The following is a 51,235-nucleotide window of genomic DNA, read 5'->3' on the forward strand; positions in this document are numbered from 1 at the left end:
TGAACATTACATAAGTAATGTTTGAATTGACTGTGCTGAATCTTTCGATTCAATGGTCACTTCGTTTCATTGAAACCTAATTTGAAACCGAAGTTTCTAATTGGATTATCATCAACGAGTGCCCACACAGATTGATAGGTTCTTATTTTTAAAGAGCTACTCTTCTTTGTGACTCACATCACTTCGGAAGAGGCGGCCATTCTAGCGAGATAATTTTTTGTGTCAAACACTTTCTCAAATTATTTCGTTTTTCTTTTTGACCTTGCCGACTTTGCTTTGAACCCTTGTGAGCTCTGCCCTGTCGACAAGGAGGCATTATAGAGATCGCGCTCACATTGGCAAGCGTTATTTTGCAAAAATTGCAAAAATAATGGTTAAACGCTGAGTTTTCGCTCAAAGCCTTATTTATCCAACTTTACCCAAAGAAGGCAAACAACTTATCCACAGAGTTATCCTTTTGAACCTAATATTTACTCTTATAAATAAAGAAAAGCTGCTTTACGGCAGCTTCTTTTAATTAACTCAAACTCGACTTTAACCAATTGACCACTAGATACCGGAGCCGTCTTGCTCAGTTCCATCATCCTCATGCAATCCACACTCACGTTTTAAGCCAAAGAAACGGGTTTCCTCTTCAGACATGCCCGGCTCCCACTTTTTAGTCGTATGTGTATCACCTACCGAGAGGTAACCTTGCTCCCAAAGAGGGTGATAACTTAAACCGTGTTCTTCTAGATAATAGTGCACATCTTTATTTGTCCAGTCGATCACGGGCAAGAACTTAAACACTCCATTTTGAATCGATAAGATAGGCAGACCTGCTCGAGATTTACTTTGCTCTCGGCGTAATCCAGAAAACCAAGTACCAACGTTTTGCTCACGCAGAGCACGTCGCATCGGTTCGACCTTGTTTATCTTGTTGTACTTCTCGATCCCCTCGATACCTTGTTCCCAAAGTTTCCCATAACGCGCTTCCTGCCAATGGGCACTTTCTATCGCTCGGTATACTTTAAGGTTGAGGTTTAGTTGCGCCTTTAACTGATCAATAAAATGATAGGTCTCTGCGAATAGATATCCGGTATCCGTTAGGATGATCGGAATATCCGGCTTTTGTTGTGTCACAAGATGAAGCATCACTGCAGCTTGGATACCGAAACTGGATGAGACTGCGAACTCCCCTTCCAAATTCTCCAATGCCCACTTTACTCTCTCTTGCGCCGAAAGCTGTTCGAGCTCGACATTGATTTGAGCAAGACGGAGGATTTGCTCCGTCTTTGTTAATGTCAGTAACTCTGCTAGCTCCGGCTTGGAGGCTACAGAATCAAGCATGGAAGTCCCTCTTTGATACGAACACTTCTTGAATAATTCCAGCTCGAATAGTGAAATCGCCAAATGCTTCGCCTTCTTCACGCTCAACAGCCCAACGAGCCACCAGCTGATCAATCTCTTCTAAGATTTGCTTGTCCGTAATGTTCTCTTTATACATCTTCGGTACTCTTGTACCGCCGCGATTACCACCTAGGTGTAAGTTGTAACGACCCGGCGCTTTACCGACTAAGCCGATTTCTGCCAGCATTGCTCGTCCACAACCATTTGGACACCCTGTGACACGAAGAATGATGTTGTCTTCTTCAGGTAGACCATGCTTTTCTAAAATGTCTTCAACATCGTTAACAAACTGAGGAAGGAAGCGCTCGGCTTCTGCCATTGCTAATGGACACGTTGGGAATGCCACACACGCCATCGAGTTCTTACGTTGTTCACTTACGCCGTCATCCATTAAGCCATGCTCACGAGCAATCTTCTCGATCTTCGCTTTTTGGCTTTTTGGTACACCAGCAACAATCAGGTTTTGGTTTGCCGTCATGCGGAAGTCGCCTTTGTGAATTTTGGCAATTTCAGCGACCCCTGTCTTAAGTGGCTTACCCGGGAAATCCAACAAACGACCGTTTTCGATGAAGAGTGCTAGGTGATGCTTACCATCGATACCTTCAACCCAACCGATACGGTCACCACGTTCCGTTAATTCGTAAGGGCGGCTTTGCTCAAATTTAACACCGGCACGTTTTTCTACTTCCGCTTTAAACACATCACTACCGACACGATCTAATGTGTATTTGGTTTTTGCATTCTTACGGTTAGAACGGTTACCCCAATCACGTTGAGTTGTTACTACAGCAGCGGCAACATCAAGTGTTTTCTCTAGTGGGATAAAACCAAAGTCATCCGCTCTACGTGGATAAGTTGACGTATCGCCATGCGTCATCGCTAGACCACCACCAACAAGCACGTTAAAACCAACCAGCTTGCCGTTATCTGCAATCGCTACGAAGTTAAGATCGTTAGCGTGTACGTCTACGTCATTTTGCGGTGGAATAACCACTGTGGTTTTAAACTTACGTGGTAGATAGTTCTTACCCAGAATCGGTTCGTCTTCTTCCGTGCTTTCTACTTTTTCACCGTCCAACCAAATCTCTGCATAAGCACGTGTCTTAGGTAGTAGATGCTCGCTGATCTTCTTCGCCCATTCGTAAGCTTCTTGGTGTAGCTCTGACTCCACTGGATTAGTGGTACACAACACGTTACGGTTAACGTCACCCGCAGTTGCAATCGAGTCAATACCAATGCTGTTTAACGTTTGGTGCATCAACTTGATATTTGGTTTTAGCACGCCATGGAACTGGAACGTTTGACGAGTAGTAAGACGAATACTTCCATATAAAGAGTGCTCGGTTGCAAACTTGTCGATCGCTAGCCATTGCTTTGGTGTAATGATGCCACCCGGCATACGTGCACGAAGCATGACGTTATGTAGCGGCTCCAACTTTTGTTTAGCACGCTCGTTACGGATATCGCGGTCATCTTGCTGGTACATTCCGTGAAAACGAATCAATTGGAAGTTGTCCGCAGTAAAGCCACCAGTAATGCGGTCTTGCAGATCTTGTTCAATCGTTCCACGCAGTAAATTACTTTCTCTTTTAAGGCGCTCGTTATCCGAGAGTGGACCAAGCACCTCACCTAATACTTCTTGGCTGTTTGATTGTTGATTCGCGCTCATTAGTACACATCCCTTTGGTAACGTTTCGCTTTACGTAGATCGTTGATAAATGCTTCGGCTTCTTCACGAGATAGCTTGCCTTGTTGCTCGGCTACAAATACCAGCGCATCGTGAACATCTTTTGCCATACGAGTGGCATCACCACATACATAGATGTAGGCACCATCTTGAATCCATTGCCACACTTGTTCAGCGTTTTCTAGGATGCGATGTTGAACATAAACCTTCTCTGCTTGGTCACGACTAAACGCAACATCAAGGCGAGTCAGCAAACCTGACTTGAGGTACTTCTGCCATTCAACTTGGTAAAGGAAATCTTGAGTAAAGGTACGGTCACCAAAGAACAACCAGTTCTTACCTTCCGCGTCACGGTTATCACGCTCTTGAATAAAGCTACGGAAAGGCGCAATACCAGTACCAGGACCAACCATGATGATTGGTGTGTTGTCATCTTGTGGCAGTTTGAAGTTATTGTTGTGCTCAACAAACACTTTCACTTCACCGCCTTCTTCTAGACGTTGAGCGAGGAAACTCGATGCTCCACCATAGCGTTTTTCCTCACCTTTGTCGTATTCAACCAAACCTACGGTTAGATGAACTTCTTCATCGACTTCCGTTTGACTCGAAGCGATAGAATATAGACGAGGTGTCAACCGACGAAGCAAACCAACCAATTCTTCGGCACTTAGCTTGGTCTTCTTCTCTGCAAGCACATCCACAACTTGGGTATTTGCAGCGTACTCACGAAGCTTGTCTTTATCTTCCACTAGCTTTTGTAGTTTCTTGCTACCAGATAGCTCTGCGAATTTAGTGACAAGTTGAGGGTTTGATGCGGTGATTTCGTACTTGCTAACCAATGCACTATGAATAGAAAGGCTTTCACCATCCACTTCAATACTCTCGACACCAGAAAGACCGACTTTCCCTAAAATGGCATTAGCAAGTTCAGAGCTATTATCGAACCACACGCCTAGGGCATCACCCGGTTGGTAAGTCAGGCCCGACTCTTCTAAATCAATCTCTACGTGACGAACGTCTTTACCTGAATCACGCCCCGTGATTTTCTGGCTGGTCAGTAGTGTGGCTGTATATGGATTTTGCTTGTTGTAAGCAGAATGCCCTGGAGCGGCTTGACCGACAGGTAGTTGAACCACTTCTGCTTCATTACCTGAAGAAAGGGCTTCTTTTACTTGTTCAAGCGCTTGCTTACGCCATTCTGCAGCCGGTGCTTCATAATCCACATCACAATCAATACGGTCGATGAAGGCAGTTGCGCCGAGCTTAGATAAGTAAGTATCAAAGTCTTTACCCGTTTGGCAGAAGAACTCGTAACTAGAATCACCCAGAGCAATTACGGCGTATTGCAGATTTGGTAACTTCGGGGCTTTCTTAGATTGAAGGAACTCATGCAGTTCAATGGCATTGTCCGGCGCTTCACCCTCACCATTGGTCGACGCTACGATGATCACATGGGTTTCTTTCGCAAGGTTCTTGCCTTTGTAATCGCTGGCGTCAAATAGCTCAACAGCAATGCCTTCAGCTTTAGCTTCTTGCTCTAGAGCCTCAGCAACGCCTTTTGCATTGCCGGTTTGAGAAGCAAAAATGATGCTTAGCTTTCCTGCTGGTTTTGCCGCCACCGCTGCTGCCGCTTGCGCAATTGGGTTTGCAGCCGCTGCGCTTGGTTGGTTTTGAGCTAGCCCCCAGAAGTACCCACTGACCCATGCGAGTTGTTGTGAAGACAACTCAGAGACAGTTTGCTGGAGTGCGTTAAATTGCTGGTCATTGATCGGGCTTGCGATTGGTGGGTTACCACTCTGCCCTTTATTTTCTTCCGATACATTCTTTTGAAAAGACATTGTCACGACATCCCTATTCATTGCGTGACGATAGATTAACCAACCTCCCTAATAACAAGAAAGAATAGAAGTGAATGTTTTATAACTTTTTGGAAGTATAAAAGCGAAACCAAGATTCAACGATCTTCAATTCGAACTTGCTGAAAGCCGACAGCCATGGCTGACTTTGAAGCCGTATCGAGATCATCGTATAGGCATTCTTCTCCATGACTGTCCGTGAGACAAACGAAACCTCCACGCGCATGGCGAAACTCAACAACCCATCCGCCTTCTTGAATTGAAGGTTCGATAATAGCTTCTACCAGCTGGTTGTCACGAAATAGATGTCGTAATTCATTTATTGTCATCGCAATCCCTGCTCCAACTTTTATACATTGCTCTTAGATAAGCATGGTCGAAGTCTGAAACTTGGGCGAGAAATTCGATTTAATATAATGAAGTGATATAAAAAAACGCCGCTTATAAAACGACGTTTTAAAGAATTGAGTAGTATCGAGTTAGAAGGAGTATTCTGCAGATATAAAGAACCCGTTTGCAAAGATGAACTCTTTGCCTAAGCTCGATAAGAACTGTTCCGACTCTAAATCAATCACACGGTACCCCCCACGAAAAGCCAGTTGAGACTCTTGGAAAGGAATTCGGTATTGCATACCAGCCATCAGATCAGTGCTTTTAATGCCTTTGTTATCACCAAAGTTCATTTCACCAATTACATCAAAATTAGTATTTGGTACCGTTATTTCCGCATAACCATACCAAGCCCAAATCAGCTCATCAAAATCTTCAGTACGAGCATTAGTGCCGGCATCCACGTATTTCGTGTCACTCAAATTACTAAAGGTAAGACCTGCATCAAAATGAAGCAAATCATGTTCAAGAACTTGGTAGTAAAGCGTAAGGTCTAGCTTATCGAAGCCCATATAATCCGCATCAACGCTTGAGTAACGAAGGCGCGCGTTTGGTACATATTTTACATCATGCTCAATCGCTGCATAAAAAGTACCGGTTGTACTGCTATCTCTTCTAACCTCATTAACTTTAGTATCTGCCGCCCAGACTTCTGCTCCTACCTTAGCAGTAAAAGAAGACTCTTCTGCAAAACAAGGGTAAGACGCTGCCAGCGATAGGGATACTGTCGCTAAAGCGATGGTCGCTTTATATGTCATGTGATTTTTACTCCGAGATAGCTGATTTCAACATTAAGGGGCGTGCCGGGATAATATCATATTCTCGCAGCCCCCCATCAACTAAATATCCATAACAACTTACTTATAACGAGGTTGGGCAACGCAATTTTTAAAAAACCAAATACCTAGCGCAATAACAATTAACCACGGCAATAACTTCAGTACTACGCCGACCATACCCAGCAAGAACATCACCACTAGAGCAATTCCCGTCGCGGCAAATACTGTGACCATGGTAATCCCTGTTACCAGCAAAGTTGCCGTGAAAACTAAAATAAAGATGAGTTCCAACATAATCACTTCTCCTTTGTTTTAGTTTAACTAGAGCAGGTTCTGTACCAACTTATGAAAAACGAACTAAGCCAATGATCTATAGACAAAAATAAAGCCAGAGGCATTTCTACACTCTGGCTTTACTATTTGTTAGTTGGTAATTTTCACCAACCACTGGTGAAATTTACACGTTCAACTCTTTAGGAATCTTAGCAAGTGCGTCTTGTAGCACCTCTAGACCTGAACCAGGTTTATGCGCATTTTCACTGATGTGGCGACGCCATTGACGAGCACCTGGCATGTTTTGGAATAGACCCAACATATGACGCGAGATATGACCTAGGTAAGCACCTTTTGCCAATTGTGCTTCGATGTACGGGTACATCTCTTCGACAATTTCACTACGCTTTTTAACTGGAGCCGTTGAACCAAATAGCTCTTGATCAACAGACGCTAGCAAGTAAGGGCTTTGGTAGGCTTCACGACCGATCATTACACCATCTAGGTGTTGTAGATGCTCTTTTGCTTCTTCTAGTGACTTCACGCCACCATTGATAGCAATAGTCAGATGCGAAAAGTCTTGCTTCAATTGATATGCCCGTGGGTAATCCAATGGTGGGATTTCACGGTTTTCTTTCGGGCTCAAACCACTCAGCCACGCTTTACGCGCATGAATAGTAAATTGCTCACAGCCGCCTTTTTCAGACACAATTGAAACGAAGTCTGTTAGGAACTCATAAGAGTCTTGATCGTCGATGCCGATACGTGTTTTTACTGTTACGGGAATATCCACAACAGATTTCATCGCTGCTACGCAGTCTGCTACCAACTGAGGCTCAGCCATTAGGCATGCACCAAAGCGACCGTTTTGCACACGATCAGATGGACAACCTACGTTAAGGTTGATTTCATCATAACCACGCTCTTGGGCTAACTTGGCACACGTCGCCAAATCTGCCGGGTTAGAACCACCAAGCTGAAGGGCTAACGGATGCTCTTCTTCGTTATAAGCTAGGAAATCCCCTTTTCCATGAATGATTGCACCTGTCGTTACCATTTCGGTATACAACAAGGTTTCTTTGGTCATCAAGCGATGGAAATAACGGCAATGACGATCCGTCCAATCAAGCATTGGTGCTACCGAAAGCCTGCAAGAATGAGTCATGATAAAGACACCCATATACGTATTAATTAAGGGAGCGTGATTAGCGCTCAAAATTCAAGTCGGCTATTGTATACCTATTGGGCTTTGGGATGCGAGTCTCGTTGACAATTTCAGTCAATAGGAAACACGCATAAAGTGTGTGTTCCTGCACTAATTCATCATTTGAGCCCTACGCAATTTGCTTTATGTCATGATTTTCGTTTTGATAGCAGGTAAAATTAAGAATTTCTAAACCAAGTTCCAATAGAAATGGTTTATCATTAGGCTAGTCCAATAGTTATGGTGAAGGATTTGGACCCAACAATCATTGAACAAATTGAAGGAATATGTGCGGCCAGAGGAGTGAGATTAACTCCACAGCGTCGACGCGTTTTTGAGCTTATTTGTTCTAATCGCCGCGCCTCTAGTGCGTATGAGCTATTGGAGCAACTAAAGGAGAGCGAACCTCAAGCAAAGCCTCCTACAGTATATCGGGCTTTAGATTTTCTGTTGGAACAAGGTTTCATTCATAGAGTCGAGTCTACCAATAGTTTCATCACTTGTTGCTCTTGCAACACCGATCAGCACTATTTCCAATTGCTAATTTGCGATAAATGTGGCGACGTCGTTGAACTTGAAGATGAGACACTGATATCCTTGTTAGCCAATAACGCAGAGAAGCATGGCTTTCGAGTTACTAATCAGGTAATCGAAACGCATGGTACATGCCAGACATGTTCCTCCGAAATGAAAGAATAAGTATATAGAAGAACGTTATGCGCGCTGAATTTGTAAACCCGTTTTTAGCTTCATTAATGAATGTACTAAAAACGATGGCTTCCTTGGAGCTGAAGCCTCAAAAACCCCGTATCAAGAAGGATGAAATTGCACGTGGCGATGTTTCTGGCTTGATCGGTATGGTTGGAGCTCAAACTAGAGGTTCAATGTCGATTACTTTTGACGAAGCTCTAGCGCTAGAAATCATGCAAAACATGTTGGGCGAACGCCCAAATGGATTGAACGAAGAAGTTACGGATATGGTCGGTGAAATCACTAATATGGTGACTGGCGGCGCAAAACGTATTCTGGCTGAAAGTGGTTTTGATTTTGATATGGCAACTCCAGTTGTAGTATCAGGTAAGGGTCACACTATTCGTCACAAGTGTGAAGGCTCAATCATTATCATGCCTTTCTCTTCACAGTGGGGAAATGCCTTCATTGAGATTTGCTTTGAATAATTGAGAAGAAATAGGTTGGTCCGTGCCAACCTATTTTGTTTCTGCCTCAGGCAATAAAAAAGGTCAGCATTTGCTGACCTTTTGTTTTTCTATTCAAACATTAAGCCTTGAACGCTTTAAATGCATTGATTAGACCGTTTGTCGAGCTGTCGTGTGAACTAATCTCAGAACCGTCAGCTAGCTCAGGTAGGATTTGGTTTGCTAGTTGTTTGCCTAGCTCCACACCCCATTGGTCGAAGCTGAAGATGTTCCAGATAACGCCTTGAACGAAGATTTTGTGCTCGTACATTGCGATCAGGTTACCTAGCGTGCGAGGTGTGATTTGCTTAACTAGGATAGAGTTCGTTGGGCGGTTACCTTCAAATACTTTGAACGGTACTAGAGACGCCATTTCTTCTTCGCTCTTACCTGCTTTCGCAAATTCTGCCTTCACAGTTTCTGCTGACTTACCAAATGCCAATGCTTCTGTTTGTGCAAAGAAGTTAGACATCAGTTTTTGGTGGTGGTCGCTTGCTGGGTTGTGGCTGATTGCAGGTGCAATGAAGTCACATGGGATCAGCTTAGTGCCTTGGTGAATCAGCTGGTAGAACGCGTGCTGACCGTTAGTGCCCGGTTCACCCCAGATGATAGGACCAGTTTGGTAAGTCACTGCGTTACCTTCACGGTCAACGTACTTACCGTTAGATTCCATGTTACCTTGCTGGAAGTACGCCGCGAAACGGTGCATGTACTGGTCGTAAGGTAGGATTGCTTCAGACTCAGCGCCGTGGAAATTGTTGTACCAAATACCGATCAGAGCAAGAATCACTGGGATGTTGCTTTCTAGATCTGTCGACACGAAGTGGTTATCCATCTCATGAGCACCGTCTAGAAGCTCGATAAAGTTGTCGTAACCTACGGACAATGCAATTGAAAGACCGATTGCTGACCATAGTGAGTAACGACCACCAACCCAGTCCCAGAACTCAAACATGTTGTCAGTGTCGATACCAAACTCAGATACTGCAGGAGCGTTAGTAGAAAGCGCTGCGAAGTGCTTAGCAACGTGTGCTTGATCACCAGCTGTCTCAAGGAACCAATCACGAGCAGAGTGCGCGTTAGTCATGGTTTCTTGAGTCGTGAACGTCTTAGACGCGATCAAGAATAGCGTTGTCTCTGGATCTACTTTCTTCAGCGTCTCAACGATGTGAGTACCATCAACGTTAGAAACGAAGTGCAGGTTTAGGTGGTTTTTGTATGGTGCTAGTGCTTCAGTCACCATGTAAGGACCAAGGTCTGAGCCGCCGATACCGATGTTTACGATATCTGTGATTGCTTTACCTGTGTAACCTTTCCACTCACCGCCGATTACACGCTCAGTGAATGATTTGATTTTTTCTAGAACCGCGTTTACCGCTGGCATTACGTCTTCGCCGCCAACCATTACAGGTTTGTTCGAACGGTTACGCAGTGCAGTATGAAGAACAGCGCGATCTTCTGTTTTGTTGATCGCTTCACCACTGAACATCGCTTCAATTGCTGACTTAAGCTCAGTCTCGTTAGCAAGAGCGAAAAGGTGCTTCAGAGTTTCCTCGTTGATTAGGTTCTTTGAGTAATCGACTAGGATGTCTGAGCCGAAGCGTGCAGAGTATTTGTCGAAACGCGCAGCGTCTTGAGCAAATAGCTCTTTCAGATCCATATCTTGTGCAGATTCGAAATGCGCAGTTAGCGCTTTCCAAGCTTGTGTTTGCGTTGGATTGATATTTTTCAACATGGTCTTTATCCCGATGTTACAGTAGGTTCCATTCCTTACAGTCTAGCGAAAACTGCGGAATCCCCGATTTAGCAAATAGAATATAAATGAGATGTTTGGGCAAATTGCCACAAAACAAGTCTTTGTAATTTTTTTTCAGTCGCCAATTATGACTGAGTGCCCTTACACTCACATTGAGTTAGGTCACGTTCCCTGTTTCGAATTTAAACAATTCATTTATGACGTTGGGAATCATATCATTTACTAATGACAGGCTCTAATTGGATTAGGATAGACGCCAACCCAAATTTTTCCAAAGGAACGCATATGTGGGCACAAAAAACTCTGCAATTAAAAGCACGTAGTCGAGGCTTTCATCTGATCACTGATGAAATTGAACAACAATTACCACAAATCCAATCGCTTTCAGTAGGTTTGTTACATTTATTCATTCAGCATACGTCAGCCAGTTTGACCTTAAATGAAAATGCCGACCCGACTGTGCGTATGGATATGGAAGCTCACTTCAATAAGTTTGTGCCTGAGCGTGCGCCTTATTATCAACACACCTATGAAGGTGATGACGATATGCCAGCTCATATTAAAGCGTCTTTACTTGGCAGCAGTGTGACAATTCCTATTCAAAATGGGCAATTAGCGCTGGGAACATGGCAGGGAATTTACTTAGGCGAGCACCGTGATTACGGTGGCAGCCGACGCATTATTGCCACCATCAACGGCGAATAACTCTGATAAAACAAAGACTAACCACAGGGTTAGCCTTTGTTTTATATCGATTTAGAACGGTTGATTTATCATGACTCGGAAGGTGCCCTCGTCAGCACCTTTTGCCATCTCGGCACGAACTACAATCCCTTCAACTTGGAAGCGCACAGCGCCACCGACGTTCCACTTCATGTCTTCATGCAATGTCTTGAGGTCATAATTGTCCGCGACTCGCCCTACTTCAACAAATGCCACCCATTGCCACCAAGGTAAGTCGTAGTAGTTGATAAGAGGAATATCATCGAGTGGCTGCCAGTCTGGCAATACGCGGTATTCCGCAGAATAATGAATCGCACTGCGCCCATGATAACGACCTGCCGTATAACCACGCAGACGATACAAACCACCTAAGCGCACTTGTTCTTGCTCAGGTGGTCGACTACATACTGTACCATCACACTGATTCCATGTCGGTGTATCTGCTGTATAGAAATCGAATGCCAGAACTTGCTGATCAAACCAATCGCCCAACGGACCCAACGGACCCAACGAGTAATACTGACTGTTTTGAAACTCCCACTTCAACCATAGATCTTCTGACTGTAAGCTCTCCGCTCCCGTAGTTAAGTCAAACGAGGTATGGGAGCCTCGCGTGGTATTACGCACACTGTCGCGGTTATCCCAGTCAAATGTCAGGCTAAAACCTGTCGCTTCTTCTTTCTTATCGTTGTAGATGTCTAACTCACGAGAAGAATAAAACGGCGTGAAGATAATTGAACTGACACCGGACTCAACTGGAGAAGCAAAACTTACATCGCGAATCGGTTGGAATGCACCAAGTAACCCGTGTTCACGAACGTTGCCCCAAGGAAGCAGGAACTTGAACTCCAGCTTGTAGTTCTCTTCATCCCCATTGGTTATGGTTTTGTCTTCCGTTGAGGAGCCGTTTGAGCCTTGATCGCCTAAGTAATATGGATTGTCGTTAAAGCGCGCTTGATACATCTGCGTGCTAAACAAAAGGTTTGATGACAAAGCGTAATTGAAAGCCGAAAGAAAACCGACGTAGCTGTCTTTCTCAGAATACAGCCCCATACCAAACAGCGCGGCTTGTGGCTGACCAACGCCTTTTGCTACACCAGCAAGACCGATGGTGCTACCTAAGGTTTCGGTACTGAAATAAAAAGGAACGAATGCAGAGTCTTTTTCTTTCGCGACACTTTGGTGGGATAAAAAAAGGCTGGCAGAAAATGCCAGCACTAAACATATTTGGTTCTTCATGGGCTACTTCGTGTATTCCATTTCAACGCGAGAAGTCAGCTTAGTCACAAGCTCATAAGCAATGGTGCCTATGTGGCTTGCTACCTCTTCCACCGGTAAGTCCTTACCCCATAGAATCGCTTCATCGCTCACTTTATCCGTCGCATCGGCCCCTAAATCGACCGTCAACATATCCATAGATACACGCCCAGCGATTGGCACTTTACGTCCGTTAACTAGAACTGGCGTACCATTTGGTGCCGTTCGCGGATAACCATCGCCGTAACCAACCGCAATAACACCTACTTTGGTGTCTCGTTCACTAGTCCACATACCACCATAACCGACGCTTTCACCTTTCTTCACTTCGCGTACTGCGATCAGGTGCGACTTGAGCGTCATGACTGGTCGGTAGCCCATGTCTTGCGCTGTTCGGTGATTAAATGGTGAAACACCATACATAATGATCCCAGGACGAACCCAATCAAGTTGGCTCTGTGGCCATGCAAGCAAACCTGCCGATGCCGCTAAAGAGCGCTCGCCCTGACAGCCAGCGGTCAGCGACATAAATAACTCAATTTGTTCTGTGGTGATGTTACTCTCTAGTTCATCTGCACAACCAAAGTGACTCATGTAACGCAGCGGCTTTGCTACATTGGGACAAGCATTTAGTCGACTAAGAAACTCATCATATTGCTCTGGGCGTACACCCAGTCGGTGCATACCACTGTCGATTTTTAACCACACGACGACAGGTGTCTCAAGCTCAGCTTGCTCAAGAGCCGCAAGTTGTTCCTCACAATGAACAACCGTTTGAATGTTGTTGGTCACCAAAACGGGCAGATCACCCGAGGAGTAGAAACCTTCGAGAAGAAGAATGGGTTTCACTACTCCGCATGCGCGAAGTTGAAGCGCTTCCTCGATTCGAGCTACACCAAATGCATCAGCGTGGGTGGCATGCTTAGCTACATGACGAAGCCCATGACCATAGCCATTCGCCTTCACCACCGCCATCACTTTGCTTTCTGGCGCTTGTTCTTTTACGCGTTGTAAGTTGTGTTGCAGTGCTGACAAGTCAATACATGCCATCGCGGCTTTCATATAGCTCATGGTATTACTCATCATCAATATCAAATGCTGGGCCCGCGTAGTTATCGAAGCGCGAGTGTTGACCTTGGAAGGTTAAGCGAACCGAGCCGATGGGGCCGTTACGTTGCTTACCAAGAATAATTTCTGCCGTACCTTTGTACGGGCTATCTGGGTTATAAACCTCGTCACGGTAAATGAACATGATCAAGTCGGCATCCTGCTCGATAGAGCCCGATTCACGCAAATCTGAGTTAACTGGGCGTTTATCGGCACGCTGCTCTAGGGAACGGTTTAGCTGCGATAGTGCAACAACTGGTACGTTCAATTCTTTCGCCAATGCTTTCAAAGAGCGCGAAATTTCCGCGATCTCCAAAGTACGGTTATCAGAGAGAGCAGGAACACGCATTAGCTGAAGGTAGTCGACCATGATCATCGATAGGCCACCATGCTCACGAGCTACACGACGAGCACGGGAACGTACTTCTGTTGGTGTTAGACCAGAGCTGTCATCGATGTACATGTTTTTCTTCTGCATCAGGATACCCATGGTAGAAGAAATACGAGCCCAATCTTCATCATCAAGCTGACCAGTACGGATCTTGGTTTGGTCAACGCGAGATAGGGACGCAAGCATACGCATCATCAACTGTTCGGCAGGCATCTCTAGCGAGAAGATAAGTACCGGTTTGTCTTGGTCCATCGCCGCGTTTTCACACAGGTTCATCGCAAAAGTGGTTTTACCCATCGATGGACGTGCCGCTACAATGACCAAGTCAGAACCTTGCAGACCTGCGGTTTTCTTATTGAGATCATTAAAACCAGTGTTCACACCGGTCACGCCATCTTGAGGTGTTTTATAAAGCAACTCGATACGCTCAAGCGTTTTTTCAAGAATGTTATCAACGTTTTGCGGACCTTCATTTTCACTGGTTCGAGACTCTGCGATAGCGAAAACTTTACTCTCCGCCATATCGATCAAATCTTCAGAGCTTCTGCCTTGTGGATCATAACCAGCGTCTGCGATTTCATTTGCCACACCAATTAAACCACGAACAATGGCACGTTCAGCGACAATATCCGCATAGGCATTAATGTTTGCGGCACTTGGCGTGTTTTTGGCCAGGTCTGCTAGGTATGCAAAACCACCAACATCATCGAGCTGCTCATGACGTTCCAGATGCTCTGATAAAGTAATCAGATCAAGTGGTTTCCCTGCTTCGAGAATGGTCTTAACACCTTCAAAGATCAGACGATGAGGGCGACTGTAGAAATCACTACTAACAACACGTTCAGCAACGGTGTCCCAGCGTTCGTTGTCTAGTAACAGACCACCAATTACTGATTGCTCGGCTTCTAGTGAGTGAGGTGGGACTTTGATTGCATCTACCTGACTATCCGAAGGTTTGCGATTTCTATTTTCCGCCATGACTTTGCTCGATAACTACTAATGACCCGAGATTATAACCTTAAACCTAACCAAGATGCTTCCCTGATGAGACAATTAGTTGTCAGGAATTCAACTCACCAATAGGTATTGAATTTCGTTTGGGTCTAATAAAAATTAACCGACCATTGACCAAGCACACTATATGTATCAGTATCATGCCCCTCCTTTTCTCAACATCCGAGGTATTTGTGTCACGATACTGGTTACTTAGCTTTGGCTTGCTTTGTGCAGGTACAGCGTATGCCGAAGAATCAGTACAAACAGAGCAAACCGTCAAAGCTCCTGCTCCACTGAAAACGGAGGTCGAGTTCGGCTATCAAGCTCACACAGGTAACACAGATTCACGCTCCTTGAATGCTCGCCTGAGCGCAGAGTACACCGCCGGACGGCACCGTTCGAATGGAGAATGGAAGTTCTATAATCTGTATAAAGATGGCGAAGAAGATAAGCGCTCCTCGACTTACAGCGCTCAAACCGACTATAAGTTAGGCCCTAAGACATATTTCTACGGCAGCTTTAAAGGCGTTGATTCTCGCTACAGTGCTTATTTCAAAGATTACACACTTTCTGGCGGTTTAGGTTATCAGTTCTCTTATACTGAACAATTTGTATTAGAGGTTGAGGTGGGGCCAGGCTTCCGTTATCAAGAACCTAACTTAGATGAAATTGATGACGATGACATTATCTTTCCTGACATAGTTCAAGAAGGCATCTTCCGAGGCAACATTAACACCTCATGGCAAGTACTCGACAACCTGAGTTTTTCAGCTGATGTCACGTTAGTAGCAGGTAAAAGCAACACCCGAGTTGATAGTGACTTAAGTATCACCAATGACATCACTGAAGATATTGCATTAAAGCTTACTCACTCCCGTCAATATCACGATAAAGTGCCAGATGGATTGGAAAAGGCTGACAGTGTCTTTTCAGTAAATCTGCTGTTTCTGTTCTAGAAACGGACTTCCTTCTTCGCAAATTTCAGACATAAAAAAAGCACCTCATAAGAGGTGCTTTTTAGCATTTCGTCTTGGTACTGAATTACTCAGCAGCAACAACTTGTACGTTCGCAGTAGCGAAAACTTCTGAGTGAAGTTGAACGCTGATCTCGAACTCACCAGTGTTACGTAGAGCACCTTCAGGAAGGCGAACTTCGCTCTTAGCAACTTCAACGCCTGCAGCTGTGATAGCGTCAGCGATGTCACGAGTACCGATAGAACCGAATAGTTTGCCTTCGTCACCAGCTTTAGATGCGATAACAACAGCTTCTAGAGCGTTAACTTTCTCAGCACGTGCTTCTGCAGCAGCTAGTTGCTCAGCAACTTTAGCTTCTAGTTCAGCGCGACGAGCTTCGAACATTTCAACGTTACCTTTAGTAGCCATAACTGCTTTACCTTGAGGGATAAGGAAGTTACGAGCGTAGCCAGATTTAACGTTTACAGTATCGCCAAGACCACCTAGGTTACCGATTTTATCAAGTAGAATAACTTGCATTGCTTAATCCTCTTTCTTAATAAAACGACCGATTACTGATGCTTGTCAGTGTACGGTAGTAGAGCTAGGTAGCGTGAACGCTTGATAGCGCGAGCTAGTTGACGTTGGTATTTAGCGCTTGTACCAGTGATACGGCTAGGAACGATTTTACCAGCTTCAGTGATGTAGTTTTTAAGAGTTGCTACGTCTTTGTAATCAATCTCTTGTACGCCTTCTGCAGTGAAACGGCAGAATTTACGACGACGGAAGAAACGAGCCATGGGCTATCTCCTGATCTTAAATTTGAGTAATGTTGTCGGCGTGTAACACTAATTTCCCAACGCCATTTCGGCCGGTTTGGTAAGCAACAAAACCACTTACCTTAATGTTACTGCCTTGTACTAAATTCTGAGTTAATGCTTGCGACCTAAGCCCACTGACAACTACCGGCATTCGACAATAAACTTGTCGTGGTAGGTCAGCTTCGATGATAGTAGAACGATGCTCTACCCAAAACCGACAGTGTTCAATGCCACTAGGGCTTTTACTACGAATGGGCGGCTTGGCAATGGTGCCACTCAGCTCCATTCGATTGGTCATAAGAAATATTACTCAGCAGCTGCTTCTGGCTTAGCTTCAGCACGCTCTTCGCGACGAGGAGCACGCTCTGCACGCTCTTCTTTCTGCTTAAGCATGATAGATTGCTCAGTGATAGCCGCTTTAGTACGCATGATCATGTTACGTAGAACTGCATCGTTGAAACGGAAAGCAGTTTCTAGCTCATCGATTACAGCTTGGTCAGCTTCAACGTTCATTAGAACGTAGTGAGCTTTGTGAAGCTTGTTGATTGGGTAAGCCAGTTGACGACGGCCCCAGTCTTCTAGACGGTGGATTTTACCGCCAGCTTCAGTGATTGAACCAGTGTAACGCTCGATCATGCCAGCAACTTGCTCGCTTTGATCAGGGTGCACCATGAATACGATTTCGTAATGACGCATTGGTTGCTCCTTACGGATTATTAGCTTCCACGATTGGCTCGGTCGTCCAGAGGAAGCAAGGAACTAAAGAAAATTGACCGAGTTTTAAGGAGCACGAATAGTACAGAAAGGAAGCAAAATAGGCAAGTGATTATTTGCACACCACGCTGGATATTTTTGCTTAGCTCACGCCAGAAATAATAAAGGCTACCAACAAAGTGGCAGCCTTTTAAATCATCACGTTACAACGCTTGCTTTAAAGCTAATCTGTCAGCGCTTATTTGACGTCTGCAAGCTCTGCGCGCATTTTGTCGATCACCTGTTTGTAATCCGGCTCGCTGAAAATAGCCGAACCAGCAACAAACATATCTGCGCCCGCTTCTGCAATTTCACGAATGTTATCGACTTTCACACCACCATCGATTTCTAGACGAATATCACGACCAGATTCGTCAATCATCTTGCGCACTGCTCGTAGTTTATCTAGCGTGTGAGGGATAAATGATTGCCCACCAAAACCAGGGTTTACTGACATCAGTAGAATCAAGTCAACTTTGTCCATGATGAACTCAAGATGTGCAAGCGGTGTTGCTGGGTTAAGTACTACACCCGCTTTACAGCCGTGCTCTTTGATGAGCTGGAGAGTACGGTCTACATGCTCAGATGCTTCAATGTGGAAAGTAATCATCGACGCGCCAGCTTTTGCGAAATCAGGGATGATACGATCAACAGGCTTCACCATTAGGTGAACATCGATTGGGGCAGTAATGCCGTAATCACGTAATGCTTTACACACTGGCGCACCAAAAGTCAGGTTTGGTACATAGTGGTTATCCATAACGTCGAAGTGCACCACATCCGCACCTGCTGCGAGTACTTTCTCTACGTCTTCACCTAGACGAGCAAAATCAGCCGATAAAATGGATGGAGCAATTAGAAAATCTTTCATACCTGACCTCAGTAGTGGCGAGCAAACAGCAAATAATTGCGCGCAATTCTACCGAAGCCAGTGGGGAGATCCACTATTTAGATGCAATAGTGTGAGAATTAAGAGTCAGATTTATCTGCGTCTGACGCACGGAATAGAGCAAGCAGCTCGTCAACTTTATTGCGACCGCTGCCGTTACGGCTGATAGTACGTTTCACTTTTACCACGTTCAGTTCTGCACCATGGTATAGGCGACGCGTTAACTTCGTGTCGTGGTTAGAGATCAGAACTGGAATGCCTCGTTCAGTTGCCGCTTTCTCCGCAATGTCTGCCAACGCGGCTTGATCATCAAGCGTAAAGCCATTTCCTGCATAAGAGGTAAAGTTTGCAGTGTTAGATAGCGGTGCGTAAGGCGGGTCGCAGTAAACCACACTGCCCTTACGTGCTCGGCTGAATGTTTCTGGGTAACCTTCACAAACAAAAGTCGCTTTCTTCGCTTTTTCAGCAAAGAATTCCATCTCTGCTTCTGGGAAGTACGGCTTCTTGTAAGAACCAAATGGCACGTTGAAGCCACCTTTCTTGTTGTAACGGCACAGCCCATTAAAACCAAAACGGTTCATGTATAGGAACGCCAGAGAGCGGTACATGACGTCGTCCGTTTTATTAAACTCAGCGCGAATGCTCAGGTAGGCTTCTTTGCGGTTGTTCTCTGCAACAAACCAACGCTTCGCTTCTGAGATGTACTCTTCAGGACGCTCTTTCAGCAAGTTGTAGAGATTAATCAAATCTGGATTGATGTCCGCCAGTAGATATTGGTCGTAATCGGTATTAAGAAACACCGAACCAGCCCCAACAAAAGGTTCAACTAGCTTTCGAGCCGGTGGCAAATGGCGTTGGATGTCTTCAACCAAACCGTATTTTCCTCCTGCCCATTTCAGAAAGGCTCGTTGCTTTTTCATCTACTGCTCTATCTATCGACCAAAAATTAAGGCTGCGGAATGTAACATATTTTTCAGCGAAGCTCAGGATTATTTCACACGCTCTATCTCACGCTGAACTTGTCTTAACGATTTTGCCCAAGGACTCAGCGCTTTAAGTGAAGATGGTAAACTATCTACCGCATCTCTAGCCTGCTGAATGGTTGGGTAATCTTGATAAGTAATGATGTACCAATCAGTATTATTTCTCACTGTTGGGTAGATTCTTACTTTGCCGTTAAGTTGGTAATCATCTAAAAAAGATTGCACATCTTCTAAAGATGTCATCGCTGCTAACTGCAAGGTATACGCTCGCGGAGAGAGAGTCTTCAACTCCTCTTTAGCAAAAGAGAACTGAACAATCGGCGGTGAAGAAGCATCTGATTCAGGGTTCGCCACTTCCTCTGTAGCTTCAGGTCGAATCACCTCAATCAATGCTGAGCTTGCAACACTAGGCGTTTCGCTTTGAATCGAGGTCGGCTCTACAACTTGTTTTCTTTCTGTTGTATCTACCGTATCAGCCTTACCTTCAAGCAATGCATCAACGACATCTGACTCAATAACAACTCGCTGCTGAGTATCTTCATTACCAACGCTAGCCACCTCTTCGACAATGGCTGGCGGCAGCGCATCCGAATCATCTTGAGCACCTGAAATATCCAAAGAGGGATCTACACTGTGATCTAACGGAGCTAAGTTTTCCGTTTTTTTAGCCTCTTTATCACTTGGCTCCGATAACGTCGGTATTACCGTCTGCTCCAAAGAGCCTGCAATTTGCTGAGCTTTATCATCGGGAGTCGGCTGATTGAGCATCCACCAGTATCCACCAGCAGCAAGAAGCAATAACGCTAATACGACAACAGCAATTTTAATTGGCGAGCCAACTATAGAGCGGATAATGATCCTTTTTTCCACTTTTAAATCTCCTAACGCCATAATGTCACCAGGGATTGGACTGACTGTTTTAAAAGCAGCCCGCGTGCGCTTTTCATTGTCATCATCAACATAGCGCATTACTAATGACTCAAAAAACTGCCTTGCTTCCATTTCAGACAGCATATCAACTTCGAGCTCAACGGGTTTAAGTTCTTGCCCGTAACTCACCCGTTGCAAAACGTTTTCTAAACGACCAAGCTGAGAAAATAGTATGACATTGATTTTCCAATTTGAATTTGCCTGAGCCGCTAATACAAGCATCCACAGCTCAGAAATAAGTGCTTCACTTAGCAGGTGGGCGTCATCGACCACTATCGCAATGTCACACGACTCGCTATCTAGAATTCGCTCCATACTGTCTAGCAAACTATCTTGCTGATTGAAAAGCGCATCACTCACAATTTGACTTAAAATCTGCATACGACGCTGGGTATCATCCTGGTTGGGATGACACAGCAATAAGCACTGATTCTTATTCGTGGCACCAACTTCAAGATATCGTTGGGCTAGCCATGACTTTCCGAATCCAATATCGCCATTAACCACAATAAGGTTAGAGCTAAAGTTGCTCAACATAGCGAGGCGATGCAATAAATCTGTTTGAGAGTCTAATTCTAAAATATGAGCTGCACTCATTCGTTAACCCTAATAATGCATCAATGACGCCTGAAGGCGTCACTGTTTAGGTTAAATATCGCGACCGAAGTCGATAGCTTGTTTGATTATGTCTTGCGATGTGTCCGCAATGACTTCTGCACTGCCAATGCCAGTTGGCAGAACTAAACGTAGCTGACCGGATAAGACTTTCTTATCTCGCATCATGTGTGTCATGAAGTCATCAAAGCTCATGGTATCTGGCGTATGCACTGGTAGTTTTGCTCGACGCATAATGGTAATAATGCGATCCAGCTGTTGCTGCGTAATTAAGCCACGTAGATGCGACGCCTTCGCTGCCATAACCGTACCAGAAGATACCGCTTCACCATGCAACCAGTTACCGTAACCCAATTCAGCTTCAATCGCATGACCAAAGGTATGACCTAAGTTCAACAACGCTCGGATGCCCGATTCTTTCTCATCTTGAGCTACAACTTCTGCTTTGATTTCACAACAACGTGCGATGGCATAAGTCAGTGCTTCTTCATCCAATGCATATAGACGGTCAAGGTTCTCTTCTAACCAGTCGAAGAAAGCACCATCATAAATAATGCCGTACTTGATCACCTCAGCAATACCCGCAGCAAACTCGCGCTCTGGGAGCGTAGATAGGCAATTGGTATCGATGATAACCGCTTTAGGTTGGTAAAAAGCACCAATCATGTTTTTACCAAGCGGATGGTTCACTGCCGTTTTACCGCCAACCGACGAGTCCACTTGAGACAATAGTGTGGTTGGAATCTGGATGAAATCAACACCGCGTTGGTAGCATGCCGAGGCAAAGCCAACAAGGTCGCCAATCACACCACCACCTAGCGCAATAATCACTACGTCACGAGCATAGCTTCCTTCTAGCAGGAAGTTCATGACTTGATTAAATGTGTCTAAGCTTTTGTATTGCTCACCATCAGGTAATTCAAGCAATGAGGCATCACAACCAAGCTGTTTTAGCTGGCTAAGAATTTTGTCCGCGTACAGAGGAGCAACCGTGACATTACTGATCACGACGACTTTCTGATTGGCATTTTTGTTTGAAAGAATTTGAGAAAGGTACGCCGGGTCTTCAAATAACCCGGCGCCAATTGAGATTGGGTAGCTACGCTCTGCTAGATTGACCGTAATCCGTTCCATCGGTGTGCTCCAATTTGAAAAAGATAAATGCTTATCTCTCTTCTAGCATTTTTACGATCTGGTTGGCTACCACTTTTGCACTCTGATCGTCAGTACGAACTGTGTAATCCGCTACTTCTTCGTATAGAGGGTTACGTTCGCCTGCCAAACTTTCCAATACTTCACGAGGGTTGTCAGTTTGAAGTAGAGGACGCTTCTTGTCGCGGTTTGTGCGAGCAAGTTGCTTTTCAATAGTTGTTTCTAGGTAAACAACAACACCACGTGCTGAAAGACGGTTGCGGTTTTCTTTGCTCTTTACAGAGCCACCGCCCGTGGCTAGCACGATGCCTTGCTCTTGAGTTAGGTCTTCAAGTACAGCTTCTTCGCGTTTGCGGAAGCCTTCTTCACCTTCAACATCAAAAACCCAAGCGATATCTGCACCCGTGCGTTCTTCGATCACTGTATCAGAGTCCACAAACTCCATATGCAGTTGCTGTGCTAGGTGTCTACCAATTGTACTTTTGCCGGCGCCCATTGGGCCAACAAGGAAAATATTACGTTTCTCAGCCATATTTAGCGGTAATTTACAACGTTAATTCAATAAGATCGCCACAAGAAAACACAGCTAAACCGCTGTTATACAAGGCTTGTGGCACCAATTCCTCACAGATAATTCGTGATAAGACCCGAAATTATCCAAGCATGGTGCCTCTAATGCAACTTTATTTTTGATCTGATCGCCTTTTTATCTGTGAATCTATCACTGAATTACTACCTTAGGCGTAACAAAGATCAACAGCTCACTCTTACCTACATCTTCATAAGTACGGCGAAATAGAGCGCCCAACAAAGGTAAATCTCCAAGCAGCGGAACTTTGTCAATTGTATTACTGACACTATGTTGGAAAATGCCTCCTAAAACAACGGTTTCACCATTATTTACTAACACTTGCGTGCCGATTCGCTGTGTATCAATCGCGACCGCTTCTCCAGTCCCAGTTTTAACAACTTTACCAGGTCTATCCTGGGTCACGCTGAGGTCAAGAACTAAGCGGTTATCGGGCGTTATCTGGGGGGTAACTTTTAGACTCAATACTGCTTTTTTAAAAGTAATGGTCGTTGCACCACTGGAGGAAGCCTCTAAGTAAGGAATTTCTGTACCTTGCTCGATATAGGCAGGCTTTTTGTTTGTCGTTACCAAACGCGGACTTGAGATGATTTCAGCCTTAGATTCTTGCTGTAGAGCTGAAAGCTCCAAATCCAATAGAGTGTCAGAGCCCAATTTAGCGACTTGAAAAGCGATGCTGCTTGCATTTGTCGATGCAGCTGCCAAATTGACATTCAGAAAGTCATCAATTCCAACTGTGCTTCCATCCTCAGCATTACCACCTTCGTCGTATAAGCCAATCGCAGCCAAGTTATTCTCAATTGAACCACCAACCATGTTATTACCATTAATAGAAGTGAAGCCCCAGCGAACACCTAATTCATCTAGGTTCCCCTCTTTCACGGTCACAATTCTGGCCTCTATCTGAACTTGCTTAACAGGAATATCAAGAGACTCAACAATCTCACGTATTACTGCGATATTTTCTGGTAGTTCACGGATAAGTAGAGAGTTTGTACGTTCATCAATGGTCATACTGCCACGGACAGACAGCATGCTAATATTCCCTTCACCATTGATCATTTGAGCAATATCTGAAGCTTTAGCAAAATTAACTTTGATTATTTCTGAAGAAAGCTCTCCTATTTCTTCTTCTAATTTCAACTTCTCCAATTGCTGCTTTTCACGTAAGTCCAGTTCTTCTTTTGGTGCGACTAGAATAACGTTGCCATCAACGCGTTTATCTAGCCCCTTAACCTGCAGAATAATATCTAGTACCTGCTGCCATGGCACACCATCCAAGCGTAACGTTAAGTTCCCCTCAACAGAATCCGAGACCACCAAGTTGAAATCGTTGTAGTCAGCGATCAACTGCAAGACATTTCTTACCGGTATATCTTGAAAGTTAATAGAGATGAGCTTGCCTTCCTTCTCAAGGATACTTTTATCTGGCACCTTTTCATTCGGTTTTAAGCGTGCAACTTTTACTTCGAGATATCTCCCCGTAAGCCTGTAATCATGTGTATAGTCACCTTCAATGTGCGCCAACAATCTAGTTGTTGCTGCATCTCTAAAAACTTCTACGCTATCCACTGCGGTAGAGAAATCCTTAACATCGAGCAAGTAAAGCTGGTTGTCTTCAACAGAAGTATTCAACAAATCAATACTAAGCCCTTCTTGAACTCTTTTGACATCTACAATCGCTGCAGGTGAAGCGAGTTCAACAATAATGACCGCTTCTTTATCTTTGTTAGTCCTGAAATCAATACTTTTCAATGCATTGGATGACGACTCTTCCGCCCAAACAAAAGGAGCCATTAACAACAAACTCCATAACCACAAGAGTTCAAATAACTTCCTGTATCTCAATGTATATCCTTGTCTCATTTCTCTTACTCAATTCTAAAAATCAAAACGGAATTACTTATCTCAGAGCTAGCTTTACTTTGCGTTTTTGCCAACACCCTAAGCCATCGGGTAAAGTCTCGTTAATTAGTAAATACGAATGCGTAACGTGAGTTACTTTGCCATTATTTTTTCCGATGTACTGACCAGCATGAACCTTGTATACGGTTCCATTGGGAGCCTGTACTAACCCAGAGACACTATTTCCCATCCCCATAACACCTTTTAGTCTCAACTGGCTTAGAGGAAAATGCTCCAGCTTGCCACTTCGTTTGCGGTTTGAAGGTTGCCAACAATCTTTTCGAGCAACTGGCTGAGATGCAATTGTCGCTTCCTTAGGTAGCTCAAAAGGTGCTCGTTGAGCTTTTGCTTGGTATGCAGCAACTGCGAACTCTTCAATAGGCTCAAGTTGGGCGACATCTCGCCTAGCATCAGTTTCGACTTGACGAATATAATCATCAAGAGAGTCATCGTTGGCTTGACATCCAAGGAGGGCAGCACTGATCACTGCCAACAACAAGACATTAGCTTTCATCTTGTTTTTCCTCTGGCTTAAACTGATAAGTATTGGCTCTAACTCGAAAATGTAAGGTTTCACTCTCTTGACTGACTCTCTGCCAAGTAACATCCTTAAATGTAATGATGCGAGGAAGCGTTGCTATCGCTTGTGCGAAACTCCCAATATCATGAAATGCGCCAGTAAGTTCGATATTCAATGGGAGCCTGTACAAAAATTGTTCAGATTGCTTCTTCCCCCAATCGATCCGTGTGAAAGTCAGATTATTATCGATGCCAAGTTCGTTGACAGAAGCAAGCATTGTGGCCAGCTCTTTCTGCGCTGGTAATTGCTGCAATAGATATTCATATCGATGAGTCAGTTCATCCAATTGGGCTTGCAGTTTGGGTAATGCTGCGACCTTATTGGCTTTGATTTTCAACATTACTTTAAGTTTCTGCTCTTCGGCGATTAACGAGTTCAAACGCTGTTTATCCGGCTTAACAAAAGCCCAATAGCCCCCTGCTAGTAGAACTATTACCAATAAACAAACGACCAAAGACTGGGGTAATAGGGGCCAATCTGTTATTTCATCTAATTCTAGTTCTTGCCAGTTGCTCATTGTGACTCCTCCTGCCTAGCCATAACTAGACTTGCAGGTTTCTGGAACAAGAATGAAACCTTGAAAGTTTGAAACTCCTTACCAAAACGTGCTTTTCCGTGAACAATAGAGTGCATCTCAACATCCATGAGAGCAGAAGACCGTTCAAGATTATCTAACATGGTTGCAAGTCGAGAGGTGCTATCACTTATCCCACTAATCTCCACTTCTCTATCATCCATTTTGATTTTGTCGACATAGACACCTGACGGAATAGCAGAAGGCATAAGATTCATAAACTCAGTCGTTTTATTACGTCCTTTTTGCAAACCCTCCACAACCTTTAACCTTGTTAAGATTTTGCTATGCTCTTGCTCTGCAATTTTCATATCGGCAATACGCTGATCGAGTTCATGAATATAAAGTGTGAGGTAATCTAGGCGTTCTTGTTGCATGCGTTGTTGGTGCTGAAAATAAAATGAGATGGCCCATTGCAAGCCAACAGCGACAAAAACTCCAAGGATGAGTAGCCCAAAAAACCTTCGACGATGCTCTTCTCTCTTCGCCTCTCTCCACGGTAGTAAGTTAACGGGATGCAACATGGCTCCCCCTTTGCCAGTCAATAGCTCTTATTGCTATACCAGCCGCAGTTACAAAACGCTGCCAGTCAACATTTCTTCTTTTACGCTTCGGAACCTTCATTTCAAAAAGACTAAATGGATTCAACAATTCACAATCCAGTTGTAACTGACGCTCCAACGTTTCTGCGAGCATTAAAGTGGATGCGCCTTCACCGACAAGCCAAATACCACGAATATCTCGTTCACCATTCATTGAGCTGTAAAGTTGAAGCTGTCTCTTTACCCTATCTGCCGTTTCATGGTTAAACCTTTCCACTTTCTCTTGTTCGCTCGCATTCTCCTCAAGAGATGTTTGAAAGTTATTGATAACTTGCTCTAAGCCTGATGAAAACTCCTTATAAAAGAACTCACCTTGAGCGGTAAACATGGAAATAGAACAGTTTCTTTCTCCCACATAAAGCAAACAGTATTGCGCTTTTTCAGGATGCCGCTCTGTCGCCAATTGCCATATTGCTCCCTGAGAGTGAGAGTGAACGTCAAGCAAAATAGGTGTCAGGCCAGCCTTTTCAATTGCCTGTTTTCGACTTTCTACCACCTCTTTTCTAGTAGCAAAGACTCGAAAACCAGCAACCTCATTTCCTTTGCTGTCACAGTTCGGCACAAAATCTAAACTTAATTCCTCAATAGGAAACGGAGACTGAAGAGAAAATGCCTGCATGATTGCAAACTCAACCTCACTTTCTTCCAATTGAGAGTCAAGCTGTAAGCTTTTGCTAATTACAGCGCTATCTGGAATAGATGCAGCCGCTTTTCGGTGTAATAGTGGTAGTTCTTTTTTTATCTCTTTTAGGGTCTTTACAATTTCTTGATGATTTATTGTATGGTTTTCAGCGACAATAGCGTCGTTTAGCACTATTTCTTTATAACCTAGCAAGGAGTACCCCTCCTTTGCTGGCTTTAGTATTACGGCTTTTAGGCTATTGTGACTAATATCAATGCCCGCAACTGTTAACTTATCCATATAGACTCTCGCTCCGAAATTTCTTCGTGCAAAGGTTGTTATTAGCATCTAAATAAGAGTTAATATCTTGATTGCTAATTTTTTACCTAGAGTACTAGGGTTTACCGTTATACAGCCTCAACCAATCAGGGATTCTCCGGTGAAGTTCATAAAGCGTTTATTATTTTTAACATTGATTTGCATAATTCTTGGAGTGACCACAATTTTTGGCTTCTATCAATATGTGAAGCCTGAATTGCCAGATGTTGCGACATTAAAAAATGTTGAATTACAAACACCTATGCAAGTTTATAGTCAGGACGGGAAGCTGATCGCACAGTTTGGCGAAAAGCGTCGCATTCCTGTAACTTACGATGAGATTCCTCAGGATCTCATTCATGCGCTGATTGCAACTGAAGATAGCCGTTTCTATGAGCACCCTGGTATTGATCCGATCGGTATTACTCGTGCCGCTGTTGTTGTTGCTCTATCAGGCTCAGCTAAGCAAGGTGCAAGTACCATTACCCAGCAGCTAGCACGTAACTTCTTCTTATCTAATGAGAAGAAAATCATGCGTAAAATCAAAGAGATCTTTATAGCAATTCACATTGAGCAACTTCTTTCTAAACAAGAAATCATGGAGCTATATGTCAACAAGATCTTCCTAGGTTATCGCTCTTATGGCTTTGGCGCTGCGGCACAGGTTTACTTTGGTAAGAGCTTAAATGAGTTAAGCCTAAGTGAAATCGCCACGCTAGCAGGCATGCCTAAAGCACCTTCGACAATGAACCCTCTATATTCTCTAGACCGTGCTACTAAGCGTCGAAATGTCGTTTTGATGCGTATGCTGGATGAAAAATACATTACTCAAGAGCAATATGACGAAGCGCGCTCAGAGCCAATTGTGGCCCGTTACCACAGTGCCGAGATTGAGCTTTCTGCCCCATATGTTGCAGAGCTAGCACGCTCATGGGCGGTAAAAGAGTACGGTGAAGAAAAGGCTTATACTTCAGGACTAAACATCTACATGACGGTAGATTCAAAACTGCAAGACGCTGCCAACAAAGCCTCAATCAACAACATCCTTGCTTACGATGAACGTCACGGCTACCGCGGTGCTGAGAAGGTGCTATGGAAAGAAGGCGAAAGCTCTTGGGATACTGAGCAGATTGAAAAACATCTAAAGAAACAGCCAACATACGGCCAACTGTACCCAGCGGTTGTCACCGAAGTTGACGACAAAACAGCACAGGTTTGGGTGAAGAACAACGATGAGCAAACCATCGCTTGGACAGGTATGAACTGGGCACGTAAATATCTGACCGATGAACGCCAAGGCGCTGTACCAAAATCAGCGAAACAGATTTTAGAATCAGGCCAACAAGTCTGGGTTCGTGAAATCAGTACTACAGATAAAGAAGGTAACACTACCCATAGCTGGAAACTAAGCCAAGTGCCAAGTGCAAACACAGCATTTGTGGCAATGAACCCAGAAAACGGTGCCGTCTTGTCTTTGGTGGGTGGTTTCAACTTTGTCCATAGTAAATTTAACCGTGCGACTATGTCTGTACGTCAGGTTGGTTCAAGTATCAAACCTTTTATCTACTCAGCAGCAATCAACAAAGGTCTAACCCTTGCCTCTTTGGTCAACGACGCACCGATCAATAAATGGGATGCAGGTTCTGGTTCAGCATGGCGTCCAAAGAACTCACCACCGACTTACATCGGCCCTACTCGCCTTCGTATCGGCCTAGCTCAATCAAAGAACGTCATGGCAGTACGTACTCTGCGTGAAGTTGGCTTAGACGAAACTCGTGAATACCTAACGCGCTTTGGTTTTGATATTGATGAAGTACCACGCTCTGAGACCATCGCTCTGGGTGCTGGTAGCTTAACACCAATGAAAGTTGCACAAGGCTACTCCGTGTTTGCCAACGGTGGTTACTACGTAGAACCGTTTTATGTTGATCACGTAGAAGATTCATTCGGTGAAGTGGTATTTAAGGCAAATCCGAAAGTGATCTGCCAGCACAACTGTCCTCAAATGGATGAGCAGGCTCCTGCAGAAGATAAGTTTGTCGCTGAATTTGGCGAGCAAGATGTCACAGCAGATAGCATTGCACCAGACAACGCACTAGAAAACGACACTCCACAATACGCGAAGCAAGTGATCTCAGCGCAAAACGCATTTCTAATGCGTGAGATGATGTACAGCAATATCTGGGGTGGAGGTAGCTGGCGTGACGGCACAGGCTGGAATGGTACTGGTTGGCGTGCACAGAAACTGGATCGTCGCGATATTGGGGGTAAGACAGGAACCACCAACGATTCGAAAGACACTTGGTACAACGGCTACGGCCCTGGAATTGTGGCGATTGCGTGGGTTGGTTTCGATGACCACTCTCGTACACTAGGTCGAACGACAGTAAACAGCAACCTTGGAAAAGGACAAATATCTGGCGCTGAATCCGGAGCGAAAACCGCAGAACCAGCTTGGATTGACTTCATGCACGTAGCGCTCGATGGTGTACCACAGCAAGGTAAGTCTATTCCAGATGATATCGTTCGTGTACGTATCGACCGTGATAGCGGCCTATTGACGCACAAAGTCGATGGCTCATCGATGTTCGAATACTTCGAGAAAGGTACAGAGCCAACTGAGTACGTCGGTAACAGCCTAGAAGATAGCATCTACTCTGGTGGTGGAAGTTCAGAAGAGCTGTTCTAATACCGAATTAGTGATATGAAAAAAGGGAGCCATTGAGCTCCCTTTTGTTTATCTGGATTATCTGATTAAAGCAAAAACTTAGGCTGCAATAGAGCTTTGCTTTGCTTCAAGAATATTCTTAATTGTCGCAGCTAATGCTTCGAAACGCGCTCGCAACGGCGAACCAGGACGATAAACCAATACGATACTGCGCGAAGGTGTTGGATTGACAGCAGGAACGTAACATACGCCATCTTTCTTCTTCTCATGCGGCACAGATAGCTGTGGTAGTAACGTAATGCCTGCACCTGCAGCCACCATGTTACGCAACGTTTCTAAGCTAGTTGCTTTAAAGCGTTCATCATCTTTTGCACCTGCAGCAAAACAGAAGCCAAGTGCTTGGTCGCGTAGGCAATGACCATCGCCCAACGCCAATACCGTTTTACCGTTCAGATCGAGCATTTCGATATGATCAAGACCAGCCCATTCATGATCACAAGGCACTGCAACACTTAGCGGCTCGTTATAGACCTCAATCTCTTTGAACGGTGCTGTTTCATCGACTGAAGCTAAAACAAGACAATCAAGCTTACCTTCTTCCAATTGGCGAACCAACTGATGAGTTTGAGCTTCATGTAAGAACAGCTCTAAGTCTGGAAACTCTTCTTTAAGATGAGGAACGATTTTAGGTAAGAGATAAGGGCCGACAGTTGGGATAAAGCCAATGTGCATTGGGCCAGTCATGGCACCACTTTGACCACTCGCCATATCTTTAAAGGTTTTCACTTCACTTAAGATGCGTTTTGCTTGCTCCACCAGTTGCAAACCAGAATCAGTAAACAGCACGCGACGGCTGCTTCTTTCTAGCAACGCTGTACCTAATTCGTCTTCCAACTTACGAATCTGGCCGCTTAAGGTTGGCTGACTAACAAAGCAGGCTTCCGCAGCTTTTCGAAAATGCTTGTGCTCCGCAAGCGCCACCAAGTACTCAAAATCTCGGATATTCATACGTACGATTCGCTTCTTGTTTGGCGATAGAAATAATCTATCAAAACCATAGCATTAAACGATTAGAGCTATCAAAGTTTTTTTTCAATAATGAGCTCAACAAAACGAAACTGAGCGACAAATAACGCTAAGCTCGAAAACGAATTATTTCATAGATTTAAAAAGGAAATCATCATGTTTGCATCAAAAGAAGGTCAAGCTGTACCACAAGTTACTTTTCCGACTCGTAAAGGTGACGCATGGGTGAACGTAACCACGGATGAACTGTTTAAAGACAGAACGGTTATTGTATTCAGCTTGCCAGGTGCGTTTACTCCGACGTGTTCATCGAGCCACCTACCTCGTTACAACGAGTTGTTCTCAGTATTCAAAGAACACGGCGTGGATGAAATTCTATGTGTATCAGTCAACGATACGTTTGTAATGAACGCATGGAAAGCTGACCAAGAAGCAGAAAACATCACCTTTATTCCAGATGGTAACGGTGAGTTCACAGATGGCATGGGTATGCTAGTGGACAAAAACGACATCGGCTTCGGCAAGCGTTCATGGCGTTACAGCATGCTAGTGAAAAACGGCGTGGTTGAGAAAATGTTCATCGAACCAAACGAGCCAGGCGACCCGTTCAAAGTATCTGATGCAGACACGATGATGAACTACGTTGCACCTGAGTACAAAACTCAAGAATCGATCACTGTGTTCACTAAACCAGGCTGTCCTTTCTGCATGAAAGCGAAGCAAAATCTGATTGACCACGATCTTCAATATGAAGAAGTGATTTTGGGTAAAGACGCAACAACCGTAAGCCTACGTGCAATCTCTGGCCGTACAACGGTTCCTCAAGTCTTCATCGGTGGTAAACACATCGGCGGTAGCGAAGAACTAGAAGCTTACCTAGGTTAATAATTTGCCTAACGGGCTTGGGTTGGCAATCTAGCTGTCCATAACTCAGCCCTCGGCCTCTCGGTGCATCCCTCGCCCGGGAGGTCATCCCCCTGTAAACAAAAAGCCTCGTTATACACGAGGCTTTCTTAATCCAAACTTATCAATTCAAGAATCAATAGAGTGGTGGTTATGCAGTCATCATTGCGTAACGGCTAACAAGCACAATAGCGGTAAAACCAATTGTGAAGAAACCACCAGCAAGGCCTAGTGCTACTTTAAGTTCTGTCGACATTATTATTTTCCTATTGTCTGGCTGACGGCGCACCATACACCAATTACGTGCTACACACGTTTCACCAAGCTAATTTCCCATTTTTGGTTTGATAGACGCGATACTAAAGCCAGACAAAGAAAACCTAAAACGTGAGTTAGGGTTATAATCAGGGACAAATAGGCAGTATGGATAGAACAATGGCTTGTCGCGGTTGCCAAGAGCATTGGTTTTGGAAAAAGATCGGTCGTTGCCAACGATGTATGGATCAACTGACGGTATTATCGGTCCTATGCTGGATCGTATGGTGGTTTGCGTTTAAAGATGATCCACAGAGTATTGAGTCGATCGCGCTGATCTTTGCGGGCTTTGCGTTTAATGGCTTGCTGTTTTTACACCTTTGGATGCGCTTCGTTATATTTCCGTGGCAGCGTCGTCGTAGAAAACAAAGTAAGGATGAGCATCGCTCAGATGACAGATAGAAAAAAGCCCCAAAACCAATACCGGTTTTGGGGCTCTCTTAGATTCTTCTAAGAAAAAGCAGTGGTACTTTAATAGACCGGGCTTCCTCCTAAAGGTTCCAAATTTTTTCCTGTTTTTTTAGTATTTTCTTAAATACTCATAGAATCATTAACCTAGGCCACATTGCTTTTTTGGATCAATTGCTCAAACAAGTTGATCTCTAGTGCCACCTCGTCACACGCATGCTGACGTGGACACTGATCGCAATCTTTCAGTACTTTCTCCGGAAGCAACGACTTCGAGGTTGGTAAGAAGCTTTGCTTCATAAAGAACTCAGGCGTACGTGTCAGCACAAACACTTTCTTAATCGCCATCTGACGCGCCTTATCAACTAGGTAGTTCACTATCGCACTGCCCTGCCCCTGACCTTGCCACCCTGCTTCAATACCTAATGAGCGAACCTCAGCGAGACCAGAATCGTACACGTACAGAGAAGCACAACCCGTTACCTCGCCATGGTGTTCAGCCACTGCAAAGGAGCCAATATCACGTACCAACTCATTGCGTGAGCGTGGTAGGTTCTCGCCCATATTTGCCCAATACGCCACCATGCCTTCCAGCGTTTCGATATCTGTCAGACGTGCAGGGCGTACTTTGACTGCTGAAGTATCACGTTGAGACAGGCGCTTGTCTGCTTGGTCGACCGCATAAGCCACTTGCTGCGGCGACACGCCACCAAGCGCACAACGTTTCTCAAGGCATGAATCGATGGTCAAGATGTCATATACATCCGCCTCAATCACTTCAGAGAAGGATTTCAATTCTTCAATCGACAACTCTTCTAACGCACAACCTTTGGCAATTGCACCAACTACAGCAACACCGACGATATGGTGCGCTTCACGGAATGGGATGCCTTTCGCTACTAGGTAATCCGCCAGTTCAGTCGAGTTTGCGTAACCTTGCTTCGCAGCTTCTAACGTGCGCTCACCATTCACCTTGATACCATCGAAACACAGAGCCGCCATTTCCATGCAGTCATTCCATGTATCAAGCGCATCGAACAGACCTTCTTTGTCTTCCTGCATGTCTTTGTTGTAAGCCAGTGGCAGCGCTTTCACTGTCATCATCATGCCAGCAAGCGCGCCGTATACACGGCCAGTCTTGCCACGAATAAGCTCGAGTGCATCTGGGTTTTTCTTTTGTGGCATCAGAGAAGAACCGGACGTCACCGTATCAGCCAACTCAATAAAGTTAGACTCACCTGAATTGTAGAAGATCATGTCTTCTGCCAAACGAGATAGGTGTAACATCGAGATAGACGCGACAGACATCAGCTCCATCACATGGTCACGGTCAGAAACCGAGTCTAGAGAGTTACGTGTCGCACGGTGGAAACCAAGGTTGTGAGCCAGCTCTTCACGGTCGATTGGATAAGCGGTACCCGCAAGTGCACCAGAGCCGAGCGGACACGTATCCAAACGCTTTAACGCATCGTTCAGGCGTGAGTAATCGCGTTCAAACATTTCAACATAAGCCAAACACCAGTGAGCAAATGTCACAGGCTGAGCGCGTTGTAAGTGAGTGTACCCCGGAAGAACAGTGCCTTGATGCTGCTTGGCAACATCGACCATCTGAGTTTGTAGGCGATCAAGTGCAATCAACAGTTGTTGGCCTTGCTGACGACACCAAAGCTTGAGATCTGTTGCCACTTGGTCGTTACGAGAACGTCCAGTATGGAGTTTTTTACCTAGGTCGCCGACTTTGTTGATCAACTGCTGTTCGACCCAAGAGTGGATATCTTCCGCATCTGAGCGCAGGATTTGATGTGGGTCTTCCATCACTTCAAGCTTGAGTTCATTCAGTGCCAGCTCAAGCTTTTGTTGTTCATCTGCAGATAACACGTCAACCGACAGCAATGCTTTAGACCACGCAATTGAGCCTACGATGTCTTGCTCAGCCAATCGGTAATCGAAACGCAACGAATCGTTGAAGTCTTTAAATCTGGTGTCTGCCGCTTGGGTAAATCTTCCGCCCCATAATGCCATTGCGTCTCTCCTGATGACTATTGCTTACGCTAACGTGTTACTCATTAAGTGTTGACCAAATCGGTGGTCATTTGCTCACTTTTTCTTATGCCCCAACGTTACGATAATCGCAGATAAAAATAAAGTAGAAATTCAATATTTTTACATATTTATTCATGATTATTTTATCTTTATGCCACTGAGGTTAGCAACAACAAAAAAGACCTGCCGAAAATGGGCAGGTCTTTTACTTCATAAGACGTTAAATTGGCTTATTTTTTCTGACTGTTCAACGCACGAATACGGCTAGATAGCGAGTACAGACGGATAAAGCCTTCAGCATGGCTTTGGTCATAAACTTCATCTTCACCAAAAGTAGCAAACTCTTCAGAGTACAAACTGTTATCCGAGCGTTTTTGCGTTACTGTTGCGTGACCTTTGTAAAGCTTCACAACCACTTCGCCATTCACGTCTTGCGCGAGCTCTTCAGAAGCCGCAAGAATAGACTTACATAGCGGCGTGAACCAACGACCATCATAAACAAGGTGCGATGCTTTCAGACCAAGCTCCTCGCGGAATTCAAACGACGCTTTGTCTAGCACAAGTTGCTCTACTGCACGTAGCGCTTCCATCATGATGGTACCACCCGGAGTTTCGTAGCAACCACGAGACTTCATACCCACTAAACGGTTTTCTACGATATCGATACGGCCAACACCGTGCTTCGCACCTTTCTCGTTTAGGTAAACCAACGCGTTGTATGGTGTCATCGCCTCGCCGTCCACCTCAACAACTTCACCTTTGACGACTTTCAACGTCACGGTTTCAGCTTCATTCGGTGCTTGCTCTGGGTCTACAGTCCAAGCCCAGCAATCTTCATTTGGCGCATTCCATGTATCTTCTAGAACGCCACCTTCAGTAGAAATGTGCCATGCGTTCGCATCACGCGAGTAGATCTTAGTAAGAGAAGCCGTACAAGGGATATTGCGCTCTGCTAGGTAATCCAGACATTCTTCACGGCTCACTAGATCCCACTCACGCCAAGGTGCAATAACATGCAGATCTGGTGCTAGCGCTGCAAATGCACCTTCAAAACGTACTTGATCGTTACCTTTACCGGTACAGCCATGACACAGAGCGTCTGCACCCACTTTACGTGCGACTTCAACCTGCGCTTTGGCAATGATTGGACGCGCCATTGACGTACCTAGTAGGTATTTACCTTCGTAGTAAGCACCCGTTTTTAGCGTCGGGTAAATGTAATCCGCCACCATTTCTTCTTTCAGGTCAGCGATGTAGCACTCAGAGGCACCAGAAGCTTTTGCTTTTGCTTCAATGCCTTCTAGCTCTTCTGCACCTTGACCAACATCGGCAACGAAAGCCACTACTTCACAATCGTAGTTCTCTTTTAGCCACGGGATGATTACTGAAGTATCTAGACCGCCTGAGTATGCGACTACCACTTTATTTACGTTCACTTTGCTCATGTTTTTTCTCCAAACTTAACTGGCGCTGCTCTCGGCGGTCAGTGCCAACCACTTCCTAATGTTGAATTCTTTAACTGTTTTGCTTCTGCTTTATTGCGGCAGAAACTGCGTGCCAATACTTTCACCCGCGAATAGCTGGGTCAGTTTCTCTGGGTAACGCCATGTCGCAACTTCGATAGGACGACCAAGATCATTGGCTGCCCCCAAAGCGGCTTTAACTTTGACGATCATGCCGTCGGTGATCACTTGCCCTTTGATCAATGCATCGGCTTCTTGCTCGGATAGCGTTTTGATCAGGTGACCTTTGCCATCGAGTACACCGCTAACATCAGACAGAAGCACTAACTCCGCATCTAACGCTCCGGCCACTGCAACCGCAGCTTGGTCCGCATTCACATTCATCATCTGACCTTTTTCAGTCAGACCAATTGAGCTGATGATCGGCAGTGCACCTGCGTTTAGCACCGCTTGTAATAGGGTTGAATCACCCGGTGATGCTTTGCCGACAGCGCCTAGCTCTGGGTCAAGCTCTTCAACATGGCATAAACCACCATCAGCAAGGCTAAGGCCCACCGCATTTAGGCCATCAGAAATTGCTTGGCCTTGCAGTATCTTGTTCGCGGTACCAGCAAGCGCGCCCGCAATCACAGGAATTTGATCGTAAGGTGTTACGCGTAGACCGTTTTTCTTTACGGTTTCAAGCTGAAGCTTTGCCATCAACTCATCAACTAGATAGCCACCGCCATGAACGATGGCGATTTGTCGCTGCGCCGACTTTTGGTAAGCCGCAATGGCAGCAAACAGTTGGCTTAAGGTTTGAGTGCAAGACAGAGCTGCACCGCCGAGCTTAATGACTAAAGGAGCTTGATTGGTTTGCGTCATCGCATTTCCCTCTTTCAACGACTACAGCAACGCTGTCAGTTCTGGGTAACCGTAATGAATATTGAGACATTGCATCGCTTGACTCGATGCACCTTTAAGTAGGTTGTCGATTGCCGAAATCACAATGATGTGTTCGCCTTGTACCTTCCAGCCGATATCGCAGAAAGGCGTATTTTCAACATCCTGAATACGTGGAATACCATCACCTTTAAGGCGAACCGCTGGCTTTCCTTGGTAAGCTTGTTCGAATGCTTGTGCTACTTGTGCTTCCGTCACACCTTGCGTCAACTTCATAGTGATCGTTGCAAGAATGCCGCGCTTAAAGTTACCTAGGTGTGGCGTGAAAATCACATCGCAACCTAAGTGCTGAGCAATCTCTGGTTGGTGACGATGGTTAAAGACACCATAAGGTTGCAGGCTCACTTCGCAGAAACTGTTAACCATAGAGGCTTTGCGCCCAGCACCTGATACACCGCTGGTTGCGTTGATCACAGGCCATTGGTTGGTATCCAGTAACGCATGTTCTAATAAAGGTTTGATTGCGAGCTGTGAAGCGGTTGGGTAGCAACCTGCTACCGCAATCAAAGGAGTGGTTTTTATCGGTTCTTGGTTCCACTCTGCTAAGCCATATGCCGCTTTATCTAGCCAGTTATTATGTTGATGCTCGAAGCCATAAAAGGTGTCGTAGAAGCCTTCGCTTTTCACACGGAATGCACCCGATAAATCGAATACCTGACATCCCGCCTCTAAAAAGATAGGAGCCAAGTCGTGGCTTACTTCATGTGCTGTGGCCAGAAAGACCACATCAGACACTTGAGCGACTTGCTCAGGGTCAGTCAGAGGTGAAACTGGCATATCAATCACACCCGCTAACTTGCCGTGCAATTGAGCAATACTCTTTCCTGCATCTACGCTATTGGCGGAAACGTATAAACCTGATAGCGTGAGTTCAGGGTGTTTGTTGACCATTAAAGCCAACTCTGCGCCGGTGTAGCCGCTGGCTCCGATAATCGTGGTTTTTAGCATTACATGACATCCATATACTTAAAGCTCAAAATGACTATTCATATTTAATTTTTGCTTTATTTTGATTTTTTATTCATTAAATATGATTTAATATGTGTTTTACATTTTTGTGCTCTGTCTGTCAATAGGAGAATTGAAGAATCCATGCAATTACCAAGTTTTCTAGAGGTCTATGAAGGACTGATCAGTACCTCTTCGATCAGCTCATCCGATCCAAGCTGGGATCAAGGCAATGCCAAAGTGATCGAGAAGCTAGCTTCTTGGTTTAAAGATCTTGGCTTCAGCGTTGAAGTGATCGAAGTGGAACCAGGCAAACACAATATGATCGCACGTATGGGCGAAGGTGAAGGTGGTCTACTTCTAGCTGGTCACAGCGATACCGTGCCATTTGATGAAGGACGCTGGAGTTTTGATCCACATAAGCTGACCGAGAAAGACAACCGCTTTTACGGTTTGGGTACGGCCGATATGAAAGGCTTCTTTGCCTTCATTTATGAAGCGGTAAAGAAAGTCGATTGGAGTAAGCAGAACAAGCCACTTTATGTATTAGCGACCTGTGATGAAGAAACCACCATGCTGGGTGCGCGTCATTTTACTGAGAATGCGCCTTTTAAACCGGACTACTGCATCATTGGTGAACCCACCAGCCTTGTACCCATTCGTGGTCACAAAGGGCATGTGGCAAATGCCATTCGCGTAACCGGCAAATCCGGTCACTCATCCGATCCAGCGCTCGGCGTCAACGCCATTGAAATCATGCATGAAGTCATGTTTGCTATGATGCAACTGCGTGACAAGCTAGTAAAAGAATATCACCATCCGGGTTTTGCCATTCCAAGCCCTACCCTAAACCTTGGTCATATTCATGGTGGTGACAGCGCAAACCGCATTTGTGGTTGTTGTGAACTGCATTACGACGTGCGCCCTCTTCCTGGGATCAGTCTTGATGGTTTGGAGAACATGCTGCGTGGCGCATTAAAAGAAGTCGAAGCGAAATGGCCAGGGCGATTAGAGATTATTCCCCTGCACGAGCCAATTCCGGGTTACGAATGCCAACATGACCACCCATTTATCGGAGGTGTGGAAGAAATATGCCAAACCAGCTCAGAAACCGTTAACTACTGTACTGAAGCGCCTTTCCTTCAACAGTTGTGTCCAACGCTGGTTCTCGGCCCTGGTTCTATTGAACAAGCCCATCAACCGGATGAATTCCTATCTTTCGACTTTATTGACCCAACCATCGATGTGCTGTCACGTGCAATGATAAAATATTGTTGCTAGTCGCATTCTGTACTCGCTTCACAATGCAGCTCGATTGAGCTGCATTTTGTTCTCTTTACCACTATTCTTCTAGCACGCTATATCCTTCTTTTAACGGCCATTTTGTAATTAATTTTCACTTCTTGTGAGATAAGCTGGCCTAATTTTGCTCTAAATCAGGTCAGCAGCGGAATAATTGCAAACTTACTCTGCTTTATTTGACTAGAACTGGTGATTTTCGCTAGATTGGAGTCTTAACAAGGACAATGGATGTAGTTTTTTTACGAGGCAGGATGACAATGAACGAGAAATACGCCGCACTTAAAAGCAATGTGCGCATGTTGGGCCACCTTCTGGGCAACACTATTCGCGATGCCCATGGCGAAGAAATCTTCGAGAAAGTGGAAACCATTCGTAAATTATCCAAATCAGCCCAAGCTGGAAATAATGCTGACAGAGAAAGCTTAATTGAAGAAATTAAAAGCTTACCCGATGAGCAATTGACGCCTGTTACCCGAGCGTTCAACCAATTTCTAAACCTGACTAATATTGCTGAGCAATACCATACCATCTCACGCCACTGTGAAGAGCATATCTGCGAACCTGACGCAATTAACTCACTGTTCTCAAAATTGGTGCAAAATGATGTGAGCAAGTTAGACACGGCACAAGCGGTTCGCGACCTGAACATTGAACTGGTTCTAACGGCGCACCCTACCGAGATCACTCGTCGTACCATGATCAATAAACTGGTTAAGATCAACGAGTGCTTATCTAAGCTAGAGCTAAGCGATCTCTCTTTCAAAGAGCGTAAGAAAACCGAGCGTCGCCTTGAACAACTTATCGTGCAAAGCTGGCACTCTGACGTCATTCGTCAACAACGCCCAACACCGCTTGATGAAGCAAAATGGGGTTTTGCGGTAGTAGAAAACTCACTATGGGAAGCGGTACCTGACTTCCTACGTGAAATGAATGACCGCTTGAAGTCTTACCTAGGCGAAGGTCTACCAATTGATGCTCGCCCAGTGCACTTCTCATCTTGGATGGGTGGTGACCGCGACGGTAACCCATTTGTAACCCACAGCATAACTCGCGAAGTATTACTGCTGTCTCGTTGGAAGGCAGCTGACCTTTACCTCAACGACATCAACGAGCTGATCAGCGAACTGTCGATGACCGTTTGCAACGACAAGGTTCGTGAGCTTGCGGGTGACGATCAGCACGAACCATACCGTGCAATTTTAAAACAGCTACGTTCACTACTAAACGAAACCAAAGACATTCTCGACGCGAAAGTCAACGGCCAAAAACTGGCTGTCAAAGCTCCTCTGCAAAAAGTAGAACAGCTTTGGGAACCACTTTACGCGTGTTACCAATCACTAAACGAATGTGGCATGGGCGTGATTGCTAATGGCTCACTGCTGGATACACTGCGCCGCGTTAAAGCATTTGGTATTCACCTGGTTCGCCTCGATATCCGCCAAGAAAGTACTCGCCACGCAGATGTACTGTCTGAACTGACTCGTTACCTAGGCATTGGTGACTACGAGCAGTGGAGCGAGCAAGACAAGGTTGCTTTCCTAACAAACGAACTGGCCTCTAAACGCCCTCTTCTGCCTCGAGACTGGGAACCATCAGAACCAGTTAAAGAGGTTTTAGATACCTGTAAGATTGTTGCTGCGCAGCCTCGTGAAGCATTTGGTGCTTATGTTATCTCAATGGCGCGTACCGCTTCTGACGTACTTGCCGTACACCTACTGCTGCAAGAAGCGGGCTGTCCTTACCGCATGGACGTGTGTCCATTGTTCGAAACGCTAGACGACTTGAACAACGCGGAAGCCGTCATCAAACAGCTGATGGGCATCGACCTGTACCGTGGCTTTATCCAGAATCACCAAATGGTGATGATCGGCTACTCTGACTCTGCAAAAGATGCAGGTGTAATGTCGGCGGGCTGGGCTCAATACCACGCGATGGATTCACTGGTTAAGGTTGCAGAAGAAGAAGGCGTTGAACTAACGCTATTCCATGGCCGTGGCGGTACGATTGGTCGCGGTGGTGCTCCAGCACATGCTGCACTACTGTCTCAGCCACCTAAGAGTCTAAAAGGTGGTCTGCGTGTAACAGAACAAGGCGAGATGATTCGCTTTAAGCTTGGCCTACCAGATGTTGCGGTAAACAGCTTCAATCTGTATGCAAGTGCTATTCTAGAAGCGAACCTACTGCCGCCACCAGAGCCTAAGCAAGAGTGGCGTGACCTAATGGATGTCCTGTCTGAAGTCAGCTGTGAAGCGTACCGTAACGTCGTTCGCGGTGAGCCTGATTTCGTCCCTTACTTCCGCCAAACAACACCTGAACTAGAGTTGGGCAAACTACCTCTGGGTTCTCGTCCAGCGAAACGTAATCCAAACGGAGGTGTAGAAAGCTTACGTGCGATTCCGTGGATCTTCTCTTGGAGTCAAAACCGTTTGGTTCTACCTGCGTGGTTAGGTGCTGGTGAAGCCATTCAGTACTCTGTAGACAAAGGCCACCAGGCGTTACTGGAAGAGATGTGTCGTGAATGGCCATTTTTCTCTACTCGCTTAGGTATGCTCGAGATGGTTTACACCAAGTGCAACATGGATATCTCCCGCTACTATGATCAACGCTTAGTTGAAAGTCAGCTGTTGCCATTGGGTGACCGTCTGCGTGATCAACTTCAGCAAGACATCAAGTCAGTTCTGAATGTAGAAAACAACGAGAACTTAATGCAGAGTGACCCTTGGGGCCTTGAATCCATCCGTCTACGTAACATCTACGTTGAGCCATTGAACATGCTTCAAGCTGAGCTGCTGTACCGAACTCGCCAAACTGAGGAGCCTTCTGCAAACTTGGAAGAAGCCCTAATGGTGACGATTGCTGGTATCGCAGCAGGTATGCGTAACACTGGTTAAACTACGCAGAAAAAACCAAAAGGCTGAGCGAAAGCTCAGCCTTTATTATTACCCACCAATCACTTTCACTCTCAGAACAAGAAACAACCAGTAAATAACTCCAAAGAAAAAACAAAAAGTCCCAGCAATACAAAACAAAACACTACCAAAAAACACTATTGAGTATTTTATTAGTTTTTTTGGGTAATTTTGTCCTAGTATTCCACTTCATGCTTATTATTTATATACTACTTGCCTGCTGGAAGCTCAAAAGTCCAATCAAATAAGCTCCAGCTCGATGGGCACCCCATCACTCTAGGTGATAAACGGCTTTAAGGTGACAGGACCAACATTGTTGGTGCTATTTACACATTAAAAAACTCAAGCGTCATTAAGAACGCAACTGAAAGTGTAGATAGCTTGTTTACAAGTTTATTGACCATTTGGATTGAAGACATGTCATTACCACACGTAATCTTAACTGTACTTAGCACTCGCGACGCTACCGGTTACGACATCACTAAAGAATTCTCAGCTAGCATCGGTTACTTCTGGAAAGCAAGTCACCAACAAGTTTACCGTGAACTAAATAAAATGGCTGAGAAAGAACTGGTTACTTGCGTATTAGAACCTCAAGAAGGCAAACCAGACCGCAAGGTTTACTCAATCACTGACGCTGGCCGCAGCGCGCTGGGAGAGTGGTTTGATCAACCAACAGCACACCCAACGGTACGTGACGAATTCTCTGCGAAACTGATCGCTTGTGCAGTACAACCTGCGGCACCGTTCCGTGATCAACTTTCTGAGCTTGTAGAAGAATCTCGTAAGCTGGTTTCTCACTACAAAGAAATCGAAGCAGCGTACTACGCAACACCATCAACGCTAGACAAGCAAGCGCGTCTAGAACGTCTAACACTTCGTCGTAATCTAATGCTACGTGAAGCGTGGATTAACTGGGCGGAAGAAGTACTGACTGAACTTGAAGTGATCGGCTAATTCTGTCACTTAAATTAAAACGAAAAAGGCTTGCCGATGGGCAAGCCTTTTGTCTATCTGGGAAAGCGTATTAAGCGCCAACAGCCACTTGTGGACGTACGCCTAGAGTATGGCATAACGCATAAGTCATCTCTGCACGGTTAAGCGTATAGAAGTGGAAATCTTTCACCCCTTCACGGCTTAGTACACGCACCATATCAATCGCTTGGCTAGCACCAACGAGCTGGCGTGTCACAGGGTCATCATCCAAGCCTTCAAACTGCTTGCTCATCCAACCTGGTACTTTCACATTGTTCTGCGCCGCAAAGCGAGAGGCTTGCTTGAAGTTTGAAACCGGCAAGATGCCCGGAACAATTTCTACATCGATACCTGCCGCAACACAGCGGTCACGGAAACGTAGGTAAGACTCCACATCAAAGAAGAACTGAGTAATCGCGCGGTTAGCACCTGCGTCCACTTTACGCTTTAGGTTAAGAAGATCCGATTGGGCGCTTTTCGCTTCTGGATGTACTTCTGGGAATGCCGCCACTGAGATATCAAAATCATGACGCGCTTTAAGCAACTCTACCAAGTCCGATGCGTACATATCTGGCGCACCACCACCTGGTGGAATGTCACCACGTAAAGCTACGATGTTTTTGATACCGTTATTCCAGTAATCATCAGCAATATCGATCAACTCATCACGAGTTGCATCGATACACGTTAGGTGGGGTGCAGCCACAAGGCCCGTCGCCGCTTTGATTTCTTTAATGATTGAGTGAGTTCTGTCACGCTCGCCTGAGTTTGCGCCGTACGTTACAGAAACGAATTTTGGTTGAAGAGTTTTAAGACGATGTACTGAGTTCCACAGTGTTTCTTCCATCTTCTCACTGCTTGGTGGAAAAAACTCAAATGAGACGTTGATATTATCTGATAGTTCAGCGATGTTCTGGTTTAAGGCATCAATGTGCCCTGCATGCGTATATCCCATCTTACTCTCCCTGTGGCAACTCCACCACGAAATCAAAATTCCTTAAATCGACGTTTAGACGTCTATATGTCTACAGAATGTATTGAATACGATTTAATGTCAACCTTGTGATTATGAATTTTTTTCAAGTTCATAATGAGGATAGTTCAAGTTGCTGTGCGGCTAATCCTTAGCCGAAATTTCCTATTCAGTATGGCATTATCAAAATAATAAAAAACCCCGGAGATAGTCCGAGGTTTTGTTGTCGTTCGCAAAAATTGGTTTGGTTAGATTAGAACAAACCTGCCAAGCGATTCAGGTCTGATTGAATCGCCCCAGAGGTCACTTCACGCCCTGCACCTGGACCACGAATCACTAATGGGTTGTCTTTGTACCATTTACTCTCGATAGCGAAGATGTTGTCACACGGCAGCAAGTTCGCCAGTGCGTGCTCGCGTGATAATGCTTCAACACCCACCGTTGCTTTGCCATTACGCTCTAAACGCGCGACATAACGCAACACTTGATCGTTTTTCTGCGCTTTAGTCAGACGCTCTTGCAGAATCTCACTTAGTATATCGCCATGATCAAAGAACGCATCCAAGCTCAATTCTCGCAATTCCTCCGGTACAAGTGATTCCACTCTCACGTTCTCCGGCTCAATATCTAAACCTGATTCGCGAGCGAGGATAACCAGTTTACGCATCACGTCAGATCCATCTAAATCAGAGCGAGGGTCGGGTTCAGTCAAACCTTGTTGCCATGCTAAATCGACCAGTTCAGCGAACGGCACTGAGCCATCAAACTGCTGGAATAACCACGATAGCGTGCCAGAGAAGATGCCTGATAGTGCGACGATATCATCACCACTTTCACGCAAATCTCGAACGGTATGGTTTATCGGCAGCCCTGCGCCAACGGTGGCATTGTAAAGCCAGTGGCGACCAATCTTAGCAAAAGCGTCTTGTACTTGATGGTAGTACTGACTACCAGCTGAGCCGGCCACTTTGTTCGCCGAGATAAGATGAATACCTTGTTGCGCGATCTCCACATAACGTGCCGCTAAATCTTTACTGGCGGTGACATCAAGCACCACCGCTTCATCAAAATTCTGAATCGCACCAAGCTTAGTTAACCACTTATCATCATTCTCGATACTCTCATCATTAAAACGCTGGGCAACTGTTGCTGCATCGATACCATTTTCATCGAACCAATAAGTCTGGCTATCGACCACTGCCACTAGCTCAAAGCTCATACCGTGACGTTTTTCGAGCTCTTCTTTTTGCTCAGAAAACAGCGCTAACCAACTTGAGCCAATGTTGCCTTTACCGCACAAGGCAACAGCGACACGCTTCTGTGCTTGAAACAGTTGGCTATGAATACTTTGCACTAATCCTTCCACTTCTGCACGGCGTAACACCGCGACCAAGCTCAAGCCAGATTCCGCCTCAGAAATAAACTCCACCGGTGAATGCTTTAGCTGTTGGTAAAAACCAAAGCAGTGATTCGCGTTTTTTGTCACGCCAGCACCGACGGCAGCCAGCAGTGAGTAGCCTTCTTTGAGTTTGATCTCTGCTTCAACGGCTAACTCTTGCAGATAAGCTAATGCCCCGCCTGCAATCTCAGCGGTGTAGGCCAAGCGCAAGGTTTGCTGATCCTCTTGCGCTTCAAACGCTAATGGCTCCAATTGAGCACGTTTTAACGCCTGCAGAACTTCTTTCTGCGCTCGCTCAAAATCGTGACCATGGATAAAAGACAGTTGCACTAATAGCACTTCATCAAGAGACGTAATGATCTTTGCGCCACGCCCCGACGCCAATACGCGCTCAATACGCGTTGAGCCTGATTCCGGTTGATAGCTGCATTTGAGGTTCAAATCCATCGTGCTTTGAGCAACAGGCTGTAGTGTACGGCTGTGCAGCACTGGCGCAGCCAAACGCGCAAGTTCACTCGCCTCATCTAAACGCAACAGTGGCAACAAGCAAGCATCCGACACTAAACGTGGGTCAGCACTGTAAACGCCAGCAACATCGCTCCAGATGGTCACTGTATTTACCTCAGCCAATGCACCAATCACCGTTGCTGAATAGTCAGAGCCATTACGCCCCAGCAGTACCGTCTCACCCGCTTCGTTTTGTGCCATAAATCCGGTGATGATTACGCGTTTATGGTTGTGTTGAGTCAATGCTTCTTTGATCAATGCATAAGAGCGAGCTCGGTCGACTTCTGGCTGCGTTCCAGCTTCTGCGCGTAAAAAGGCGCGAGAATCTTGCGCTACCGCAGGAAGATCCTGTTGTGATAACAGTGCAGCCAGTAAGCGTGACGACCATACTTCACCATGCCCAAGCACTGCTGCTTTTTGCGCTTCTGTAAGTGGCGCAGTTAACTCTGCTAGGGTACTGAATTCATCTTGAAGAGAAGCAAGCAGTTGCGCTTGCACTTCACCTTCTAGTAAAGCTTCTACCAATTCAGTTTGGAACTGTCGCAAGCTCTGCAACGCTTCATGGGCAATGCGACCGTCTTTATCTAAGCCTTCTAAAAACTCGATCAAGCGATTGGTGGTTTTCCCTGCCGCAGAGACCACCACCAAGTCATTTTCTGCCGAATACTCTTTAAGAATACTCACCACGCGCTGGTAGCATTCTGGGCTCGCTAAGCTGCTGCCGCCAAATTTATGCAGCTGACGTTGTACACTCATGACCTTCCTCTCCCAACTACTGTGCTGCTTTCGCGAATGCTTGCTCAAGATCGGTAATCAGATCCTGCGCATCTTCTAAGCCAACAGATAACCGTAGCAACTGCTCAGAGACACCTGCTTCAGCCAGTGCTTCTTCACCCATCGCACGATGCGTCATTGAAGCTGGGTGGCAGATCAAGCTTTCTACCCCGCCTAGCGACTCTGCAAGAGAGAAGAGTTCAAGTTCTTTAACAAACACTTTTAGCTGCTCAAATGAGCCAGCAAACTCAAAGCTCAGCATTGAACCAAAACCTGATTGTTGCTTTTTCGCGATGTCGTGACCCGGATGCTCTGGCAAACTTGGATGATAAATCTTCGCCACCAAAGATTGCGTTTGTAAATACGTCAACACTTGCTGAGAGCTTTCTTCGTGAACTCGCATTCGTGCACCCAACGTACGAATTCCTCTAAGCGTCATGTAGCTATCAAATGGTGTACCCGTTGCACCAATGCAGTTGCCCCACCATGCCAACTCTTCAGCATGCTCTTCGCTTTTAGTGATCACCACACCACCAATCACGTCAGAGTGACCATTAATGTACTTCGTCGTTGAGTGGATAACAAAGTCCGCACCTAGATCTAAAGGCTTTTGGTACACAGGTGTCAAAAAGGTATTATCCACTGCGACTAATGCGCCTACCTGCTTCGCTTTCTCGCATACTGCCGCAATATCGACCACGCGCACGAGCGGGTTAGACGGTGTTTCTAGTAAGACAAGCTTTGGCTTTTTAGCAATCGCAGCATCCAGAGCTTGCTGATCCGATTGGTCGACAAACAGAACTTTAAAATCACCTTTGCTTGCTCGAGTATTGAACAGACGATAGGTCCCCCCGTAGCAATCGTGTGGCGCCACAATTAAGTCATCAGGACCAAGAAATGCCGATACCCAAAGGTTTAATGCCGACGTACCGCAGTTAGTGACAACCGCACCTTTACCTGACTCAAGTTCATATAGCGCTTTCTCCAGCAGACCTCGGTTTGGGTTACCGGAACGGGTGTAATCGTACTGTGGAACTTCACCAAATGCAGGGAATCCATAGTTAGTAGAAAGGTAGATTGGTGGTACAACAGCGTGGTATTGACTGTCTGACTCGATACCAGTGCGTACAGCAATGGTCGCAGGCTTACGGGTGCTCATGGGTGTATCCTTTCACGGGTGGTGACATCTAAATGGGAATGCGCTATATCTAGCTTATGCTGCTCACTTGATTAATACTCTTCCCTGACTATTAACCTCACTTTACTTGTCTAAAAATGAGACGTCAACACTTCTAGACGTCTATATGTCTTTGCTTATGGCGGTAAATGCAGCTAAAATCAGCACCTATATTTATTTTTCTAACTTATTACATTAATGAAGGTGCGCAATGGCTGACTGGAATGGCGAATACATTAGCCCGTATGCTGAGCACGGTAAAAAAAGCGAACAAGTAAAAAAGATTACCGTCTCTATCCCGCTAAAAGTTTTAAAGGTGCTGACTGATGAGCGAACTCGCCGTCAGATCAACAACTTACGCCATGCAACTAACAGTGAACTACTATGTGAAGCGTTCCTACATGCGTACACAGGTCAACCACTGCCAACTGACGAAGACCTTCGTAAAGACCGTCCAGATGATATTCCTACAGAAGCGAAAGCGCTGATGACGGCTATGGGCATCGAATTCGAAGCGTTTGACGAAGAATAATTGCTTACAAATTCGTTAGCATGATGACGCTACGCCGGGGGTAGCTTCAGAGCAAACTAAAAAGGGACGCTACTGCGTCCCTTTCCTTTATCTGAAGAATTCTATTCTATCACTTACTCAGCCATGTAATTTTCTGGCATTTCAATGCGAGCAACACCCGAATCAACTGCTGCTTGAGCAACGGCTTTCGCAACACGTGGTAACAGACGCGAATCCATTGGTTTTGGAATGATGTAATCAGAACCAAACTCTAGCTTATCTACGCCCGCCGCCTTCAGTACCGCTTCAGGCACAGGCTCTTTAGCCAACTCACGAATCGCATCAACAGCCGCTAACTTCATCTCATCGTTGATTTCGCTTGCACGAACGTCCAACGCCCCACGGAAGATGAATGGGAAACACAGTACGTTGTTTACTTGGTTCGGGTAGTCACTACGACCAGTACCCATGATCAAGTCATCACGCACTTCGTGAGCCAGTTCAGGTTTGATTTCTGGATCTGGGTTTGAACATGCGAACACAACTGGCTTGTCTGCCATTAGCTTCAACGCTTCTGCTGGTAGTAGGTTTGGACCCGATACACCCAAGAACAGATCCGCACCTTCAATAACATCTTCAAGCGTGCGCTTGTCAGTGTTGTTTGCGAACAACTGTTTGTATTCGTTTAGGTCGTCACGACGTGTATGGATCACCCCTTTACGATCCAGCATGTAGATCTTCTCGCGCATTGCGCCACATTTGATCAACAGCTCCATACATGCCACAGCTGCAGCACCAGCACCAAGACAAACGATGGTTGATTCTTCTAACTTCTTACCTTGCAGCTCGATTGCATTCAGCATACCCGCTGCCGTTACGATTGCTGTACCGTGTTGGTCATCATGAAATACTGGCACGTCACAACGTTCGATAAGACGCTTTTCAATCTCAAAACAATCTGGGGCTTTGATATCTTCTAAGTTGATACCACCGAAAGTGTCAGCAATGTTTGCTACTGTGTCGACAAATTCGTCGATCGTACGATGTTTTACTTCGATATCAATAGAATCTAGCCCAGCAAAGCGTTTGAATAGCAGTGCTTTACCTTCCATTACTGGCTTAGAAGCTAGCGGGCCAAGGTTACCCAAACCAAGAATCGCCGTACCGTTAGAAATAACCGCAACCATGTTGCCCTTCGCCGTATACTTGTACACGTTATCAGCATTCTGTGCGATTTCACGAACAGGTTCCGCAACACCTGGGCTGTATGCCAATGCAAGATCGTTGGCAGTTTCAGCAGGCTTAGTCAGCTCTACGGCGATTTTTCCCGGAGTTGGGTACGCATGGTAGTCTAATGCTTGCTGGCGGCGTTCTTCTTCTGGGGTGACTTCTTGGCGATTGTCTTCAGACATGGATCGTTTCTCTTTTGTTATTTTTCGGTACGGGGGAATAAATTCTAAAGGATAGAAGTCAAACTTCATAGGCTAGATTGCGAGCTATATCCTTAAAAAGGCCGATAATAAAAGAGATTAGACCAGATATTAGTGATGAGCACCCTTTTTACAGGTCAGGTGCTCTCTTAATCACTTAGTTCGGAAAAGAAAACAGCGAAATATAATCTCACTCTTCATCCACGTACTGCGCTTGTAGGTAATTCTCAATGCCGGACATCTCAATCAAGCCCAGTTGCGTCTCAAGCCAATCGACATGCTCTTCTTCGTCTTCAAGGATATCTTGGAATAGATCGCGTGAAACATAATCACGAATATCTTCGGCGTAAGCGATGGCATCTTTAAGATCAGGAATGGCCGCCATCTCGAGTTTAAGGTCACACTCAAGCATCTCTTTGGTATCTTCACCAATCATCAACTTACCGAGATCTTGTAAGTTAGGTAAACCTTCTAAAAACAGAATTCGTTCGATCAAGTGATCGGCGTGCTTCATTTCATCGATTGACTCGTGGTACTCCTTATCGGCTAAGTGCTTTAACCCCCAGTCTTTGTACATACGAGCGTGTAGGAAATATTGATTAATAGCGACGAGCTCATTACCGAGCACTTTATTGAGATGTTGAATTATGATTGGATCGCCTTTCATGACAAAGCCCTCCTCTTTGGCTTCATTTAAATGTAGAAGCAAATGAGAAGGTGTCAAAAAGGCTTAGCGAATAATTAGCTAGCTTGCTTTAATGTTAAGTATTCCGTTTCCGCTAAAATTTCTTTAGCTTGTTTGATGCACTTGCCACATTGACTACCCAAAGCTGTGCATCGCTTGATTCCTCTGATGTCAGTTACGCCTTCATCTATCGCCAACTTCCTAATTTTCTTGTCAGAGACACCATGACAAAGACAAACGTACATACTCACAACCTTTAAATTTCACTCTGGAACGAAATATAAACAAGAATCGTTCTTGTTACTAGTTGTAATAACGCAAATTACAGAACGTTTTGTTATAACGATTTCAGCCGTTTTAGAGGCTTTCAATGACTTAACAGACAGATAGAAACTAGGGGAAAATTGAGTAGAGATAAAGGTATGTTTTTCAAAAACAAAAAATATGACAAAGAAGGATTGGCTTATAACCATATTGGAAAGAGAAATAGCAGATATAAAAAAGGGAAGCCTTAGCTTCCCTTTTTCTAGCGCTTTCTTCAAAAAGAAGAAGAGTGCAAGATTACGATTAATTCGTTAAGAATTAG

General features: G+C 45.2%; 47 protein-coding genes and 2 pseudogenes. 13 read left to right on the forward strand and 36 right to left on the reverse strand.

Going from position 1 to position 51,235, the window contains the following annotated elements; translation table 11 throughout:
- Positions 1-549: 549 nt before the first annotated feature.
- From KIV41_RS22740 to dusA, 7 genes are all read right to left on the reverse strand, one after another.
- Positions 550-1,329 (reverse strand): phosphoadenylyl-sulfate reductase, encoded by a 780-nt coding sequence (locus KIV41_RS22740; protein WP_010443866.1) that lies wholly within the window; start codon positions 1,327-1,329, stop codon positions 550-552.
- Positions 1,322-3,058: an assimilatory sulfite reductase (NADPH) hemoprotein subunit gene (cysI, locus tag KIV41_RS22745; RefSeq protein WP_252041232.1), complete on the reverse strand. Its 1,737-nt coding sequence runs from the start codon at positions 3,056-3,058 to the stop codon at positions 1,322-1,324. Before cysI ends, KIV41_RS22740 begins: the two co-directional genes overlap by 8 nt.
- Positions 3,058-4,914, reverse strand: a complete 1,857-nt coding sequence (locus KIV41_RS22750; RefSeq protein WP_252041234.1) for an assimilatory sulfite reductase (NADPH) flavoprotein subunit — start codon at positions 4,912-4,914, stop codon at positions 3,058-3,060. Before KIV41_RS22750 ends, cysI begins: the two co-directional genes overlap by 1 nt.
- Positions 4,915-5,030: 116 nt before the next feature.
- A complete protein-coding gene (locus tag KIV41_RS22755; RefSeq protein ID WP_010443872.1) occupies positions 5,031-5,261 on the reverse strand; it encodes a hypothetical protein in 231 nt (76 codons plus the stop codon).
- Between the two features lie 150 nt (positions 5,262-5,411).
- Positions 5,412-6,080 carry a TIGR04219 family outer membrane beta-barrel protein gene (locus KIV41_RS22760; protein ID WP_252041236.1) on the reverse strand — a complete coding sequence of 223 codons (669 nt, stop codon included), beginning with the start codon at positions 6,078-6,080 and terminating at the stop codon, positions 5,412-5,414.
- Positions 6,081-6,179: 99 nt separating this feature from the next.
- Complete coding sequence (gene pspG / locus KIV41_RS22765; RefSeq protein WP_010443877.1) at positions 6,180-6,395, reverse strand: envelope stress response protein PspG; 216 nt, start codon at positions 6,393-6,395, stop codon at positions 6,180-6,182.
- 163 nt (positions 6,396-6,558) lie between these two features.
- Positions 6,559-7,539, reverse strand: a complete 981-nt coding sequence (gene dusA, locus KIV41_RS22770) for a tRNA dihydrouridine(20/20a) synthase DusA (protein ID WP_010443879.1) — start codon at positions 7,537-7,539, stop codon at positions 6,559-6,561.
- 279 nt (positions 7,540-7,818) lie between these two features.
- Between dusA and zur the strand changes: the two genes are divergently transcribed.
- Both zur and KIV41_RS22780 read left to right on the forward strand, forming a co-directional pair.
- Positions 7,819-8,277, forward strand: a complete 459-nt coding sequence (gene zur / locus KIV41_RS22775; RefSeq protein ID WP_010443880.1) for a zinc uptake transcriptional repressor Zur — start codon at positions 7,819-7,821, stop codon at positions 8,275-8,277.
- Between the two features lie 17 nt (positions 8,278-8,294).
- A complete protein-coding gene (locus KIV41_RS22780) occupies positions 8,295-8,756 on the forward strand; it encodes a chemotaxis protein CheX (RefSeq protein ID WP_010443881.1) in 462 nt (153 codons plus the stop codon).
- 100 nt (positions 8,757-8,856) lie between these two features.
- Here the strand turns inward: KIV41_RS22780 and pgi are convergent, their stop codons facing one another.
- Positions 8,857-10,509 (reverse strand): glucose-6-phosphate isomerase, encoded by a 1,653-nt coding sequence (pgi, locus tag KIV41_RS22785; protein WP_029560881.1) that lies wholly within the window; start codon positions 10,507-10,509, stop codon positions 8,857-8,859.
- A 306-nt stretch (positions 10,510-10,815) separates the two neighbouring features.
- On the opposite strand from pgi, the gene KIV41_RS22790 reads away from it, so the two are divergent.
- Positions 10,816-11,235, forward strand: a complete 420-nt coding sequence (locus KIV41_RS22790; RefSeq protein WP_021017969.1) for a secondary thiamine-phosphate synthase enzyme YjbQ — start codon at positions 10,816-10,818, stop codon at positions 11,233-11,235.
- A gap of 51 nt (positions 11,236-11,286) precedes the next feature.
- Here KIV41_RS22790 and KIV41_RS22795 read toward each other — a convergent pair whose 3' ends face one another.
- Genes KIV41_RS22795 through KIV41_RS22805 form a run of 3 tightly spaced genes read right to left on the reverse strand, consistent with a single transcriptional unit; the run spans position 11,287 to position 14,986 of the window.
- Positions 11,287-12,492, reverse strand: a complete 1,206-nt coding sequence (locus KIV41_RS22795; protein ID WP_285337739.1) for a BamA/TamA family outer membrane protein — start codon at positions 12,490-12,492, stop codon at positions 11,287-11,289.
- A gap of 3 nt (positions 12,493-12,495) precedes the next feature.
- On the reverse strand, positions 12,496-13,572 hold the full coding sequence (alr, locus tag KIV41_RS22800; RefSeq protein WP_045394880.1) for an alanine racemase: 1,077 nt from the start codon (positions 13,570-13,572) through the stop codon (positions 12,496-12,498).
- Between the two features lie 13 nt (positions 13,573-13,585).
- The gene (locus KIV41_RS22805) at positions 13,586-14,986 is read right to left on the reverse strand and encodes a replicative DNA helicase (protein ID WP_010443886.1); all 1,401 of its coding nucleotides are present in this window, start codon (positions 14,984-14,986) and stop codon (positions 13,586-13,588) included.
- Between the two features lie 209 nt (positions 14,987-15,195).
- Here KIV41_RS22805 and KIV41_RS22810 point away from each other — a divergent pair, with 209 nt between their 5' ends.
- Positions 15,196-15,960 (forward strand): DUF481 domain-containing protein, encoded by a 765-nt coding sequence (locus KIV41_RS22810; protein WP_010443887.1) that lies wholly within the window; start codon positions 15,196-15,198, stop codon positions 15,958-15,960.
- A gap of 85 nt (positions 15,961-16,045) precedes the next feature.
- Here the strand turns inward: KIV41_RS22810 and rplI are convergent, their stop codons facing one another.
- The 14 genes from rplI to pilM all read right to left on the reverse strand — a co-directional run bounded on the left by rplI (position 16,046) and on the right by pilM (position 27,273).
- On the reverse strand, positions 16,046-16,498 hold the full coding sequence (gene rplI, locus KIV41_RS22815; RefSeq protein WP_010443888.1) for a 50S ribosomal protein L9: 453 nt from the start codon (positions 16,496-16,498) through the stop codon (positions 16,046-16,048).
- Between the two features lie 32 nt (positions 16,499-16,530).
- Entirely contained in the window at positions 16,531-16,758 is a 228-nt protein-coding gene (rpsR, locus tag KIV41_RS22820) for a 30S ribosomal protein S18 (protein ID WP_000090472.1), read from the reverse strand.
- Positions 16,759-16,774: 16 nt separating this feature from the next.
- Positions 16,775-17,077 carry a primosomal replication protein N gene (gene priB / locus KIV41_RS22825; protein WP_010443889.1) on the reverse strand — a complete coding sequence of 101 codons (303 nt, stop codon included), beginning with the start codon at positions 17,075-17,077 and terminating at the stop codon, positions 16,775-16,777.
- Positions 17,078-17,085: 8 nt separating this feature from the next.
- Entirely contained in the window at positions 17,086-17,475 is a 390-nt protein-coding gene (gene rpsF, locus KIV41_RS22830; RefSeq protein ID WP_010443890.1) for a 30S ribosomal protein S6, read from the reverse strand.
- A 256-nt stretch (positions 17,476-17,731) separates the two neighbouring features.
- Positions 17,732-18,403 (reverse strand): ribulose-phosphate 3-epimerase, encoded by a 672-nt coding sequence (gene rpe, locus KIV41_RS22835; protein WP_038885615.1) that lies wholly within the window; start codon positions 18,401-18,403, stop codon positions 17,732-17,734.
- 98 nt (positions 18,404-18,501) lie between these two features.
- Positions 18,502-19,341 carry a Dam family site-specific DNA-(adenine-N6)-methyltransferase gene (locus KIV41_RS22840; RefSeq protein ID WP_010443897.1) on the reverse strand — a complete coding sequence of 280 codons (840 nt, stop codon included), beginning with the start codon at positions 19,339-19,341 and terminating at the stop codon, positions 18,502-18,504.
- A 69-nt stretch (positions 19,342-19,410) separates the two neighbouring features.
- Entirely contained in the window at positions 19,411-20,931 is a 1,521-nt protein-coding gene (locus KIV41_RS22845) for an SPOR domain-containing protein (RefSeq protein WP_285337740.1), read from the reverse strand.
- 51 nt (positions 20,932-20,982) lie between these two features.
- Positions 20,983-22,083 carry a 3-dehydroquinate synthase gene (gene aroB, locus KIV41_RS22850; protein WP_010443901.1) on the reverse strand — a complete coding sequence of 367 codons (1,101 nt, stop codon included), beginning with the start codon at positions 22,081-22,083 and terminating at the stop codon, positions 20,983-20,985.
- Between the two features lie 31 nt (positions 22,084-22,114).
- On the reverse strand, positions 22,115-22,633 hold the full coding sequence (gene aroK, locus KIV41_RS22855; RefSeq protein WP_010443904.1) for a shikimate kinase AroK: 519 nt from the start codon (positions 22,631-22,633) through the stop codon (positions 22,115-22,117).
- A gap of 189 nt (positions 22,634-22,822) precedes the next feature.
- On the reverse strand, positions 22,823-24,556 hold the full coding sequence (locus tag KIV41_RS22860) for a type IV pilus secretin PilQ (RefSeq protein ID WP_033008928.1): 1,734 nt from the start codon (positions 24,554-24,556) through the stop codon (positions 22,823-22,825).
- 37 nt (positions 24,557-24,593) lie between these two features.
- Positions 24,594-25,109, reverse strand: coding sequence for a pilus assembly protein PilP (locus KIV41_RS22865; protein WP_010443909.1), 516 nt, complete (start codon positions 25,107-25,109; stop codon positions 24,594-24,596).
- Positions 25,099-25,692, reverse strand: coding sequence for a type 4a pilus biogenesis protein PilO (locus tag KIV41_RS22870; protein ID WP_038885610.1), 594 nt, complete (start codon positions 25,690-25,692; stop codon positions 25,099-25,101). Before KIV41_RS22870 ends, KIV41_RS22865 begins: the two co-directional genes overlap by 11 nt.
- The gene (locus KIV41_RS22875; protein ID WP_038885608.1) at positions 25,689-26,273 is read right to left on the reverse strand and encodes a PilN domain-containing protein; all 585 of its coding nucleotides are present in this window, start codon (positions 26,271-26,273) and stop codon (positions 25,689-25,691) included. Before KIV41_RS22875 ends, KIV41_RS22870 begins: the two co-directional genes overlap by 4 nt.
- The gene (gene pilM, locus KIV41_RS22880; RefSeq protein ID WP_038885606.1) at positions 26,257-27,273 is read right to left on the reverse strand and encodes a type IV pilus assembly protein PilM; all 1,017 of its coding nucleotides are present in this window, start codon (positions 27,271-27,273) and stop codon (positions 26,257-26,259) included. The genes KIV41_RS22875 and pilM overlap by 17 nt, the downstream gene beginning before the upstream one ends.
- A gap of 139 nt (positions 27,274-27,412) precedes the next feature.
- Between pilM and KIV41_RS22885 the strand changes: the two genes are divergently transcribed.
- Complete coding sequence (locus KIV41_RS22885) at positions 27,413-29,980, forward strand: penicillin-binding protein 1A (protein ID WP_010443931.1); 2,568 nt, start codon at positions 27,413-27,415, stop codon at positions 29,978-29,980.
- Positions 29,981-30,058: 78 nt separating this feature from the next.
- Here the strand turns inward: KIV41_RS22885 and oxyR are convergent, their stop codons facing one another.
- Positions 30,059-30,967, reverse strand: coding sequence for a DNA-binding transcriptional regulator OxyR (oxyR, locus tag KIV41_RS22890; RefSeq protein WP_010443932.1), 909 nt, complete (start codon positions 30,965-30,967; stop codon positions 30,059-30,061).
- A 174-nt stretch (positions 30,968-31,141) separates the two neighbouring features.
- Here oxyR and KIV41_RS22895 point away from each other — a divergent pair, with 174 nt between their 5' ends.
- Together KIV41_RS22895 and KIV41_RS22900 are read left to right on the forward strand one after the other, a co-directional pair.
- Positions 31,142-31,870, forward strand: a complete 729-nt coding sequence (locus KIV41_RS22895; RefSeq protein ID WP_010443933.1) for a redoxin family protein — start codon at positions 31,142-31,144, stop codon at positions 31,868-31,870.
- A gap of 453 nt (positions 31,871-32,323) precedes the next feature.
- Positions 32,324-32,605 (forward strand): DUF3624 domain-containing protein, encoded by a 282-nt coding sequence (locus KIV41_RS22900; RefSeq protein WP_038885605.1) that lies wholly within the window; start codon positions 32,324-32,326, stop codon positions 32,603-32,605.
- A gap of 153 nt (positions 32,606-32,758) precedes the next feature.
- On the opposite strand, the gene argH is transcribed toward KIV41_RS22900, so the two are convergent.
- The 4 genes from argH to argC all read right to left on the reverse strand — a co-directional run bounded on the left by argH (position 32,759) and on the right by argC (position 38,007).
- Complete coding sequence (gene argH, locus KIV41_RS22905; protein ID WP_010443935.1) at positions 32,759-34,633, reverse strand: argininosuccinate lyase; 1,875 nt, start codon at positions 34,631-34,633, stop codon at positions 32,759-32,761.
- A 251-nt stretch (positions 34,634-34,884) separates the two neighbouring features.
- Entirely contained in the window at positions 34,885-36,099 is a 1,215-nt protein-coding gene (locus tag KIV41_RS22910; RefSeq protein WP_010443936.1) for an argininosuccinate synthase, read from the reverse strand.
- A 90-nt stretch (positions 36,100-36,189) separates the two neighbouring features.
- The gene (gene argB / locus KIV41_RS22915; RefSeq protein ID WP_285337741.1) at positions 36,190-36,981 is read right to left on the reverse strand and encodes an acetylglutamate kinase; all 792 of its coding nucleotides are present in this window, start codon (positions 36,979-36,981) and stop codon (positions 36,190-36,192) included.
- Between the two features lie 21 nt (positions 36,982-37,002).
- Positions 37,003-38,007 (reverse strand): N-acetyl-gamma-glutamyl-phosphate reductase, encoded by a 1,005-nt coding sequence (gene argC / locus KIV41_RS22920; RefSeq protein ID WP_285337742.1) that lies wholly within the window; start codon positions 38,005-38,007, stop codon positions 37,003-37,005.
- A gap of 144 nt (positions 38,008-38,151) precedes the next feature.
- Here argC and argE point away from each other — a divergent pair, with 144 nt between their 5' ends.
- From argE to KIV41_RS24895, 5 genes and pseudogenes are all read left to right on the forward strand, one after another.
- Positions 38,152-39,288 carry an acetylornithine deacetylase gene (gene argE / locus KIV41_RS22925; protein WP_285337743.1) on the forward strand — a complete coding sequence of 379 codons (1,137 nt, stop codon included), beginning with the start codon at positions 38,152-38,154 and terminating at the stop codon, positions 39,286-39,288.
- A 278-nt stretch (positions 39,289-39,566) separates the two neighbouring features.
- Positions 39,567-42,200 carry a phosphoenolpyruvate carboxylase gene (ppc, locus tag KIV41_RS22930; protein WP_071236463.1) on the forward strand — a complete coding sequence of 878 codons (2,634 nt, stop codon included), beginning with the start codon at positions 39,567-39,569 and terminating at the stop codon, positions 42,198-42,200.
- Positions 42,201-42,635: 435 nt separating this feature from the next.
- Positions 42,636-42,863 (forward strand): annotated as a pseudogene (locus tag KIV41_RS24885) (PadR family transcriptional regulator); the annotation flags it as partial.
- Positions 42,856-42,936 (forward strand): hypothetical protein, encoded by an 81-nt coding sequence (locus KIV41_RS24890; RefSeq protein WP_373417619.1) that lies wholly within the window; start codon positions 42,856-42,858, stop codon positions 42,934-42,936. The pseudogene KIV41_RS24885 and the gene KIV41_RS24890, both read left to right, overlap by 8 nt.
- A pseudogene (locus tag KIV41_RS24895) lies at positions 42,921-43,175 on the forward strand (PadR family transcriptional regulator); the annotation flags it as partial. The gene KIV41_RS24890 and the pseudogene KIV41_RS24895, both read left to right, overlap by 16 nt.
- Positions 43,176-43,245: 70 nt before the next feature.
- Here KIV41_RS24895 and metF read toward each other — a convergent pair.
- The 3 genes from metF to KIV41_RS22950 form a co-directional block, all read right to left on the reverse strand.
- On the reverse strand, positions 43,246-44,148 hold the full coding sequence (gene metF, locus KIV41_RS22940; protein ID WP_005432740.1) for a methylenetetrahydrofolate reductase: 903 nt from the start codon (positions 44,146-44,148) through the stop codon (positions 43,246-43,248).
- Between the two features lie 271 nt (positions 44,149-44,419).
- Positions 44,420-46,828, reverse strand: coding sequence for a bifunctional aspartate kinase/homoserine dehydrogenase II (locus KIV41_RS22945; RefSeq protein ID WP_285337744.1), 2,409 nt, complete (start codon positions 46,826-46,828; stop codon positions 44,420-44,422).
- Between the two features lie 16 nt (positions 46,829-46,844).
- Complete coding sequence (locus KIV41_RS22950) at positions 46,845-48,005, reverse strand: O-succinylhomoserine (thiol)-lyase (RefSeq protein ID WP_010443944.1); 1,161 nt, start codon at positions 48,003-48,005, stop codon at positions 46,845-46,847.
- A 229-nt stretch (positions 48,006-48,234) separates the two neighbouring features.
- On the opposite strand from KIV41_RS22950, the gene metJ reads away from it, so the two are divergent.
- Positions 48,235-48,555: a met regulon transcriptional regulator MetJ gene (metJ, locus tag KIV41_RS22955; RefSeq protein WP_005432736.1), complete on the forward strand. Its 321-nt coding sequence runs from the start codon at positions 48,235-48,237 to the stop codon at positions 48,553-48,555.
- 113 nt (positions 48,556-48,668) lie between these two features.
- Here the strand turns inward: metJ and KIV41_RS22960 are convergent, their stop codons facing one another.
- The 3 genes from KIV41_RS22960 to KIV41_RS22970 all read right to left on the reverse strand — a co-directional run bounded on the left by KIV41_RS22960 (position 48,669) and on the right by KIV41_RS22970 (position 50,894).
- A complete protein-coding gene (locus KIV41_RS22960) occupies positions 48,669-49,946 on the reverse strand; it encodes a malic enzyme-like NAD(P)-binding protein (RefSeq protein ID WP_009705505.1) in 1,278 nt (425 codons plus the stop codon).
- A gap of 208 nt (positions 49,947-50,154) precedes the next feature.
- Positions 50,155-50,631, reverse strand: a complete 477-nt coding sequence (gene bfr, locus KIV41_RS22965) for a bacterioferritin (protein ID WP_005381359.1) — start codon at positions 50,629-50,631, stop codon at positions 50,155-50,157.
- A gap of 74 nt (positions 50,632-50,705) precedes the next feature.
- Positions 50,706-50,894, reverse strand: coding sequence for a (2Fe-2S)-binding protein (locus tag KIV41_RS22970; protein WP_045394878.1), 189 nt, complete (start codon positions 50,892-50,894; stop codon positions 50,706-50,708).
- Positions 50,895-51,235: the final 341 nt, after the last annotated feature.

It is taken from the genome of Vibrio sp. D401a, from assembly GCF_030248515.1.
GTDB classification, from domain to species: Bacteria; Pseudomonadota; Gammaproteobacteria; order Enterobacterales; family Vibrionaceae; genus Vibrio; species Vibrio rotiferianus.

Excerpts from the sequence above, each read along its gene's own strand:
- pilM (WP_038885606.1), bottom strand. The coding sequence starts at position 27,273 with ATGGATAAGTTAACAGTTGCGGGCATTGATATTAGTCACAATAGCCTA.
- argE (WP_285337743.1), top strand. The coding sequence starts at position 38,152 with ATGCAATTACCAAGTTTTCTAGAGGTCTATGAAGGACTGATCAGTACC.
- KIV41_RS22795 (WP_285337739.1), bottom strand. The coding sequence starts at position 12,492 with ATGAAGAACCAAATATGTTTAGTGCTGGCATTTTCTGCCAGCCTTTTT.
- KIV41_RS22860 (WP_033008928.1), bottom strand. The coding sequence starts at position 24,556 with ATGAGACAAGGATATACATTGAGATACAGGAAGTTATTTGAACTCTTG.
- alr (WP_045394880.1), bottom strand. The coding sequence starts at position 13,572 with ATGAAAGCCGCGATGGCATGTATTGACTTGTCAGCACTGCAACACAAC.
- KIV41_RS22970 (WP_045394878.1), bottom strand. The coding sequence starts at position 50,894 with ATGTACGTTTGTCTTTGTCATGGTGTCTCTGACAAGAAAATTAGGAAG.
- aroK (WP_010443904.1), bottom strand. The coding sequence starts at position 22,633 with ATGGCTGAGAAACGTAATATTTTCCTTGTTGGCCCAATGGGCGCCGGC.
- KIV41_RS22760 (WP_252041236.1), bottom strand. The coding sequence starts at position 6,080 with ATGACATATAAAGCGACCATCGCTTTAGCGACAGTATCCCTATCGCTG.
- metF (WP_005432740.1), bottom strand. The coding sequence starts at position 44,148 with ATGGGATATACGCATGCAGGGCACATTGATGCCTTAAACCAGAACATC.
- pspG (WP_010443877.1), bottom strand. The coding sequence starts at position 6,395 with ATGTTGGAACTCATCTTTATTTTAGTTTTCACGGCAACTTTGCTGGTA.
- KIV41_RS22950 (WP_010443944.1), bottom strand. The coding sequence starts at position 48,005 with ATGAGCACCCGTAAGCCTGCGACCATTGCTGTACGCACTGGTATCGAG.
- priB (WP_010443889.1), bottom strand. The coding sequence starts at position 17,077 with ATGACCAATCGAATGGAGCTGAGTGGCACCATTGCCAAGCCGCCCATT.
- dusA (WP_010443879.1), bottom strand. The coding sequence starts at position 7,539 with ATGACTCATTCTTGCAGGCTTTCGGTAGCACCAATGCTTGATTGGACG.
- KIV41_RS22960 (WP_009705505.1), bottom strand. The coding sequence starts at position 49,946 with ATGTCTGAAGACAATCGCCAAGAAGTCACCCCAGAAGAAGAACGCCGC.
- bfr (WP_005381359.1), bottom strand. The coding sequence starts at position 50,631 with ATGAAAGGCGATCCAATCATAATTCAACATCTCAATAAAGTGCTCGGT.
- rplI (WP_010443888.1), bottom strand. The coding sequence starts at position 16,498 with ATGCAAGTTATTCTACTTGATAAAATCGGTAACCTAGGTGGTCTTGGC.
- KIV41_RS22845 (WP_285337740.1), bottom strand. The coding sequence starts at position 20,931 with ATGAGTGCAGCTCATATTTTAGAATTAGACTCTCAAACAGATTTATTG.
- KIV41_RS22910 (WP_010443936.1), bottom strand. The coding sequence starts at position 36,099 with ATGAGCAAAGTGAACGTAAATAAAGTGGTAGTCGCATACTCAGGCGGT.
- KIV41_RS22755 (WP_010443872.1), bottom strand. The coding sequence starts at position 5,261 with ATGACAATAAATGAATTACGACATCTATTTCGTGACAACCAGCTGGTA.
- KIV41_RS22840 (WP_010443897.1), bottom strand. The coding sequence starts at position 19,341 with ATGAAAAAGCAACGAGCCTTTCTGAAATGGGCAGGAGGAAAATACGGT.
- KIV41_RS22945 (WP_285337744.1), bottom strand. The coding sequence starts at position 46,828 with ATGAGTGTACAACGTCAGCTGCATAAATTTGGCGGCAGCAGCTTAGCG.
- aroB (WP_010443901.1), bottom strand. The coding sequence starts at position 22,083 with ATGGAACGGATTACGGTCAATCTAGCAGAGCGTAGCTACCCAATCTCA.
- zur (WP_010443880.1), top strand. The coding sequence starts at position 7,819 with ATGGTGAAGGATTTGGACCCAACAATCATTGAACAAATTGAAGGAATA.
- ppc (WP_071236463.1), top strand. The coding sequence starts at position 39,567 with ATGAACGAGAAATACGCCGCACTTAAAAGCAATGTGCGCATGTTGGGC.
- KIV41_RS22805 (WP_010443886.1), bottom strand. The coding sequence starts at position 14,986 with ATGGCGGAAAATAGAAATCGCAAACCTTCGGATAGTCAGGTAGATGCA.
- cysI (WP_252041232.1), bottom strand. The coding sequence starts at position 3,058 with ATGAGCGCGAATCAACAATCAAACAGCCAAGAAGTATTAGGTGAGGTG.
- rpsR (WP_000090472.1), bottom strand. The coding sequence starts at position 16,758 with ATGGCTCGTTTCTTCCGTCGTCGTAAATTCTGCCGTTTCACTGCAGAA.
- metJ (WP_005432736.1), top strand. The coding sequence starts at position 48,235 with ATGGCTGACTGGAATGGCGAATACATTAGCCCGTATGCTGAGCACGGT.
- KIV41_RS22790 (WP_021017969.1), top strand. The coding sequence starts at position 10,816 with ATGTGGGCACAAAAAACTCTGCAATTAAAAGCACGTAGTCGAGGCTTT.
- KIV41_RS22875 (WP_038885608.1), bottom strand. The coding sequence starts at position 26,273 with ATGTTGCATCCCGTTAACTTACTACCGTGGAGAGAGGCGAAGAGAGAA.
- argH (WP_010443935.1), bottom strand. The coding sequence starts at position 34,633 with ATGGCATTATGGGGCGGAAGATTTACCCAAGCGGCAGACACCAGATTT.
- KIV41_RS22865 (WP_010443909.1), bottom strand. The coding sequence starts at position 25,109 with ATGAAAGCTAATGTCTTGTTGTTGGCAGTGATCAGTGCTGCCCTCCTT.
- pgi (WP_029560881.1), bottom strand. The coding sequence starts at position 10,509 with ATGTTGAAAAATATCAATCCAACGCAAACACAAGCTTGGAAAGCGCTA.
- KIV41_RS22900 (WP_038885605.1), top strand. The coding sequence starts at position 32,324 with ATGGCTTGTCGCGGTTGCCAAGAGCATTGGTTTTGGAAAAAGATCGGT.
- argB (WP_285337741.1), bottom strand. The coding sequence starts at position 36,981 with ATGACGCAAACCAATCAAGCTCCTTTAGTCATTAAGCTCGGCGGTGCA.
- rpe (WP_038885615.1), bottom strand. The coding sequence starts at position 18,403 with ATGAAAGATTTTCTAATTGCTCCATCCATTTTATCGGCTGATTTTGCT.
- KIV41_RS22740 (WP_010443866.1), bottom strand. The coding sequence starts at position 1,329 with ATGCTTGATTCTGTAGCCTCCAAGCCGGAGCTAGCAGAGTTACTGACA.
- KIV41_RS22750 (WP_252041234.1), bottom strand. The coding sequence starts at position 4,914 with ATGTCTTTTCAAAAGAATGTATCGGAAGAAAATAAAGGGCAGAGTGGT.
- KIV41_RS22870 (WP_038885610.1), bottom strand. The coding sequence starts at position 25,692 with ATGAGCAACTGGCAAGAACTAGAATTAGATGAAATAACAGATTGGCCC.
- KIV41_RS22780 (WP_010443881.1), top strand. The coding sequence starts at position 8,295 with ATGCGCGCTGAATTTGTAAACCCGTTTTTAGCTTCATTAATGAATGTA.
- argC (WP_285337742.1), bottom strand. The coding sequence starts at position 38,007 with ATGCTAAAAACCACGATTATCGGAGCCAGCGGCTACACCGGCGCAGAG.
- rpsF (WP_010443890.1), bottom strand. The coding sequence starts at position 17,475 with ATGCGTCATTACGAAATCGTATTCATGGTGCACCCTGATCAAAGCGAG.
- KIV41_RS22895 (WP_010443933.1), top strand. The coding sequence starts at position 31,142 with ATGTTTGCATCAAAAGAAGGTCAAGCTGTACCACAAGTTACTTTTCCG.
- oxyR (WP_010443932.1), bottom strand. The coding sequence starts at position 30,967 with ATGAATATCCGAGATTTTGAGTACTTGGTGGCGCTTGCGGAGCACAAG.